47 protein-coding genes and 4 pseudogenes (1 of these 51 running past the window's edge) are annotated in these 57,671 nt (G+C 58.4%); 30 read left to right on the plus strand and 21 right to left on the minus strand.

The annotated features are described in order from the left end of the window. Positions 1-259: 259 nt before the first annotated feature. Complete coding sequence (locus AC6LKD_RS06460; RefSeq protein ID WP_498115564.1) at positions 260-1,750, plus strand: tyrosine-type recombinase/integrase; 1,491 nt, start codon at positions 260-262, stop codon at positions 1,748-1,750. A 50-nt stretch (positions 1,751-1,800) separates the two neighbouring features. On the opposite strand, the gene AC6LKD_RS06465 is transcribed toward AC6LKD_RS06460, so the two are convergent. Continuing rightward, on the minus strand, positions 1,801-2,340 hold the full coding sequence (locus AC6LKD_RS06465; RefSeq protein ID WP_498115565.1) for a JAB domain-containing protein: 540 nt from the start codon (positions 2,338-2,340) through the stop codon (positions 1,801-1,803). 209 nt (positions 2,341-2,549) lie between these two features. On the opposite strand from AC6LKD_RS06465, the gene AC6LKD_RS06470 reads away from it, so the two are divergent. The 3 genes from AC6LKD_RS06470 to ligD all read left to right on the plus strand — a co-directional run bounded on the left by AC6LKD_RS06470 (position 2,550) and on the right by ligD (position 4,749). After that, positions 2,550-2,723 carry a DUF3606 domain-containing protein gene (locus tag AC6LKD_RS06470; RefSeq protein ID WP_498115566.1) on the plus strand — a complete coding sequence of 58 codons (174 nt, stop codon included), beginning with the start codon at positions 2,550-2,552 and terminating at the stop codon, positions 2,721-2,723. A gap of 80 nt (positions 2,724-2,803) precedes the next feature. Then, the gene (locus AC6LKD_RS06475; RefSeq protein WP_498115567.1) at positions 2,804-3,334 is read left to right on the plus strand and encodes an ATP-dependent DNA ligase; all 531 of its coding nucleotides are present in this window, start codon (positions 2,804-2,806) and stop codon (positions 3,332-3,334) included. Between the two features lie 35 nt (positions 3,335-3,369). Next, complete coding sequence (ligD, locus tag AC6LKD_RS06480; protein WP_498115568.1) at positions 3,370-4,749, plus strand: DNA ligase D; 1,380 nt, start codon at positions 3,370-3,372, stop codon at positions 4,747-4,749. Positions 4,750-4,824: 75 nt separating this feature from the next. Here ligD and AC6LKD_RS06485 read toward each other — a convergent pair whose 3' ends face one another. The 5 genes from AC6LKD_RS06485 to AC6LKD_RS06505 form a co-directional block, all read right to left on the minus strand. Beyond that, complete coding sequence (locus tag AC6LKD_RS06485; RefSeq protein ID WP_498115569.1) at positions 4,825-5,394, minus strand: GNAT family N-acetyltransferase; 570 nt, start codon at positions 5,392-5,394, stop codon at positions 4,825-4,827. 229 nt (positions 5,395-5,623) lie between these two features. Further along, complete coding sequence (locus tag AC6LKD_RS06490; RefSeq protein WP_498115570.1) at positions 5,624-8,281, minus strand: AAA family ATPase; 2,658 nt, start codon at positions 8,279-8,281, stop codon at positions 5,624-5,626. Positions 8,282-8,809: 528 nt separating this feature from the next. After that, positions 8,810-9,601 carry a hypothetical protein gene (locus AC6LKD_RS06495; protein WP_498115571.1) on the minus strand — a complete coding sequence of 264 codons (792 nt, stop codon included), beginning with the start codon at positions 9,599-9,601 and terminating at the stop codon, positions 8,810-8,812. A gap of 182 nt (positions 9,602-9,783) precedes the next feature. Next, positions 9,784-10,335 (minus strand): OmpA/MotB family protein, encoded by a 552-nt coding sequence (locus tag AC6LKD_RS06500; RefSeq protein ID WP_498115572.1) that lies wholly within the window; start codon positions 10,333-10,335, stop codon positions 9,784-9,786. An 80-nt stretch (positions 10,336-10,415) separates the two neighbouring features. Further along, positions 10,416-12,074 (minus strand): arylsulfatase, encoded by a 1,659-nt coding sequence (locus AC6LKD_RS06505; protein ID WP_498115573.1) that lies wholly within the window; start codon positions 12,072-12,074, stop codon positions 10,416-10,418. Positions 12,075-12,666: 592 nt separating this feature from the next. Between AC6LKD_RS06505 and AC6LKD_RS06510 the strand changes: the two genes are divergently transcribed. The 4 genes and pseudogenes from AC6LKD_RS06510 (at position 12,667) to AC6LKD_RS06525 (ending at position 15,441) form a co-directional block, all read left to right on the plus strand. Continuing rightward, complete coding sequence (locus tag AC6LKD_RS06510) at positions 12,667-13,809, plus strand: formylglycine-generating enzyme family protein (RefSeq protein WP_498115574.1); 1,143 nt, start codon at positions 12,667-12,669, stop codon at positions 13,807-13,809. Between the two features lie 83 nt (positions 13,810-13,892). After that, on the plus strand, positions 13,893-14,918 hold the full coding sequence (locus AC6LKD_RS06515; protein ID WP_498115575.1) for an HAD family hydrolase: 1,026 nt from the start codon (positions 13,893-13,895) through the stop codon (positions 14,916-14,918). Positions 14,919-14,920: 2 nt separating this feature from the next. Continuing rightward, positions 14,921-15,006, plus strand: a pseudogene (locus AC6LKD_RS06520) (IS5/IS1182 family transposase); the annotation flags it as partial. A 156-nt stretch (positions 15,007-15,162) separates the two neighbouring features. Beyond that, positions 15,163-15,441, plus strand: coding sequence for a hypothetical protein (locus tag AC6LKD_RS06525; protein ID WP_498115645.1), 279 nt, complete (start codon positions 15,163-15,165; stop codon positions 15,439-15,441). A 666-nt stretch (positions 15,442-16,107) separates the two neighbouring features. Here the strand turns inward: AC6LKD_RS06525 and AC6LKD_RS06530 are convergent. Beyond that, positions 16,108-17,601, minus strand: a complete 1,494-nt coding sequence (locus tag AC6LKD_RS06530; protein WP_498115576.1) for a DUF1254 domain-containing protein — start codon at positions 17,599-17,601, stop codon at positions 16,108-16,110. A 535-nt stretch (positions 17,602-18,136) separates the two neighbouring features. Here AC6LKD_RS06530 and AC6LKD_RS06535 point away from each other — a divergent pair. Continuing rightward, positions 18,137-19,669 carry a DUF1254 domain-containing protein gene (locus AC6LKD_RS06535; protein WP_173144374.1) on the plus strand — a complete coding sequence of 511 codons (1,533 nt, stop codon included), beginning with the start codon at positions 18,137-18,139 and terminating at the stop codon, positions 19,667-19,669. A 788-nt stretch (positions 19,670-20,457) separates the two neighbouring features. Here the strand turns inward: AC6LKD_RS06535 and AC6LKD_RS06540 are convergent. Together AC6LKD_RS06540 and AC6LKD_RS06545 are read right to left on the minus strand one after the other, a co-directional pair. After that, positions 20,458-24,099 (minus strand): DEAD/DEAH box helicase, encoded by a 3,642-nt coding sequence (locus AC6LKD_RS06540; RefSeq protein ID WP_498115577.1) that lies wholly within the window; start codon positions 24,097-24,099, stop codon positions 20,458-20,460. Next, the gene (locus AC6LKD_RS06545) at positions 24,099-24,992 is read right to left on the minus strand and encodes a hypothetical protein (protein ID WP_498115578.1); all 894 of its coding nucleotides are present in this window, start codon (positions 24,990-24,992) and stop codon (positions 24,099-24,101) included. The genes AC6LKD_RS06540 and AC6LKD_RS06545 overlap by 1 nt, the downstream gene beginning before the upstream one ends. Before the next feature lie 351 nt (positions 24,993-25,343). Between AC6LKD_RS06545 and AC6LKD_RS06550 the strand changes: the two are divergent. Beyond that, positions 25,344-25,751 (plus strand): annotated as a pseudogene (locus AC6LKD_RS06550) (transposase); the annotation flags it as partial. A gap of 242 nt (positions 25,752-25,993) precedes the next feature. Here AC6LKD_RS06550 and AC6LKD_RS06555 read toward each other — a convergent pair. Beyond that, positions 25,994-26,566, minus strand: a complete 573-nt coding sequence (locus AC6LKD_RS06555; protein ID WP_156336540.1) for a hypothetical protein — start codon at positions 26,564-26,566, stop codon at positions 25,994-25,996. A 325-nt stretch (positions 26,567-26,891) separates the two neighbouring features. Further along, positions 26,892-30,725 (minus strand): hypothetical protein, encoded by a 3,834-nt coding sequence (locus tag AC6LKD_RS06560; protein WP_498115579.1) that lies wholly within the window; start codon positions 30,723-30,725, stop codon positions 26,892-26,894. A gap of 390 nt (positions 30,726-31,115) precedes the next feature. On the opposite strand from AC6LKD_RS06560, the gene AC6LKD_RS06565 reads away from it, so the two are divergent. From AC6LKD_RS06565 to AC6LKD_RS06605, 9 genes are all read left to right on the plus strand, one after another. Further along, the gene (locus tag AC6LKD_RS06565) at positions 31,116-33,533 is read left to right on the plus strand and encodes a restriction endonuclease (protein WP_498115580.1); all 2,418 of its coding nucleotides are present in this window, start codon (positions 31,116-31,118) and stop codon (positions 33,531-33,533) included. A 665-nt stretch (positions 33,534-34,198) separates the two neighbouring features. Further along, positions 34,199-34,525, plus strand: a complete 327-nt coding sequence (locus AC6LKD_RS06570) for an ArsR/SmtB family transcription factor (protein WP_088159580.1) — start codon at positions 34,199-34,201, stop codon at positions 34,523-34,525. Between the two features lie 13 nt (positions 34,526-34,538). After that, positions 34,539-35,021 carry an ArsI/CadI family heavy metal resistance metalloenzyme gene (locus AC6LKD_RS06575; RefSeq protein ID WP_088159581.1) on the plus strand — a complete coding sequence of 161 codons (483 nt, stop codon included), beginning with the start codon at positions 34,539-34,541 and terminating at the stop codon, positions 35,019-35,021. A gap of 8 nt (positions 35,022-35,029) precedes the next feature. Beyond that, on the plus strand, positions 35,030-35,530 hold the full coding sequence (locus tag AC6LKD_RS06580; protein WP_498115581.1) for an arsenate reductase ArsC: 501 nt from the start codon (positions 35,030-35,032) through the stop codon (positions 35,528-35,530). A gap of 4 nt (positions 35,531-35,534) precedes the next feature. Then, positions 35,535-36,614 (plus strand): ACR3 family arsenite efflux transporter, encoded by a 1,080-nt coding sequence (arsB, locus tag AC6LKD_RS06585; RefSeq protein ID WP_498115582.1) that lies wholly within the window; start codon positions 35,535-35,537, stop codon positions 36,612-36,614. A gap of 3 nt (positions 36,615-36,617) precedes the next feature. Further along, a complete protein-coding gene (locus AC6LKD_RS06590) occupies positions 36,618-37,808 on the plus strand; it encodes an MFS transporter (RefSeq protein ID WP_088159584.1) in 1,191 nt (396 codons plus the stop codon). A 31-nt stretch (positions 37,809-37,839) separates the two neighbouring features. Then, a complete protein-coding gene (gene arsC / locus AC6LKD_RS06595; protein ID WP_143218718.1) occupies positions 37,840-38,262 on the plus strand; it encodes an arsenate reductase (glutaredoxin) in 423 nt (140 codons plus the stop codon). Continuing rightward, positions 38,255-38,977, plus strand: coding sequence for an arsenical resistance protein ArsH (arsH, locus tag AC6LKD_RS06600; protein WP_173144370.1), 723 nt, complete (start codon positions 38,255-38,257; stop codon positions 38,975-38,977). The genes arsC and arsH overlap by 8 nt, the downstream gene beginning before the upstream one ends. Before the next feature lie 573 nt (positions 38,978-39,550). Further along, complete coding sequence (locus AC6LKD_RS06605; RefSeq protein WP_498115583.1) at positions 39,551-39,769, plus strand: integrase arm-type DNA-binding domain-containing protein; 219 nt, start codon at positions 39,551-39,553, stop codon at positions 39,767-39,769. Here the strand turns inward: AC6LKD_RS06605 and AC6LKD_RS06610 are convergent. Both AC6LKD_RS06610 and AC6LKD_RS06615 read right to left on the minus strand, forming a co-directional pair. Next, a complete protein-coding gene (locus AC6LKD_RS06610; protein WP_498115584.1) occupies positions 39,664-40,113 on the minus strand; it encodes a JAB domain-containing protein in 450 nt (149 codons plus the stop codon). The genes AC6LKD_RS06605 and AC6LKD_RS06610 overlap by 106 nt on opposite strands. Positions 40,114-40,127: 14 nt before the next feature. After that, positions 40,128-40,283 (minus strand): hypothetical protein, encoded by a 156-nt coding sequence (locus tag AC6LKD_RS06615; RefSeq protein ID WP_498115585.1) that lies wholly within the window; start codon positions 40,281-40,283, stop codon positions 40,128-40,130. Between the two features lie 895 nt (positions 40,284-41,178). Here AC6LKD_RS06615 and AC6LKD_RS06620 point away from each other — a divergent pair. Both AC6LKD_RS06620 and AC6LKD_RS06625 read left to right on the plus strand, forming a co-directional pair. Then, positions 41,179-41,448 carry a GNAT family N-acetyltransferase gene (locus AC6LKD_RS06620; RefSeq protein ID WP_498115586.1) on the plus strand — a complete coding sequence of 90 codons (270 nt, stop codon included), beginning with the start codon at positions 41,179-41,181 and terminating at the stop codon, positions 41,446-41,448. Positions 41,449-41,482: 34 nt separating this feature from the next. Then, the gene (locus AC6LKD_RS06625) at positions 41,483-41,923 is read left to right on the plus strand and encodes an NUDIX hydrolase (RefSeq protein ID WP_498115587.1); all 441 of its coding nucleotides are present in this window, start codon (positions 41,483-41,485) and stop codon (positions 41,921-41,923) included. A 97-nt stretch (positions 41,924-42,020) separates the two neighbouring features. Here the strand turns inward: AC6LKD_RS06625 and AC6LKD_RS06630 are convergent, their stop codons facing one another. Then, the gene (locus AC6LKD_RS06630) at positions 42,021-42,335 is read right to left on the minus strand and encodes a LysR substrate-binding domain-containing protein (RefSeq protein WP_498115588.1); all 315 of its coding nucleotides are present in this window, start codon (positions 42,333-42,335) and stop codon (positions 42,021-42,023) included. Positions 42,336-42,456: 121 nt separating this feature from the next. On the opposite strand from AC6LKD_RS06630, the pseudogene AC6LKD_RS06635 reads away from it, so the two are divergent. Further along, positions 42,457-42,678, plus strand: a pseudogene (locus AC6LKD_RS06635) (integrase core domain-containing protein); the annotation flags it as partial. Between the two features lie 204 nt (positions 42,679-42,882). Here AC6LKD_RS06635 and AC6LKD_RS06640 read toward each other — a convergent pair. Continuing rightward, positions 42,883-43,542 (minus strand): DJ-1/PfpI family protein, encoded by a 660-nt coding sequence (locus AC6LKD_RS06640; protein WP_498115589.1) that lies wholly within the window; start codon positions 43,540-43,542, stop codon positions 42,883-42,885. Between the two features lie 110 nt (positions 43,543-43,652). On the opposite strand from AC6LKD_RS06640, the gene AC6LKD_RS06645 reads away from it, so the two are divergent. Further along, positions 43,653-44,204 (plus strand): TetR/AcrR family transcriptional regulator, encoded by a 552-nt coding sequence (locus AC6LKD_RS06645; protein ID WP_498115590.1) that lies wholly within the window; start codon positions 43,653-43,655, stop codon positions 44,202-44,204. A 476-nt stretch (positions 44,205-44,680) separates the two neighbouring features. Here the strand turns inward: AC6LKD_RS06645 and AC6LKD_RS06650 are convergent, their stop codons facing one another. After that, positions 44,681-45,187: a hypothetical protein gene (locus AC6LKD_RS06650; protein WP_498115591.1), complete on the minus strand. Its 507-nt coding sequence runs from the start codon at positions 45,185-45,187 to the stop codon at positions 44,681-44,683. 256 nt (positions 45,188-45,443) lie between these two features. After that, positions 45,444-46,259: a helix-turn-helix domain-containing protein gene (locus tag AC6LKD_RS06655; protein ID WP_498115642.1), complete on the minus strand. Its 816-nt coding sequence runs from the start codon at positions 46,257-46,259 to the stop codon at positions 45,444-45,446. Between the two features lie 584 nt (positions 46,260-46,843). Here AC6LKD_RS06655 and AC6LKD_RS06660 point away from each other — a divergent pair. Next, the gene (locus AC6LKD_RS06660; RefSeq protein WP_498115592.1) at positions 46,844-47,383 is read left to right on the plus strand and encodes a P-loop NTPase family protein; all 540 of its coding nucleotides are present in this window, start codon (positions 46,844-46,846) and stop codon (positions 47,381-47,383) included. Positions 47,384-47,547: 164 nt separating this feature from the next. On the opposite strand, the gene AC6LKD_RS06665 is transcribed toward AC6LKD_RS06660, so the two are convergent. The 4 genes from AC6LKD_RS06665 to AC6LKD_RS06680 all read right to left on the minus strand — a co-directional run bounded on the left by AC6LKD_RS06665 (position 47,548) and on the right by AC6LKD_RS06680 (position 53,182). Next, positions 47,548-48,348: a MipA/OmpV family protein gene (locus AC6LKD_RS06665; RefSeq protein ID WP_498115593.1), complete on the minus strand. Its 801-nt coding sequence runs from the start codon at positions 48,346-48,348 to the stop codon at positions 47,548-47,550. Positions 48,349-50,004: 1,656 nt separating this feature from the next. Then, entirely contained in the window at positions 50,005-51,318 is a 1,314-nt protein-coding gene (locus AC6LKD_RS06670) for an ATP-binding protein (RefSeq protein WP_498115594.1), read from the minus strand. Positions 51,319-51,544: 226 nt separating this feature from the next. Beyond that, positions 51,545-52,030 (minus strand): PaaI family thioesterase, encoded by a 486-nt coding sequence (locus tag AC6LKD_RS06675; protein ID WP_498115595.1) that lies wholly within the window; start codon positions 52,028-52,030, stop codon positions 51,545-51,547. 222 nt (positions 52,031-52,252) lie between these two features. Further along, a complete protein-coding gene (locus AC6LKD_RS06680; RefSeq protein WP_498115596.1) occupies positions 52,253-53,182 on the minus strand; it encodes a prolyl oligopeptidase family serine peptidase in 930 nt (309 codons plus the stop codon). A gap of 181 nt (positions 53,183-53,363) precedes the next feature. Between AC6LKD_RS06680 and AC6LKD_RS06685 the strand changes: the two are divergent. The 6 genes and pseudogenes from AC6LKD_RS06685 to AC6LKD_RS06710 all read left to right on the plus strand — a co-directional run. Further along, positions 53,364-53,540: pseudogene (locus AC6LKD_RS06685) on the plus strand (IS3 family transposase); the annotation flags it as partial. Between the two features lie 29 nt (positions 53,541-53,569). Continuing rightward, a complete protein-coding gene (locus tag AC6LKD_RS06690) occupies positions 53,570-53,761 on the plus strand; it encodes a DUF3325 family protein (RefSeq protein WP_498115597.1) in 192 nt (63 codons plus the stop codon). Between the two features lie 180 nt (positions 53,762-53,941). Beyond that, the gene (locus AC6LKD_RS06695; protein WP_498115598.1) at positions 53,942-54,358 is read left to right on the plus strand and encodes a DUF2000 domain-containing protein; all 417 of its coding nucleotides are present in this window, start codon (positions 53,942-53,944) and stop codon (positions 54,356-54,358) included. Positions 54,359-54,664: 306 nt separating this feature from the next. Further along, positions 54,665-56,041, plus strand: a complete 1,377-nt coding sequence (locus AC6LKD_RS06700) for an aspartate aminotransferase family protein (RefSeq protein WP_498115599.1) — start codon at positions 54,665-54,667, stop codon at positions 56,039-56,041. Beyond that, positions 56,041-57,105 carry a GNAT family N-acetyltransferase gene (locus AC6LKD_RS06705; protein WP_498115600.1) on the plus strand — a complete coding sequence of 355 codons (1,065 nt, stop codon included), beginning with the start codon at positions 56,041-56,043 and terminating at the stop codon, positions 57,103-57,105. Before AC6LKD_RS06700 ends, AC6LKD_RS06705 begins: the two co-directional genes overlap by 1 nt. Further along, on the plus strand, positions 57,090-57,671 hold the 5' portion of the coding sequence (locus AC6LKD_RS06710; protein WP_498115601.1) for a hypothetical protein. It continues 384 nt past the right edge of the window; the window shows 582 of its 966 coding nt (coding positions 1-582); its start codon is at positions 57,090-57,092; its stop codon lies beyond the right edge, outside the window. The genes AC6LKD_RS06705 and AC6LKD_RS06710 overlap by 16 nt, the downstream gene beginning before the upstream one ends.

The raw sequence follows: 57,671 nt of genomic DNA on the forward strand, positions 1-57,671 counted from the left end.
GTCAGCGATATGTCGCTGACGGCCTTTTTTCATTGGTCGGGGCGGTGGGATTCGAACTCACGACCCTCTGCTCCCAAATTAGAAACGCACGAACGTCAGCGAACGTCGGCGAACGAATAACCGACTGATTCATAAGGCTTTATCCAAATTTCCTTGTTCGTCGACGTTCGCTAATGTACGCTGACAGCCGCAAAAATGTTGTCCCATATGTTGTCCCATATGGCGCTTGAGACAGAAGAACGGAGAGATTCGAGGAAATATGACGAGATACCCAAAACGCGGAAAAGGTGCGCGGTGGACCGTCAAAGAACTGGAAGCGGTGCCGGCGGAATGGGCCGGTGATCACCTGGCCGATGGAGACGGCCTGACTGGGGAGATCCGCATTCAGCGCGGCACGATGGCCGTGGTGTGGCGATACGCATATCGCATGGGCGACAAGGTAAAGAGATTCTACTGCGGCTCATGGCCGGAACGCACACTCGACGAGATCCGCTCCGCCAGGAACAAAGCGCGGGCGGACATTAAGGCGGGCCGCAATCCGTCAGCCGTCCGCGACTTGGAAAAAGCCCAGGTGCGGGAAGCTATGGCAGCTGAATCTGCCGCTGTAACCGCCGCTGAAGAAGAGGCCACGACCGACGCCCTTTCGTTCCAGGAGATGTATAAAAGCTGGCTGGAATCGGGAGTGAAGCGAGCAGATGGCAACACCGAAGTGAAGCGCATCGTTGAAAAAGACGTGCTTCCCTTGATCGGTGATACTCCCGTGCGATCAATTCGCGAGAAGGATATTGAGCGAGTGATCCGCTCGATTGTCGGCCGCGGATGCAATCGGCTTGCCGAGGTGACCTACCAAATACTGGGCCAGATGTTCCATTGGGCAGAAAAGCGCCAACCATGGCGAAAGCTGCTTTCGGAAGGAAATCCGGTTGAGCTGGTTGAGCTCGGGGTGCTCCTGGCGGACGATTACGACCCGGATAACGCTCGCGAACGCGTTCTCCCGCCTGTCGAGATTGTCGAGCTCCAGACTCGATACCGCGAGTTGGAGGAGCAGTATCTCGCTTCAGATGACAAGCGAAAGAGGAAGCCTCCATCCAAGGCGTTGCAGGCAGTTTCCTGGATCTGTTTGAGCACGCTATGCCGGATAGGGGAACTGCACCTAACCGAAATTACGCATCTCGATCTCCGAGAAGGTACGTGGTTCATTCCCAAGGCGAACGTCAAGGGCAGAAAATCACAGAAGCGCGACCACCTGGTCTTTCTGTCACCCTTCGCAGTCAAGCATTTCGAGACCCTTGTCAGCCTGGCAGGATCATCCCGCTGGCTCCTACCTTCGCGCGACAATGATGACGCTGGGGTAGACCAACCGATGTACAAGCAGGCCTTTACTAAGCAAATCAAAGATCGGCAAGCCATGTTCAACGGAAAGCCCAAAGCACGCCGCGCTTCGGATAACTCCCTGGTGCTCGGCAAAGGCCAAAACGGCAATTGGACGCCTCATGATTTACGGCGAACGGGGTCGACCATCATGGAGTCACTGGGAATCGATCCAAACATCATCGACCGCTGCCAAAATCACGTCATTCACACGGGCAAGAACCGTGTCAGGCGGCACTACCAGCTCTACGACTACGCCGACGAGAAGCAAGCAGCATGGGCGAAGCTCGGCGACTATTTGGAAAGACTGCTGACGGGAGCCGTGGCGCCAGCCGAGCTTCAAAAGCGGCTAACCGCCAAGCAACTACTCGCGGCGTAAAAAAGCCGAAGACCGTTCGGTCTTCGGCTGTTGGACGCAGGCGGGCAAGCCTAGATCAAGCCCATCTTGGCCATAGAATGGCCGCTACCTGCCGCCACGATCACGTGGTCGACCAATGTCACATTCACCAGAGCCACGGCTTCCTTCAAGCGCCGCGTAACCTCAACGTCCGCCCTGCTTGGCTGCGACGAACCCGAGGGATGGTTGTGGGCAATCAAGATGGAATGCGCGTTGTGCCGAATAGCCGCCTTGACGACCTCGCGTGGATACACGCTCGTCTCAGACAGCGTGCCTCTGAACATTTCCTCGAAGGCTATCATTCTCAATTGCGCATCAAGGAACATTACGCCGAACACCTCGACGTCCGACAGCGCCAGCCGCGTCACGATATAGTCGATGGCGGCGGATGGCTTGGCCACTGGCAAGCGACTACCCAGCGCGCCCTCCAATTGCTGCGCAGCCGCACGTAGGAGCTCTTCCGGGGTTGCGGCTCGATAGAGGCCGCCCGCCTCGCGTACAACCGGGGCGCCCTGGACATCCTGCGGCACCTGCCTTTCTCCTGCCCATGCACTACTGAAACTTAGTTGCATTGCTCTCTCCAATAGCAAGGGTTGCCTACCAACCCATTAATGATCGGTCGTCAACACAGGGGGGTGCCAGAACTGGGCCACTCGCCATGCGCAGTCCGCTCTTGCCAATGGACATTGGGCTATACCTAGAGGTCAGACCCAAGAAGCCAGCGTTCCCGGGAACGCCATTTGCTGACTTGACTCGGTTCCAATTTCTCAAAGGAGCCGTCATGTCTGACGATCTCAATAACCGCGGCCCGCAAGACCGCGCTCGCGTGAACGTCAATGAGGCTCACGAGCTCAAATATTGGACGCGCGAACTCGGCGTCACCGAAGACAAGCTTCGGCAGGCTGTAAAGGAAGTAGGCGTTTCCGTCGACGCGCTCCGTAAGCACTTCTCGTAGCCCCCACGCTGAGGCAACGCATCTCCCGGGCAGCGCCAACAAAAGGCGCATTGGCCAGCCGGACTACGGCAATTCGAAAAATGAGCCGCTCTCCCCCGGACCGCGAGAAGTCGCCCACCCTTCCAGGCGTTCCCGCTGACGTGTTCCCTTCCTTGCGCCCCCAACTTGCCACCTTGGTAGATCGGATCCCCAGTCGGGGGGACGATTGGCTCTACGAAGTCAAGTTCGATGGCTATCGCATGCTGGCCCGTATAGAGGCACGGGACGTCCGACTGCTCACGCGCAACGGGCATGACTGGAGCAGTAAAGTGCCGCATCTGGTGGAGGCGCTCCGTTCCATAGGGGTAGCGTCCGCCTGGCTGGATGGTGAAATAATAGTTTTGAGCGAACGAGGGGTGCCGAGTTTCCAGGCCCTACAGAATGCCTTCGGCGGCCGAGGCTTGGAAGAAATCGTTTTCTACGCATTTGATCTGCCATACGTGGCAGGACGCGACCTTCGCGCCGAGCCATTGCGGCTTCGCCGTGAGCTTCTCGAAGAGTTGGTGGAACGGGCAGCCGACCCCCGCATACGCTTCAGTGAGGCATTCGACGCCCCCCCCCTTCGGCCCTGATCTCCTCAGCGTGCAAGCTGGGCCTTGAGGGCATCATGGCGAAGCGACTGTCATCGCCGTATTCATCCCGCAGGACAGACAATTGGGTGAAGATCAAGTGTGCCCAGCGGCAGGAGTTCATCATTGTTGGCTACACACATCCAGCGGGGAGCCGTAGTAGCTTCGGCGCCCTGCTGTTAGCCGTTAACGACGACAGGGGCGGTCTACGTTACGCCGGCAGTGTAGGGACTGGATTCGACGATCGAACTCTGACGAACATCATGCGGCAGCTTACCCCGCTAGAGCGATCGGATACCCCACTGAGTTTTGGGTCGCCCAGTTCCAGACAGTCGATTAGGTGGGTGGATCCCAAGCTAGTCTGCGAGGTCTCTTTCTCCGAATGGACGGCGGGCGGCCATGTCCGGCACGCCACATTCCGTGGCATACGGTCCGACAAGCCGGCACGAGACATCTCTCGGGAGAGCTCGGTCGCAGCTTCGCAGGTCGAAAATAAGAAGCCAACTAACTTGCCAACGTCAAGCGCAGGCGCCCGGCCTGTCCGCGGCAAACGCCTGGGATCACTCTCCAACCCAGAACGCGTTATTGACAGTTCGACTGGCTTGACCAAACTGGACCTGGCACGGTACTACGGACTGGTCGCACCGCTGCTTCTTGAACATCTAGCAGGGCGCCCCGTCTTCTTCGTTCGCGCACCAAGCGGAATCGACGGGCAACTCTTTTTCCAAAAGCACCTCGATGCACCGATTCCCGGAGTAACCGCCCTCCCTGAACATTTGCATCCTGGCCATCCTCCCTTGCTCGAAGTGCCGAGCGAGGACGCGATCATATTTGCCGCTCAGATGAATGTCGTAGAGTTTCACTCTTGGAATGCCGTCAAGGGCTCAATCAGTAGGCCTGATCGGCTCATCCTCGACCTGGACCCCGGGGAAGGCGTTCCATGGGCGACAGTAATTCAAGCCGCCGAACTGGTGAGAGTACTCTTAAAAGAGATCGGCCTGAAGGGATGGCTCAAGACCAGCGGAGGAAAGGGGCTCCACGTCGTCGTGCCGCTGCGCAAGCAATACGATTGGGACACGGTTAAAGGCTTTTCCCACGCGATGGTGCGCCATTTGTCGCAGACGCTGCCACAACTGTTCGTTGCTAAGAGCGGGCCCAAAAACCGAATAGGCAAAATCTTCGTCGATTACCTTCGCAACGGATTTGGCGCCACGACCGCTGCGGCGTGGTCCGCAAGGGCGCGGCCGGGACTCGGTGTCTCCGTGCCGATCTCATGGGAAGAACTGCCACAGCTGTCCAGTGGGGCCCAATGGACTATCACCAACGTGGCCGACCGCCTGGACATCGGTAACGCACCTTGGGATGCTGCAACGCCCCAGGCCTTGGCTGGGCCGATGAAGGCGCTGGGATTCCGGTAAAGCGTCCACGCGTCCCACAGAATGGCCGAGCCACGACGTTGCCCCGGGCGATCCAGGGCGGGTCGATTATCGGGCTTAGCCTGCGCCCAGCTCTTTTTCCATTCGGGCCAACTGAACCATTGCTCGCATGTCCTCTTCCGTAGGCGTCGGCAGCGCGAAGTCATAGCTGTACTCGGGTGCATAGGAGCCGGTGAACATCTCCACGGTCCCCTCTGGCTTCGACCCGAGAGAACGGAATCCGTTCGCGAGATGCCACTCGACAGCCCCGGGCGTGGCGAACGAATGGAAGTCGCTCCCCCCGCGCCGAGCCTCTTCCATCAACCGTCGGCCAATGCCTCTCCGTCTGTAGGGCTCGGCTACCCAAAGAGCGTCAAGCCGTCGAATTTCCCGCTTGGAAGTCCTGGTGGTGAGCATGAGGGCAACGTGGTGGCCGGGCTCAAACCCCGCTACATACAAACGCGAGTGCCCATAGCCGATCATCAGCTGAGCTTGGCGAATCTGCATGAACCGGTGCTCGGGCGTCCAATCTAGCGCTTTGGCCATTTCAAGCGCGTAGAAGCCCACCAGGCAACCTTGAGCGATAGGATCCGCTCCCAAATCGCGCACAACCTTAACTCGAAGAGGAAGATCAACTGGCGTGTTCATTTCTGCGTCCCGATAGTGTGTTGCCATATGTTAACCATTCGCGAAGCCATCCCGCGCGCTTGGCGACAGCGCGATCTGCTCCCGACCTGGCGCCGGACCTGCGAATCCATGTTCAATCGCTTTGGCGACAGCAGTTTTCGCTTGCTGTAAGAGCGCAGATGTAAGGGCGCTAATCTCCCGGTTGACTGTCCAAGCCCGTCAGTGCCACATCAATAGCGGGAGAGCGTCTTTACGCCTGTTTGAAAGCTGCCGAACGTTCGAGAAGCTCCCGACGGCGACGGTCGGTGTCCTCGTTAAGTTTTCTCCGAGTCCCGAAGAACAACCTTGCCGCTTCGATATCGGCTCGCAGCTCGTCCGCTGTGGGCGGCGTCGCGTCGGCATCCGCCGCGGTGTCATGCGCTGCGAAGTGGGAGCAGCGCGCCATTGCCTCGTGGAGCGCCACATATTCCTCGTCGCTCAGCGTTACAGCCCGGAGCCGTTGCGTCGACACACCTGGCCGAAAGCGAACCACCGTTTCGCACAAAATCGTCTCCTCCACCCCACGCTCCCAGGTCTCGCGCAAACGCCCATATCCGGTGCGGACAAGATTTTCGCTACGTTCGACTTCTCCGGCATCAAGAGCGCCATCAGCCTCCGTCGCCATCTTCTTGATGCGCTCCAATCGCTCGTTCACCTTGATCCCGGCAAAGGGAAGCTCAGGAAAAACCAATCCCGCGCGCTGTCTGACGCGCCGGACGCTCATCGCGCTCGCCTCAACTTTTTGGACGCTGGCCTCATCGGCCAAATGAAGCGCAAATGGCAAGTCGTGAGTGAATACGATCACCTGTCTCTTCGACGCTTCTTGAACGAGTCGGCGTGCGACCCTTTCACGATGCGCGTGATCGAGCGACGACATCGGATCGTCGAAGATAATCGCGCCATGTCCTTCCACCAACGAAACTTCTGCCATAAAGCTGGCAAGTGCAAGCGCTCGTTGCTCGCCCTCACTAAGGACTTCGCCCACCCGTTCTCCGCCAGAAGTGTCAAGCTTCACCTGCTGCTTTGCCTTTCCCTTTTCCATTCGCGTGGTGTTGCGAATCGGCACATGACCTACGCCCATCGCTGCGCACTCGCGGGCAAAAGCCGCCTCCGCTTCGGCGGACAGCGCCTCGGCGTGAAGCGCGCTCATCTTTTTCGAAATGGGCATCGAATCCGCTGATCGATACGCAGCTTGAAGCTTTTTCTTCAGCGTTAGGTCATCCGCGATCTGGATGATCTGCGCGAGCCGTCCCGAGAGGCCTTGCCTCGACCTCAAGTCGGCGAGCGCTTGCTCGCTCTTCTTGCGCTCGTCCGCCGCCGCGAGCTTGTCAAAGCGCGCGGCCTCGTCCTCGATGGTGCGGGACAAATCGCGTAGCACGGCGGAATGCGAAACGATCGTCGGCACCACAGCTTCAAAACGTTCGGCCGCCCATGCTTCGGCGAGCGCGGCCTGCCTGCGCGACAAGCAGTCGCCCGCTAGTTGCAGGGCGTCGCGCGCGCCGGGCTTGGCCTGCTCGATCTCACTCAGAAGCGCATGGTCTGCTAGCAGCGCAGCCGGATCGACCGAGGCGATGGCAGAAAAGGCGGCGCTGGCTTTGGTCCTGGCGGCCTCCGCGAGCTTCTGCCCCTCTCGCTCGACAAAAGTCTCAAAGCGTCGCATGCGCTCGGCAGCAGCAGCGGCGAGTTCTTGCTGACACAGCACACATCGGCCCCCATCAACGTGCGGAAAATGATGCTCAGGGTAAGCCAACATCGTGGAATAGTCGCGCGCGGCGCTCAGCAGTTCGCGCCAAGGGGCTGATCCAGTCCCAGGCAGCAAGCCTCCCTCCGCCGCGAAAGCTTCGGCCGCGAACCGCGCTGCAGTTTCCGCGGCGACAACTGCTACCCCATGCTCAATCGCGGCTGCCGCCATTTCATCGGAAAGCGCGGCCTCGCACCGCTCCCACCGGGTCGCCAGACCATCAATGCGCGCCTTCTTGCCTCGAAGATCGGTCGCGCGCGCGGCGGGATTCGCTTCGGCAACTTCCGTCGCCAATCTCTGAATTTCCGCGACTTCCGCTTCAGACAGCGTGGCTAGCTCCGTGAGTTCCCTTCGATACGCCGAAAGGTGGGCGCGCTTTTCGAAGTCCGCAAGCAAACGGCCTGCCGCATGGTCACCCATAAGGTCGGCAAAAGAAGCGGTCGACGCATGAATTCCATTGATTTCCAATTCGAGCCGAGTGCGAAGCGTCCCGCACAAGGTCGCGAGCTTAGCGAGAACATCGAGGCCGCGTGGCGTGTATGCTACCTCGCCCTCCGCGTCGGTGAAGGCGCGCGCGCACTGGCTATCAAACACGGCGATCGTCGCCAACTCCGCAGGGGAAGGTGAGCCTTGTCGCCAAAAAAGCGTTTCCGGGTCAGGGACGCCCTGGCGCTGCACCAGGATCTCAGCGCTCGGGTTCGCTGCCCCTGCGTCGGCGAAAACGTCACCCAATATAGGCCCTCCGGTCGCTCTCGCTCGGCACGCCTTGCGCAACACGCGAGAATATCCCGATTTTCCCGCCCCGTTGTGACCATAGACAACCGTCACGCCGATCGGCGAGAACAGGATCGCCTGCTCTGCGGCAATGGCGTTCACCCCCCGCAAGTTGCGCAGCTCCAAAAGGGTGATTGTCGTCGAGGCGGCGTCGCCCACCGGGAGCAGATCGCGGGTGAGGGGCTGGGCGACAAGGCCGGCAGGATCATGAATGCCTGCGTGCGCTTTCGCCAAAGCGACGATTTCGCCAATATCGCCTTCATCGATTCGGCCATTTATGACTAACCGGCGGGCGGCATCAGAAAGCCACGGCTGTTGCGTCTCGATCCAGTCGGCAATGCGTGCGAAAACCATGAGGTATGTCTCCCGGCCTATGTGTCGCGGCGAGTATAGCTCTCGCAAACCGGGCGCGTTCCGCAGGCGGCTTTCTATTCTGTATGGGGCATGGCCGATAGCTCCGTCTTACATCCGCTTGGCGCCCTTTTCCTGAATACGCGTCGCCTTATCGAACCGACTCATGCTCGACAGCATGCAGTGTGCCTTCAGGAATAACCGCCAGTCATCGCGGGTGAACTGGCTGCCCTGTTCCGGGCGCGCCATAGCATTGGAACTCGACTCTCCTTAACAGGTAGTCGCTAGACGAAGTTCCGTTGTGCCTGGAAATCTGACGAGCGTGGCTTGCTTGATCAACCGACCGACATGGGTCGGGTGCGGTCTGTCATCAAGGACGGCTCCCGGCCAAAAGCGGAACTCCAACACGGCAGAAGAATACAGACACTGAGAATGGCGGATAACCCCGACAGAGGTCCTTGGGTACGGTGATCGACCGGTCAACCTCAGCATGTGTACGATTGGTGGGTCCTTCCACCTGATCTGCCGCCGTCATTTCAGAAACTGCATATTCAAGCCCATGAATATCTGCCAGTCCGGCTGCCCCGACCCGCGGCTAGCCACGGAGAACTGAGGCTCTATGAAAACGTTGTAGACCGTTTTGTCGCGCTTGATCACCTGTCCGATGCCTATGCCCAACGGCACGCTATAGCCATTGTTCTTTAGGTTGTATGTCCAGATAGGCGCCGCCCGCAGATACGTGCCGCCTCCAAGCTGATACATTCCGAACGGCTGAAAGGCAACGAAGTTGTCGTCCTCGCGGCGGCTCGACCCGGCGAAGCTGGCCTGCCACGAAAGCAGATAGCCATACTGAAACCGCCGAGAACTGGCGTCGAACAGCACGTTGACCAAGCCGGCTGACCACTTCTCGCTACCCACCTCCTTCTTGATCGCGGTCGGCGCCGTTATCTGCGGACCGAACCCGAAACTGACGGCTGGATTGGCTGTATCGAATAAATAGGCGGTGAAAATGTTCAAGTCGCCCATTCCCGTTTCGTGGTGATTGCCGATCGGCATCGTATTGACTGGCAACGAGGCTCGAAGCAGCCATCTGGTCTGTGAGATTGAAAAGGGTTGCGCGTAGCGCAGCCAGAATTCGTTTGCGTCTTGACTCGTCCCTGTCACCCGGCCGATGTAGTAGTTTTGAACGTTGAACGCAGTCATGTTGGCCAGTGGGTTATTGGCTTGTGCAGCAGCATCGTCCGCGCCGTCTTCCGATTGTGCCGTTCCAGTTATCGTCATTGCAACGACGACCGACACTGCGGGCTTCAAAAGTATCTTCATGCCGTTCACCCCAAGTAATTCGGTGCAAATCCGAGATAACTGGAATACACGCAAAGGCCTGCGCTACGGCTGTGCTCGCCCCTGGGTCGGGGGGGGAAACGGAAGCGAACAACAACTGAAGTACTTTCAACGGATCGAGCCGTTGTACGCTTCCGGGCTTGATAAGGCGCCGTCCCTTTACATCAAGGGCGGCCAGCCGCAGCAATGACGATCTCGACGCGCCGGTTCTTGGCCCTGCCTTCGGGCGTCGCGTTACTTGCAACCGGTCGCGCTTCCCCAAACCCCTGTGCCGAAATCGAGCTGGATGGCACCCCCTTGGACGTCAAGTAGCGCACCACTTCATCAGCGCGGGCGGATGACAGTTCGAGGTTGGACGGAAAGCGTGATCGCAGTTCCGGGCCGATGGGCTCGGTATCGGTAAACCCTTCGACGACCACCTGTTGACCCGGCAGGTTGGACAACGTGGGAGCTATCTTTGCCAGCGTCTGCTCGCCCTTCTGACTGAGCCGCCACCCGCCTTCCGGAAACAGGATCTCGTTCACCATCGTCACTTTCAGTTCATTCTGCATTTGCGTAATCCTCACCTGATCGGCGTTCAACTCAGTCGATAGCCTCTGGTTCAGGGCTTGATACTCGGCGGCCAACTGCGCCTCTTTGTCGTAGGTCTTCTTGGTTACGCAACCCGAGACCGCCAGCACCACGCACAGCACCAACGTCATTTTGTGAAATCGCATTTTGATTCTCCGCCAGGTTGTTTTCCGGCAGAACGAGGCGGCGCCTCGTTCTGCCCATGTAGTGCTTGAGAATGCCGATGTCAGTTGCCGGACGGCAGCGACAGTTTGAAGCCGTCTTTGGCCAGGCTTTCACGGATGTACTGGAAGCGCTGGTACTGGGACAAGGTCATCGGCCCGTCATAGCCTTCGCTCTGCATCTTGCGCGGCGGGTAGTCGATATAGGTCTTCATCAGCGGAGCGACTGCGTCGTTGATCATGACCATCGTCCAGGTCCGTTCCGTGACGTTGCTCATGAAGATGTCGTAGCGCTCCTGGGGATCGGCCCACAGATCGAATACCTGCGGCACGGTCGCGACGTAGGACTCCGCGCCCTTCCACCCGAGGTTCGTGTCCACCGCCAGTCCGCCCGTTACCGCACCGTCGTCACCGCGCAGATTGAACACCGCCTTGTAGTTGGCGACGCGCACCGCTCCGGGCGACAACTCGTTCTCGGTGAAGTAGAACCAGGACTTGCGGTCGCACTTTCCGGTGCCGAAAAGGACGGGCGACATGTCGTAGCTGTCGAAGATGATCGGCTTGTTTTCGCGATCATTGGTCGGCAGCTTCACGCCGGCGATGGCAGCAAACGTCGCCATCAGGTCCAGCCCGCCCACTAGGCTGTGATCCTTCGCGCCGGCAGCGATCTTGCCGGGCATCCAGGCAATTGCGGGAACGCGGTTGCCGCCTTCGCGCACCGTGCCCTTGGTGCCGCGCAGCGGGGTGTAGCCTGCATCGGGGTAGACGTCCTGCCAGGCGCCGTTGTCCGTCGTGTAGAACACCAGCGTGTTCTTGTCCAGGCCCAGCTCCCTGATCTTGTCCATGATACGGCCGATGCGCGCGTCCAGCTCCACGACCGAATCCGCATATTTGCTCTTGGACATGGACTTATGGATGTAGTCCGGATCCGGGAGGTTCGGTTGGTGCACCTTCATGAAGTTGATGCTCATGAAGAACGGCTGCTCGGACTTGGCGTTGCGGTCCAGGTAGTCCAGCGATGCCTTTTCCACGTAGCGATCAAAGAAGGGTATCCCCACGACGCCTTCACGCCCGTTCACCATCGGCGTATCGACATACTGGCCATTTATCTTGAATTCCTCGCGCGGCTTTTCCCCGGCGTTGCCGGACAGCGCGCCCTTCGTGACTCGCTGGAACATTTCACGGACGTCGGCGGGCATGTCGGGGAACCACGTGGGATCCGCATAGGTGTAGGCGTTCAGGTGATACAGCCCGGCGTACTTCATCTCGTCGTAGCCCTGGGCGTTGGGCAAGGCATAGTCCGCTTCGCCCAAATGCCACTTGCCAGTAAAGAACGTCTTGTAGCCCGCCGTCTTCAAGACCGACCCAAGTGTCCATTCCGCCGCGGGCAGGCCGCCGCCCTGGCCTTGGAACGCCACCGTCGTCATGCCGCTGCGGTTTGGTATGCGGCCGGTCTGCATGGCGGCCCGGCCTGGCGTGCAACTGGGTTGCGCGTAGAACGAGAAGAAGGTCATGCCTTCGGTAGAAAGCCGGTCGATGTTGGGCGTTGGCATGCCGCGCCCGATGCCTCCGCCATATGGGCCAAGGTCGCCCAAGCCGGTGTCGTCTGACACGAGAAGGATGATGTTGGGTTTGCGTTGGTCTTGGGCAGCCGCAGGTGCACATGCTGCCGCTCCCAGGATCAGCGCCGCAATACCGCAAGAAAGAGTTCGTTTGGTTGCCATCTTCAACACTCCACTGTGAGAGAGTTCAATCAACCGCACGAAGCTGCAAACCGTGCGGTTCACATTGGCCTACGTACTGGGAAGTTCAAGCCTTTTGGGGCATGCCGCCCGAGGACTCGAACCGCACTAATTTTCATCTTCCTTACGATCGTGTCAACGGAAATCTCGTGCGCGCACTTGCCATTGCGCGTCCCTGGTCCGTATGGACCGGCGCATCCGCACCACGCGTCGAATCAGGCGCTTAACGATGGCCCGTGGGTTGCGCGTGTAGATGCGTCGCGGCCCCGCGGGTCGCCTACTGCAGCTAACTTCGAGCCTGATCATGGTCCACCCCAGGGGGGACGTCACGCCGGCTCCCAGGCGTCGCGGCACCACGTGCCCGGTTCAATTGCACTAGCGCAGATGCGTTTTGCCCGGACGCCGCATCCGTGCTTATATTTTCGAGCCTCGTCGCGGGACGGCGCTTTGGGACAGCACGCCTGCCTTCAACGTCCATAGCGCATTCAGCCATAGGCCACCTGCGAGGGCTTCAGCGCTGTATAAACTTTGTTGTCGAGACGTTGCGGCTCGAGTTCCGCGACGGAGAAAGCTCGTGAAAAAACAAGCAAAAATCGGGTTGGCGTTGATGGGCGTACTAGGCGCGACGGCCGCGATCGGCGCCTACGTGGCGGTGTCGACGGCTCCAGCGGGCGCACCAGCCATCAAGCTTGGGGACGGCAGGCGCGGCCCGGCGGACATGGCGTGGATCGCGGGCGACGAATTTCTCATGGGCAACGACCATCAGATGTCGCAGCCCAACGAGCGCCCCGCACACAAAGTGCGCGTCAGCGGATTCTGGATGGACGTGAACGACGTCACGAACGCGCAGTTCCACCGCTTCGTCGAGGCCACCGGGTACGTCACGACGGCGGAACAGAAGCCGACTTGGGAAGACCTGCGCGTCCAGTTGCCAACTGGCACGCCCCGTCCGGACGACAGCGTCCTGCAGGCGGGAGCCATGGTGTTCGTCGGCACGGAAACCGAAGTCTCGCTGCGCGACTATTCGCGCTGGTGGCGCTTCGTGCCCGGCGCCAACTGGCGGCATCCTCAGGGCCCGGACAGCAATATCGACGGCAAGGATGATCACCCTGTCGTGCAGGTCTCGTATGCGGATGCACAGGCCTACGCCAAATGGGCGGGCAAGCGGCTGCCTACCGAGGCCGAGTGGGAGTTTGCCGCGCGCGGCGGGCTGGAGCAGGCCACCTACAGCTGGGGCAACGAACTGCTCCCGCAAGGCAAGCCCATGGCGAACATCTGGGACACCCGGCAGCAAGAGCCGTTTCCGGTCGTCAAGGACGAAAAGGTGCAGGTTGGCACAACCCCGGTTCGCAGCTTCTCGCCCAACGGGTATGGCCTGTACGACATGGCCGGCAACGTCTGGCAGTGGACGGCCGACTGGTACCGCGCGGACGCCTTCAAGGTCCAGGCGCAGTACCGGCAGCCGCCCCAGGACCCCGCCGGCCCGGCCGACAGCTTCGACCCGGATGACGGCGGCACGCCCGTATCGGCGCCCAAGCGCGTCACCCGAGGCGGTTCCTTTCTGTGCAGCGACACCTATTGCATCAGCTACCGGGCCAGCGCAAGACGCGGCACCGATCCTCTCAATCCCATGTCTCATATCGGTTTCAGAACAGTCATGACGCCGCAGCAATGGAAGGCAGCGCAGGCGGCGCAACAAAGCGTCGCCAGCCGCTGAGTGTTCGCTACGCTTGCACGGGGCGGATAGTTGCCGCCGGACTGGTATGACTGGCGCGCCATCGGCAAATCCGGGAGAATGTCTTGCAGCCTTCAATCGAAAACCAACTTTTGCGGCGGCTGGCATGGATATGGCTCTGCCTCCTGTTCCTGTTGGCCGGATGCGCCGGGCCGGACCGCCAGAAGCAGGCCGAACTGGCGTCCTGGACCGACGGACCGTCCAGCACCGCCATCGTCGCCTTCGTGAAAGCAGTCACCGAGCCCGGCAGCCCGGACTTCGTGCCGGTCCACGACCGCATCGCCGTTTTCGACAACGATGGCACGCTGTGGAGCGAGCAGCCCATGTACTTCCAGGTGATGTTCTCCCTGGACGAGGTGCATGCGCTGGCGCCGTCCCATCCTGATTGGTACAGCCGGCAGCCCTTCATGGCGGTTTTGCAGGGCGACCAGGCCGCCGTCGCCAAGTCTGGCGAGCGCGGCCTGATGGAAATCGTGGTCGCCACCAATACCGGCATGACGATCGATGAGTACCATCAACGTGTCGACCAATGGCTGCAGACGGCGCGCCACCCCCGCACCAAATTGGCGTACAACAGCATGACGTATGTGCCGATGCGTGAACTGCTGGATTATCTGCGCGCGCACGACTTCAAGACTTACATCGTGTCGGGCGGCGAGACCGAATTCATGCGCCCCTGGACGCAGAAGGCCTATGGCATCCCGCGGTCGCAGGTGATAGGAAGCGGCGTCGAGACGCAGTTCCAGGCCGACGGCAACGGCTTCGAACTCATGCGCCTGCCCAAGCTGTCGTTCAACGACGACGGCCCGGGCAAACCGGTAGCCATCCAGCGCTACATCGGACAACGCCCGATCTTCGCGTTCGGCAATTCGGACGGCGACCTGCAGATGCTCCAGTGGACCACCACCGGCCCGGGCAAGCGTTTTGCCGGCATCGTCCACCACACCGACGCCAACCGCGAGTGGGCATACGACAGAAATTCCCACGTCGGCCGACTGGACAAGGCCTTGGACGAGGCGCGCGCCAAGGGCTGGACTGTAGTCGACATGGAGAAGGAGTGGAAGCGCATCTACGCGCGGGAGTGGCAGTGAAAGGTCTTTTGCTGCTGCCGCGCCGTTGGGTGGTCGAGCGCAGTTTAGGTTGGGCAATCGCTTCAGGCGTTTGATGCGGGACTACGAATGCTTGCCGGAAGCGGACGGCTACCAAGGTCTGCAACCGGCCCGTAGCGGTATTAATGCAACGTCAGTACGCAATAGCTGGCAGCGGCTTAGTGGCGCGACTGACTCCCGCGAGCGATGCTACTCTGCCGAGAATCATCTGCGTATGGGAGAGGGCATGGATCGAATTGCTGACTGCTATTTGAGATTTGCAAGAATCGAGGCGGCGGGTCGCTCGCCTTGTACGAAAAAATGGGCGTTGCATGTCGCGAATTCGTTTGACGCACGCAACATGTTGACCTCGCGTTGCGTCTGGATTAGCAACGAAAGTCCATTGGTTTTTCCACAATTCGTGCCCGCGGCCACGCCGCAACCGTCCGGCATGTTCCTGTTATGTGCCGATGGCCATGCGTTGGCCTGGACGGATCCTCATGGTGCTGCGCTGCAATGGCTGTGATTCAGCGATTTCTTCGCTACCCGCCGTCGGAATCTTCGCTATCAAGAGACGCAAGAGACCGCTTTGGGTCGCCCTCGGCCGTTCGACAAGGACTGCTCCCGGCCATGAGCGGAAGTTCGCTTTGATCCAGTATCTCCTCAACCCGATTTCCCGTGGCGGCAGCGGCCTCATCGCATACCTCTTCCCTCTGCTTTCGCAGTCTCTAGTGAAAGAGAGAAATAAAGTCGGTCGCAGTTTTTGGCAGGATGCTCCCGAGTCCAAGCAAGAGCGAGCCTGCAGGCGAAGGAACGAGCCCCGGAAGTAAGCAGCCCACCTCCAGGGCTTCACCGGAAATTAGGCCATGATTGGAAGTCAGTCACCGTGCCGCAGCGTTGCAGAACCGCTGCCCTCCCCCGGCTTCGCGCCGTGCCTAGAGCGTCCGCCGGGGCACGCACATTTCGCAGACAGACGTGCCCCGGACGGTGATCGTCAGCCCCGCGCGCTATCAGTTATGCACGATGTGCAGGGGCCATGGTCGGTCCCGAAAACCAGAAGCACGCACCGCCCTCGTCGGCGTGCCTGTGAACCGCGGTGAGTGCCAGCGCCGTGCTTAAAAGACTGCGGCTCGCGATCAGGGTGCGAAATCTCTAGGTCCTCGCGACGAACGGACGGCCCGATCAAAGGGGCCTATTTCAACGCCACAACCCCAGGTGGTTTCCACGTTCCTGCGCCAGCCGGCAGGATTGAAGGCGGCGACTCCTTGGGCCAATACAAGCGCATCACGAGGTAGACGGTGTCATTCGGCGCAGGCAGCCAGTTGGCTTCGAGCGCCTTGCCGGGCGAATCCTTCTGGATGTAGAGCGTGAGCGAGCCGTCGGCATTCTTTTTCATCGTCGGCACCATCGGCGAATTGATGAGATACCGGTTGATGGGGTTCTTGATCAGAAGCTGACTCTTGCCGTCGTACATGGTCACCGACCAGAACGCGTTGACAGGGGGAAGCTGTCCGGCAGGGAAGGTGATTGTGTACTTGTGTTTGCTGGTGTCGATGATCTCGCCGGTCGCCGTCACGCGGGTGATGGGATACATGGCTTCGACGTCATCGTTTCCGTAGACGCCGGACTTGGCGCCGGCAGCGCGCTTCAGCCAGTCGCCCTTGTAGTAGGTACGATCGCCAAAGAACGAACCGATGTTCCAGCCATTGACATTCTTCACCCCGGTGGCCACGAATTTTTCTATCTTCTCTTCGCCTTCCTTCATGGCTAGCAGGACGGCAGCCTTGTGTTCGAGTGAAAGATCCTTGAACTCGAAAGTCTTGCCCGGGCCAATGCCGATGCGCGCGAGCCTGGCCCGAAGCTCCCTGTCTTCCGGTGTCATGGGAACGTACTGAAGCGCAGCATCCAGATACTCGAAGTAGTTCTGCTTGATCCCGGCAGTGGTGGCCGGCAGGAACTTGAGGGGCGGCGCGGCCGGCGGCGCTGGTTGCTTCAGAAATGCGGAAAGCGGCTGGGCCTTGTAGCCTGCCTGCACGTTTTCGACGTTCTTGATGTCCTTGGGGTTGAAGAGCTGGGTGCGGATAAGCGCGAGCGAAAACGGGGTTGTCGAGGTGAATACCTTCTTGATATTCGCGGGCTTCTCGCCCTTCCAGTCCGGTCCCACGACCATGTAGTTGCCCGGCGCGTTGCCGGTGGCGCGAGTGCCGATGTAGCCGTAGTTGTACGTGTTGCTGTCTATCAGTTGAACTGCGTAGTAGCGCCGCTTCTCCACGGCAGGCACCGAGATCACCATCGGCTCCGCGCGCAGGTCCAGCCAAACAAAGGAGTAGGGCGTGTCGCTGTTGGGCGTGACGATCGCCGTATCCTGATAGGTGGCGACGTGGTGCTGGTTGTTTATCTTATTGAAGGGTGCCTTGAACTGGCTGGACTTCGAGTCCACCGCGAACTCGTACATCACTGCGTAATTCATCACGATGGGCAGGCCGTAGATGAAGGCTTCCTCGGCAATGGCTTTCGTTTCGGCGATGCTAGGTGCAGCGATGCCTGCGGCCTTGTCCACTTGGGCCGCCTGCGAAACCGGGTCGCCTTTTTTTGCGCAGCCGCTTGCTAGCGCAAGCGTGATGGCGATGATCGCGACGCCTTGCCAGAGGCGGGGTGGTTCGTGTTGGGACGTTGGTATGTACATGGGCTTCCTTTGTGCTTGAGCGGGATGAAACGGAAGGCTTGCTCCGTTACATGGGAAACATCAACTGCACTTGGAGACGCAATGACCAACGGGGGGGTTATCTGGCCGCTCGACGTTGTAGTAGGCCGATGCCTGCAGGTTCACGCGCAGTTTCCGAGCAGCCTTTGCAAGCTCCTAGTTTCTTTCCTGCGCTTGTACCGCCATGGGTGAGAGCGCCGCCGTGAAAATTGCGACGTGCAAGCTGTGCCGCATGAAACGGAATTGCATTGCGCATCCTCCGTGAAATCGGGCATCCCGTCAGTGAGTTGGATTGGAGCGATGATGACGGGTACGAGGCGATGCTGACATAAGCGCAAACACCTATGCGCCAAAAAGCAACAAATGCGAGCTGACCGAACCAGGAGGTAGCACCCAAACTAAAGATGCATCGGCATTGCCCTTTCGGACAGTTGCCAACCCATTGGGACCGCGGCCATCATAGCGCGAGTCGCTGCAACGGCGCAGCGATCATGATTTTCAAATAACAAGGTCAATCATGAATACTGAATCTCATTCACTCGTGAAATGGGCCGCGATCGCCACTGCCATGGTCGCTTTGACGGCAGGCGGCGCCAGCAAGAACGTTGCTACCGCACAGCCCTTCAAGATGACGACACCTATCGCGCCGGGCGTCGCCGTGCCGAATAAGATAGATTCGTCGATCGGAACCCTGAACCTCGATTACGGCTATCCGTCGACCGAAACTGTCGACAAGATCTACGACAACCTGGATCGTTCCCGGGCGCTCCAGGCCTATTTGCTGGCGATCCCGATTGTCAACCAGGCCGGCATGCGCGAGTCGCTGCGCACGTTCGGACCCGACAACCAGACGAATGTGATCTGGGAAAATCTGATGGATTCGAAGACCGTCGCGTTGACTGGCAACGACAATACGATCTACAACTTCATGTGGATCGATACGAGGAAGGGTCCTGTGGTGGCCGAGATTCCGCCTAAGGTGCTCGGAGTGGTCGACGACTTCTGGTACAAGTGGGTGGGCGACATCGGCATTACCGGAGCCGACAAGGGCGAGGGCGGCAAGTACCTCCTGTTACCGCCCGGATTCAACGGCGATATTCCAGCCGGGTATCACGTCTTGCGGCCGAGCACCTTCGGCAGCTACCTCGTCTTTCGCTCTTTTCTCGTAGACGGCGCCACCCAACCTGCGGTCGAATCGGCCAAGAAGAACCTGCGCCTTTATCCCTTGGCCGAAGCCGCGAGCCCGTCCAAAATGAAGTTCGTCAATGCCTCCGGCCTCCCAGCGAACTTCGTCGCACCGGGTGATTATTCGTTCTGGACCTTGCTGAACCAGGTCATCCAGGAAGAGCCGGCGGAGGGTTCCGATCCCACCACCCTGGGCCTGTTCGCCTCGATTGGCATCGTCAAGGGCAAGCCCTTTGCTCCCGATGAGCGGATGAAGATGATCCTTACCGATGCCGCCAACATCGGCGCGGTGACGGCACGCACCATCGCCTTCAAGATTCGCCCGAAGGATGCGTATTTCTATCCGGACAGTGGGTGGCGCCTGCCGTTCCTGGGCGGCTACAAGTTCGAGTCTGCGCCCGGAGTCAGCAACCTGGATGGTGCCGTCTTCTACTACTACTTTGCCATCGCCGTAACGCCGGCGATGGAGGAGAAGATGGTGGGCCGAGGGTCGCAGTATCCCTGGTCGGTCCAGGATGCGAAGGGCAACCCGTTGGATGGCGGCAAGAACTACAAGCTGCGCCTGCCGCCCAATGTCCCGGTCAAGGATTTCTGGTCGATCATCGTCTACGACAACCAGACCCGCTCGATGGTGCAAACCGACCAAAAGGCCCCGAGCGTCAGCAGCCAGAGTAAGGGCGTTAAGACCAATGCGGACGGCTCGGTGGATGTCTACTTCGGACCGAAGGCCCCGGCGGGAATGGAGAACAACTGGGTGCAGACGATTCCGGGCAAGGGCTGGTTCATGCTCCTGCGCCTTTATGGTCCGCTGGATCCGTGGTTCAACAAGACGTGGCGGCCGGGCGAGATTGAGCTGCAGCCCTGATCGACGCCGACAGGAAGCTGGTCAGGAACTCAACGGCGGTCCGCGAACGGGCCGTCGTTATTCTGGTGCGCCCAGCATGGGCGCACGACGAGAAGAAGGCCGCGAAAATGATCCCCTCAAGAATGTGCGACGTTGCAGGGGCTTTGGTAAAAACTGGGCAACAAAGCTCGACGTTCTCGTTGCGAATGACTTTGTTCCACCCCAACCGACTTTATTTATCGTTTTCACTAGTGTGTTGCAACGACCGGTTGAATGCACAGTCGAAAGCGCAGATAGTGACAAAAGTGGGCCCCAAAATTTCGGGGCCCAATGAGGTATCAATTAGTGAAAACATACCATTATCGCTAGTTAGCCATGAACGCCAATCGACTGCATTCGGCCAGTTTGAGTCAGTCGCCCTCCCTTCAACCAAGGACCAAGACGGCCGCGATCAGACATCCGCTGGTCGGGCGCGCGTGACTTGCTCCCAGGGTTTAGCACCGTGAAGATGTAGCGCCCGTTTCAAGGAGGAACGGTCATGGAGGAGCGATTTACCGAAGAATAGACCATCCGCGTCCTGAAGGAGGCCGAGGCAGGCCTAAAGCCCGACAGAGCTCTGCAGCAAACATGACCTCTCGGAGCCCACTCCCCTTAACTGGCAGGCGAAGTCGCTGCGAAACGGCACCGTCGGACGTACCCTCCGTTGGGCGTCGAGGCGATTGAAGCGAGCCGTGGTGAAACTCCAGTTTCCCACTCTACTGAAGGTTGGGTGGTCAACGACCATGAATTTGAGTGAACCAGCGTTCGCCTCAGGCTGGCCTGAACAAGCGCCTTACCATCGGTTCGCCCCCGCCCGTGAGAAGCTCGAAATCATTGCGGAAAGCGCGCACTCCAACACGCGCCACGGGGCGAGTAATCGCAAGTTCGAATCCAGCAGGATCAAGCCAAGCTGTGCCGTCGCCCCGCTCTACCGGGATCACGGCATAGCGGCCGCGCGCGCCAGTCGTGCCGGTCAACGTCGCTCGCATGTGAGGGACGGAAGCGGCAACCTCCTCGCCGCGCGCCAAAGACTCCTGCCAACGCAAGAACAATTGCGGGTTAATCCGGTCCTCGCTCGTAGAGTTGCTCTGTGCCTCGTTCAACCAGACCTCGAACTCCCCGCGCCTCGCAATGGCTGCATTGCGCGTCGGGGCTAGGCCCTGCGCTAGACAAAAGGCCACAAATGGATCATGCGTGCCCCATCGCAATAGTTCGCGCGCCCAGAACCCGATCCAAGGAAGGCCAGTTGTGCTCTTCCAGTCAGCCAGGCTTGGTAGCGTCAGTTCGCCTTCTGCACCATCATTCCATACCTCCGCGACAACGGCGCCGATGGCTACGCCTAGGCGAAATTCCAAGTTATCAGAGACGAAGCGTTGCCAAGACCGAAGCTCCTCGGGGGCGGGTCCCTCAAAGCCCGGCGCGTTCATCCACCAGCTAAGTACATCATGCCACCGCTCCAGGAGCGCCTCGTCAGTGTCGGTACGACGGACTCGAAAGCCGAATCCGCGGTCCCGAGAAATCAAGTTCCCAAGCGCCTCGAATAGTTCGATTCTCACCGAAGGGTCAGCTGACCCGTATCCTTCCGCCGCGATGAGGAGCTCGCGCATTTGTCGCGCTACAGCCATAAAACGCCGGCCAACTACCGGCGGCAGACCATACTGATAAAGTCGGCGGCGCTCGTCCGGATCCGGATAAATATGCTCGATGATTCCAGCGCCTCGGCGCACGAATGCATGTTCCAGCCAAGCCTCCTGCGCTCTCGCCACAGCGCTGAAAGTCGTTCGCCAAAGCGACTCGAGCTTCGACTCGACACGGGCGTGTGTCATAACTACGTCATCGATACGTGCAATCTCTTCAAGCGAGGTGAGAAGGATCGCATCCAATTCATCCAATGCGTCAGCCAACCTAGCCTCGCCGCTGCTCGCGCCTCTACCTGCCTCCGGACTGACCACCGTCGGCGCCGTGGCCTCAAGCCAATCCAGGAACGCGTTGGTGTCGACATTTAGCAGTCGGTGAGCTTGATCCCTAATGCTGTTAAGCAGGAGTGCGAGAGGGCTGGGCACCTCGTCGGCATCCCTTTCCTCTATTACCAACGATGCGCGTAGCCGGTCATAGTCCTCTTGCAATTCCGCGCGCTGTCGGCGTTGAGTTGCCTTCGCCGCTGCAGCGGTCGTGGAAATCTGGGCCGGAAGGGCGATAAGGGTCATGCCCTCGATGCCGCGTGCCGAGCCAGGACGCCCGGCGCGACCCGCCAGGTTCCGAAACTCCGCGGTGGTCAGCGGCGTGATTACTTGCTGCTCCTCGACCGGATCCCAGGACCGACGCTTAAGTGACGTCAGGAAAATCAAATCGAACGGTAGATTGACTCCTTCGGTGAGAGTCGCAGTGGCGACAGTGACCGGGCAAATTTTTCGATCGATGAGCTCGACCATGAGGTGACGTAGTCGCTGCGGCATTTGTCCGTGACTGGTGGCAATGCCGTGATCAAGCAGGAAAACTTCGAAGGAGTCGACACCACAGAAGTCCAAACAGGCCGCCCGAGCTTCGTCGAAGCGTGCCCGGAGCGCACCTTCGGGTAGTTGAAACCGCACCGCGCCCCGCCAGTCCGCCCGTTCCAGCGCTTCCTTGTACCACCGCATCGTCTGTTCAGGCTCTTGGGCTACGGAAATAAGTACGCGTTGATTGTCGTCGGCGAGGTGCAATGCGGTCCAAAGAACACTCAGGCAATTGAAGCGATTGAGGCTGTTTCTCCACTGAGCAGGTAACTGTGGCATTGCTCCAATTTGCAGCCGGAGATAGACCGGATCCTCCTCGCCGCGCAAGTACAGGGGCAACCCGTTCATCAGGTCGAGCAATATTCGCCCTTGAGCGTTGGGAGCTGTCTCAAGTACGCCGATGATCTGGCGAGTACTACGGTAACGCCCGCCAACCGGGTTGGCGTCAAGCCGGCCTTCGACCCAACGCGCGACTGGGACGGCTGCGCCACCAGCTACGGCAGTGAGTGCGATCCGAACGACGTCCGGGCGCTGTAAAAGAATACGAGACACAAGCCCTTCAAGTCGAAGAGATCGATTGCTATGGTCGGAGAAGCTCAGCAATGTGGCCTTGTTCGCCTCCGGGACCACTTGATGTGCCTCGTCGATGATGAGAAGGCTCAAACGGGCCAACAACATCTGGCCAAGGTAACGCATCAATGCCTCCGCCTTTTCGACTGTGACGATCAGCACGACGGGGTTTTCGCTAGTAAGCCAAAAGTCAGTGACACCCCAATCTGCACCCCCGTAGAGGCCAGTGACCCTGATGTCTCGACCAAGTTCTGAGGTAAGTTTCGTCTCGATTTCGCCGGCAAGGGCTCGAGAAGGAACGATATAGAGCGCCAACGGCCCGAAAATGGCGTCGTGCTCCCGCAGCAGCAGTTCTTTGATTAGCGCAAGGTTCGCAACCAACGTCTTACCTGAGCCCGTGGGCGTACAAATTGCGAAGGAGCTTTGCTCGAGGAGGCGTTGGATGCCACGCTGTTGTGAGGTCCAGAGAATACCGCGGCCACGGCTGAATTGGTCACGAGCGTAAGCTAGAAGCCGCGAACTTCGCTCAGGCCGCAGGGCGCCGAGCGCCCGCAGTGGCCGGTAGATAGTAGTCTCGGCGAAACTGTCGGCAACCGCGCGCATGATTGCGATAACCATCGAGGCGTCGTCGCTCAGGGTGCGGGTCGCCATGGAGTCGAGCGCATGGAGCTTGCCCATCGCGACAGCTAGGCGATCGTCATCTCCTCGGCGTAGACAGTCGGCGATCAGCCCGAGACTTCTAACCAACTCCACGCTGAAGACCCAAGCGACCGTTGGGGGCGCTTCACTGTCGGAATCCTCCCCCCGCATTGCAGCGAACAGGATCGCACTGGCGTCGACGGACGTCAGGTGAGGGTAACGGTGCCAGAACGCGACAGCGCTGTGCAATACACTGTCGAAGTCGGCTCTTAGAAACGCGCCGTATAAGCGAACGCCGTGGTGATCGGCACTCACTTGTGACAATAGCCCGGATGCCATTGCCGGCAAACCTCCGAGCTGATAAGCACCTGCAGCCAATAACTCGATCGGAACCACGTTCCGGACGTCGTCACCCGCACGCGAAAGCCACTCCAGGATTTCACCGGCCCGGCGATAACAGTCGCTCGCGCGCAGCGATGTCTGCCCCTCAATGGAGCGGAAGATGTGCGCCGCGTGCAGAAGCCGGCGCGCGTCAGCAAGCTGTCGAGACGAATCGCGCTCGGTCCACTGGATGACCGGGACCTCCCAGCTTGCTTGGAGGCAACGAACGTAGTTTTTTGCTTGAGCTCGGCTCAGTTGGTTCTCGATTGCGAGTTCTCGTCGCACCCGCTCTGCGGCTTCGAGTCGGTCTTGGTCGCGTTCCGGCATTAGGCGTGCTGCCACAAAGTGGCGTAGAGTTGATCGATAAGCGCCTCGCCGCCCTTGAGGATGACCTCCACGACCTGGAGGTCATGAGGTGCCGTGTACTCGTTCGGGGTCTCTTCCCAAGGAATCAGGCAAGTCAAGGCTTCGCGTCGTTTCGCCCCATTTCCAACGATAAGGACCAGGTTTGTACGACCCAACAACGGACCTTGGCCAAGCACCGCACGATCAATCGACAAGATGGCATTCGCGTACCCATCTGGGTCACGGTGCTCTAAAAGCTTTTGCAACTGCCGCAAGCCGTGCGGGATTGGCGTGTCCCGGTTCACCTCGAACCAGATCCCTCGTCCGTTGTGTTCCATCTTAGCCGTGTCTTCGTCCTTCTCCTTCGGACCCAACAACAAGCTATCAACAACGGAATCCGTCAGCGACTTGCGCCACTTGGCTTCACCGGCAATCACGCGCACCACTTCGCCCTGATCGTTGACAGAGATGCCGATGAAGTCAGAACCATGACGACCATAGATCTCGCGTGTGCGGGCCGGGTCGAATCGAAGCGCCCATAAATACTTTTCGACGTCGTCATGCTCGCGGAATAGAAAGATCGGCACGCGCCATGTATGGCCGCCAACGAACTCCCTCTGATAGGTCTCCGTGATCATGCCGGCAACCACCTCACCGAATAGACCGCGATGGGCTTTCGGCGGTAAACAGTTTGGGTAGCTGACTGGAAGAGGCCCGCCCGCCGCATCGGGATGGAGCGAAATCCCAATCTGCGCGTGAAAGTACTCGCGCGCATCGAGATGAGCAGACTCGAAATACGGTCGCATCGCGTCGATGAGATCTCGGTTGATGCCCCCCTTTTGCTCCAGAAGCAGGTGGCCGTAGTTATTCTTCACGGTCCCATGGCATTCGAGCCATTTATCCAAAGCAGCGGTTGGTGGAGAACACGTATGCATCGATTTATGCAACCTTTTATGGTCGAGCCAGCAAAGAGGGTGGACGGCCCTACCGGAAATGTCGCGATCTCACAAGCTACTTGCCGAGATACTTCAGTCTGCGGTCGGACGTGAATTAACCCAACCTCAACGGCGGCTCGTGCTCGGGACAGTGAAAATTTGATACAGATTATACCGATCTGTATTCTGAATATAACTTCGCGCTCCAAGTATGTCCAAGAAGAGATCCTCTAAGAATTCCCAAGTTGACGTGCCATACTCCATGGACCATACCAGTCGATTTCAGTCCTGTACCAGTGCCCTGCGGGCCAGCGCGCCATCCAACGGTTTACGCGGGAGGAGAATGGTCTTCAGTTGCGGCGCTACTGGAGTAGTGCCTGCCCACAATGCGCGATGAAGGAGCGATGCACACCTAGCGCGTATCGGCGCATCAGTCGATGGGAACATGAGGCCGTGCTTGAGGCGGCGCAGCGCCGTCTAGACCGAATGCCGGAAGCGATGAAGGTGCGGCGGCGCACGGTGGAACATGTGTTCGGCACGTTCAAGCATTGGATGGGCTATACACACTTCCTAACTCGTCGCTTGGGCAATGTGGGCACGGAAATGAGCTTGAATGTACTGGCCTATAACCTCAAGCGGGTCATGCGCATCCTAGGCTTCCAGCAAACGATGAAAGCGATACTGTCGATGGGGGGCTGAGCCCTTCTTGTGACCAATGACGCACTTCAAATCCTATCCGCGCCGCTCAAACGGCCTTTAGGGCGTCTCGCGTCGAAAAATCGAAGTGAAGACCGCCCAAGTTGATGCGGTCCTGGCGAATGCGCTGTGGTCGTTAGGGCGAGTGGAGTTTCCACACAGCCTCGGCCATAAGCCGACGTTGGTGGCAACAAGAAGACGGCACATCATTGTGATGTACGCGTGGGCTCATTAATGGCTAGAAATCATTGCTCTTCTATCTCGGGCAGCACCGTTGGATCGAGCAGTATGGTGTGTTGCCTCGGATTCCTCTCGCAAATGAACATATCGTCGCGAGGACCATCTTTTGGGCCGACGTTTCGAAGATTCATTCTGGAGCCACACCAAGGACAGGTTGCTGTGAAGCTCGTCAGGTATAAACCACCCTGCGTTCCCGACTCCAAGTAATACTTACGTAAAAGGAAGTTTTCGAATTTCCTTCTTTTTAGCACTCGGGAAATAACAAAGGATGTCATCGCGACAGCGAATAAAAACAGAAATAGTGTTGACCACGAAGAAGGAATTGGTTGTGCGAAGGCTTGGAACAATGTGAGATAGAGCCCTACCAGGCTTGCTATTCCAGTGACTATGCCAAAGGTGCCAAGGCTTTCGCTCTTGACACTACGCCCGCCAAAAGCGGGATGTCGTGTAACTCCCATCTGCTCAGGAGTAAAGGTCGGCTTTCCACCACCTCCAACATTGACATTCGCTCCTCGGAAATCGCCAACACCAACATTGATGCCGCCATCTCCGCTCTGTGAACCATTATTTTTGTACACAAAAGCTCCCCAATTTCGAACGTATCGCGATCCTTGCAAACCGCTGCCCACCTATGGGACTTGTAAGAAATTTAACAAATGGCATGCCATCACCTAGACAGGCGGCTTCCCACACGACCTTGAAAGACCGCTCAGGGGTCGGATGTGGACATCAATGAGGGGACCGTTCACGGCCATAGAGCTTTCGGTCAATATTTGTTCTTGCCGGACCGTTTCAGGCACAAAACGGAAGTTCAACAATGGCTGCTTTGCAGTGGAGCAGTCCTGAGCAGGAACCCAAAGGGTTCCACCACGCCGCCATCAAGCTTGAGCACGTGGGTATAGATCATGGTTGCCATTGCCGAGTTTGTGCACTGCGCTCACCTGCGAGCCGACAGTCGAACACGGTAAGCCATAGGACGAATGACTCGATGACTTCGATAGTATCGGTCCGCTCGCCGTGCAGCAGCCTCGCAGCGGCATTTGCAATCGGGAACTCGCCTTGAAGAGCGGCATCCAGGAGCTGCAGCCCAGCCCCCTTGACGTCATCCGTAAGACCCAGGTTGCGCCAAGCCTCCCTCGCTTCGTCGAGAATATGGGAGACCGCCTGGTTCACGCGCTCCTCCTCAGGCGTGCTGGTTCCCTTGCTTCTCCAGTAGGCATCGATGCCCTGGAGCTCTGCCAACGAGTTGGTGAGACGCGTGAATACGTTTAGTGAATCCAGCGGAGCTGCATCGAGCCCTGCGGCGGCGCACCACGGTTGGGCCAGTTCATTTGGTAGAACCGGCAACAACGTATCGAAGCCAGAGCTAGCAAGGTTCGTCAATCCGAGCCCATTCATGACAGGCAGGATGCAAATCTTGCGTCCGTCGTCTACGAGAGCACGCCAGGCTGGCCAGACACTCGCTAGGTCCACATTTGTTCCATCGCTGTTTTCAGGCAAGGTGATCAGCACGTCCGCAGGCGGCCACACCACGGGGATGGTAGCCTCAGCCAGCAAATGAACGCCGATGCCAGGGCTAATTGCGGCCAGCGCGGTCCTCAGTCGACCTTCCAGGCCTTTGAACTCTGCTTCGCGATATCGGCGCGTGGCGAGTGCTGCCTTACCAAGCGCACTCCCCTTTGGGGCCGTGTTACTCCGATGGGTGAGGAACGGATGCTGCCCTCTTCTCTCAGACTCACCGGCCATCATCTGCACCATTTCCGCGAGGATCCGCAGCTCTTCCAACTCTTTCGGAGCCTCGATTGACAATACATCCCATGGCTCCTCGGACGCCGCAGTCGTGATGCTCTCCTGGATGTCGGCAAGCCAGCCCATGTAGGCCGGAGCACCCTGCGGCAGCGCAAGAAACCTGCGGACGAGATCCGTCGAGCAACTGGATAGGATTGAGGGTAGCCTCGACCCCCTCCGGACCTCACCAGCTGGCTGCTCCTCCTCTGGCGCCACCAAACTGATGGCTGCCTCGTATACGGCCCCCAACGCCTTGAGCGCCTTGTCATCCGTCCTTCCTCTGAACTGCCCATCAAGAAGCGCTCTGAGGTTCGGGACTAGCAGTTTGAGCAGTTCCAGGCATTGCGTTAGATAGGCGGTGTAGCTCTCAGTAGCCATGTACGCGTTGAGTATGGCTAGCCACGCACGATTGCGCGCGACCTGCTCGGGCACGAAAACGTTCGCCCTGGGCATGCGTTTTCTCGCAAGCGGGTAGTCTCCGACTGTAGACGGAACAATGGCCCCGTCAGGTCCGAGTGCGTCGCTGGACACAATATCTGCTGCAGGTGTCAGCGCCAGTAAGGTCGCACAGGTCTGATATATCTCGTGATTAAGGTCGGTCTGCACGGACGTTGCTACAAACCAGATATCTGAGCGAGCCTCTTGACCTTCCTCACATGTGCTCAGACTCGGTGCCTCAGCCCAGGCCACATTGTCGGAGAAGCGCCGGAACAACGCGTCTTGTCCTACTTCATTGACCCAACTAATTGCCAGCGCCCTGTCGACCTTTGCTGTGATTTGGAGTAACGAGACTACGGCTTGAAAGTCCGCTTCGATGAGTGGGGGAGAAAGTGCGGCCAGCTCTCCCAAGTGCGAAGTCGGGATGACTTGACCGAGCAACGAAGCCATGAGCCGCGTCAAGTCTCCCACACTGCTCGCCGCCTTCAGCGCGCGGCGCAGATCGCTAGGAGCTAACCGAGCCAAAAGGCGAGCGGTCAAACCTGAAGCGATGACCTCAGCCCTAATTTCAGTGAAGCGTCGGGATGCGGGTACCGTCGGACCGATGTCCGGTGGCTCAATGTCGCCAATCGCGAGTCCAGCCGGCGTTCCCCGCAACGACTTCGCTACCGCTTGTGCTTCGGGGGTCTGGAGCCATCGTCCTATCACCCGATGCGCGTTCGCGCGGTCCAGGCCCGTCAGAATTTCGCCGAGAAGCGCAAGTTTGGGCGCAGCCTCCAATCGGAGCGCCAGACTTTCAATTACCGCGTCATCGCACTCGTCGTTCCTGGAGAGCGTGCGCTCGAGAAACCGAGACATCTCGGATGCCGACACCAGCCAAACCGCACTTGCGGCCGTCGTCGACAACAAGGGCGGTGGAAATTCGTGAGACAGGCGAAGGAGTTCTGCAGATCTCAACTCGTGCAGCCCCACGATCCTGCCATCACGTGCGTCTTGAACCAGATGCTCATCCTTGAGTCTGGTCAGCGCGAGCGAGACCGTGGTCGCGGGTTTGGACAAGATGCGAGGCAACTCTAACACCTCGGCACCGCAACCCGCGGCGTTCACACAAGCCACCATCCTCAAGACCTCCAACTCGTCGTGTCGAGTGACGTCGCTAACGCGCGCCGCAATCTGCGCGTGCAGCGTCTCGCTCAATCGATGACCCTGGGTTAGCACGTGGGTGTACTCAAGCAGGTGCCCACCCGCCAGCGCCCAAGGCTCTCGCCATCCTTGCCAAGCGGTTTGCCCTCGCTCTTTCAGCTCTCGCCACACTCGTTCAGCTAGGATGTCGTCGCCCTGAACTTTGACTTGGGCAGCGCGACGACTATCTACCAGAGGGTAGCGGTCCTCCTCTCGTACAGAGGCCAAGAGCAACAACCCGGGAGTGCGATTTACCTCCGCAGTCAACGCCGTCCAACCCTCCGAGAACCCTCGACCCACGTCATCGATGATGAAGCCGACGGGTGCATCTGCCGTCGCTCGCCTGGAGCGCGCAAGCTGGACGAGTGCCGCAATGGCGGCCGGCGGCAGGCGCCGAACTTGAAACCAACGCACTGCGTGGCGACTGGCGTACGCGGCTTCCCAAAGGACTGCGGACTTTCCCGAGCCGGAAGCGCCGTGAATGAGCGCGTTTCTGCGGCTCTCCAGTCCTTCTAAAACGGCTGCTCGGATCTCTGGGCGTTCCACAACGAGTCCTGCGGCCACATGGGACGCCTGCGCATCTACACCCAGGTAAAACAGCGGATCCTCATTGGGCGTCAGGAAATCCACAGGTGAACACAGGCCCTCAGTCAGCGCCACCTCGACCACCGCTGATGTCAGAAGCGGCTGCAGCGCGTCGAACCGATGCTGGATGTCAGACACGGCAAGCCCAAGATAGGCGCTCGCCACGCGTGTGCCGTTTTCATCCGAAAGACGCCCGACCACGCCCATGAGGTCCGCGAAGTACATCTCGGCTTCAAAGGCGGTGCATGCCAGCCTGGTTGAAATCTGGGCTACAGCGCTTCCGCGAGGGTCAGGCAGCACAAGCAATTTGGTTCGCGCAATGAGGCCGCCCAGCCCCTTGTATCCCTTCAGCTCGGCTACGACGGTCGGATAGGCGGAAAGGTCCTGCAGCTGATGGATGGCTGCACGGCGCTCACCAACATTGCTCTCGAGCACCAGCAAAAACTGATCGTCAGGTTGAAGCCCCTTCACGTCCCACATTTTCCTGACGAAGCCCGCCACAGAGCGAGCTGAAAACGGGCCCATGTGGTCGCGTCGTGACTTGACCTGCGCGAGCGTTCTAGCGTGGGCCGTCCTGAGCTCAATATCGTCGCCCCCTTCGGGCACGACGCTGCCGTACCCAGACTTGCCGACAAAGCCTTCCACGGCGAGGCTTGCCGCAACCGCATCCTGATATCGGAACCCACGCCCCGCATGAGAGCCCGCTCTTGTCGCCAAAACTAACCTCCCTTTTTCGATGGACAAACAGATTCGTCGCGCGTTCGTTCCAAACGGCGGCTAGAGCACGATGTCTTGTGAAGACCTTCTCTCGTAAAACTGCAAGTTCTGGCACAGGAAACGCAAGGAAACATGATGTCGTATAGCCCTTCCATCGAGCGGCAATCCGCAATGCGAGCCGGCTACGTTGCTCATATCAAGCGTTGAACGGTAGCTTACAAGCATTTAGTCTGAAGAGTTGAGAGGCCGCTACCGCAGCAAAGCCAATGTCGGCAATCTGAGGATGAAAATCCGCAATGGATCTAGAGCAGAAGCTACTTGCAGAGGCAAGGCTGGATCCTCCGCCAACAAAACACCGCTGGAAAATTCCAGTCGTCAGCATATGATCACTTCATACTTGTGGCTCGGACATCAAACATGCGCGACGACAAAACAAACACTCCAGAAATCGCCCAACCCGAAGGGACGCGCCGGACTCGAGCAACAAATATGCCATTCGCTCGAGCAACCGCGATAGTTGCCTTGCCTATCGCGGATGATTTCCTGAAAGAGCTTCTGTCTAAGTTCATCGGCACAACGGTTGGGCAGCGGTTCTTCGGCCCCGCTTGGGTGGACGATGATGGTGTGCCCTGCATCATCTTTATCGCACACGATTCCGATGTTGTTAAACGCGTTCGCCACGCTGGGGGATGCGCGGCAATCGGGTGGAGATGGAATAACACTCCATCAACTTTTTTTTCCCTGACGATCCTCACCCGCGAAAAGAACCCACGCCCACATGTGCGCTGGATCCGCTCAAGCACTGATGCCGTCATTGAGGCTCTCCGAAAGAAAGGCCGCTTCTTCATGACAGTCGCTACTCCAAACGGACAGAACTCGGGTTGGATGAAGGCCGATCTGTATGCAGGCATGGACAGTGATACGCCGTCATGCAGTGCGATCGACGCTCAGTGGGAATTTCTAACGCCCGGAATTCCTGGGTCTAACATTCATGAACGGATCGACCCGTTCCGCCTTGATCGCGTCGCTGGCAGCGACGATCGCCACGAGATACCTTTATGGCCGGACGCATCCTCGGACGCGTGGGCTGAACTCGCTCACAAGGGGCCATGGGCAGACGATCTTGAACAACGGGATCGTGCACGCTCGGCATGGGGGCGGCAGGCTCTATGGAACCGTGGACGTGCAGCCGGATTCGTCCAGGCGATCGTCGATCGCCAGGCTATCGACGGTGTCCAGCCAATCGTTGATGCCCACGGCATGTGGCTGGAGCCCGGACCGTTGCAAGAGCGCGCGACCGCCCTGGTGAAGCGCGCACCGCTCATAGGCAAGTGGCTCGCCGGGATGGCTGGGCCGGAACCGAGTGCGGAAATCTCTTACCAGGCCTGTTTCGCCGTTCTTAACGATTCCTACTCGCTCTACTGCTTTTTAGACAAATTAATGCGCATATTCCTTGATGCGCAGGATGACCTACTGGCCGAGGCAGCTAAGAGCATGTTCGAAGCAACGCTGCTTGATGCCCGATTTACCAACTCAGGTTCTCATCGCCCCTGGATAGCCAACACCTCAGACCACCGACTCGAGATGAAGGCCGCAGCGATCGACATGGAGGCTCCACTCGAGGACATTAAAGAACTTTGGCGGTGTGGCCTGGAAATAATGGACTTGCTGGATGCTGGATTGCGAATGACGCCGCAAGATTTTCCAGTGCCCTTGGCGGACATCTGCCAGTCCTTGCGGCGCGTGGCGCTCGAAGGCTCCTATGATGAAGCTGAGGCAGCAATCCAGAAGATGCTTCGGGAGGCCCAGGACGCTAGACAGTGGTCTATCCCGTGGGGTGCTCGCGTCGAGGTGGACTTCGGCCCTTTTGTCGCGGCTAGGATATTTGAAACAGACGGAGAATTCTCCTGCCATTTTTTAGATGACGCAGAACGATATCACCACGTCGCCATCGGCATCGCTGGCGATCCACCGAGAGCGGCATCAGCAAACTTGATTCGTCCACGCGAGGACGGAAGCCAGGTCGAGTGGAACTCTGACGCAGAGCTTAGCCTCAAACTTATCGCCGCCGCAATCATTCGCGATTTCCTAGTCGTCGAGGAACGAGAGAGTCTTTTCAACGTACGCCCAATGCGTCGTCGGATTCGAGGGAGAGACATTCGGACCGTTGTCTATCTCCCTCGAGTTCGTTACTCGACTCCCCATGCCGGTCGCTTTGCCGTAGGTGAAACGAGTGTCGGCCGGGCTAAGCATGCGGTTGCGCCGCATCTTAGGCGAGCAGCCAGAGCGTCGGCCGCGCAGCGATTTCTCGCACAAAGATACGGAATTCGTGTACCGGAAGGCTTCACTTTCGTTCGCCCTCACGAGAGGGGTAATGCTAGCGACGAGGAGCGAATCAGGGTCTACCGGAGCAGATCGGCGTCACGGATGATCTTCGATGAGATATCTACCGCCCCGACCGGATCTAGACCCGCTTGGTTCAACTTTGAGAAAGACTGTCTTCGTCTGTTGACTCGGCGCGGGCTGTCGGTCGTCCACCAATCGGCAAACAGGGACGGAGATGGCGGTGTCGATCTCTATGCTGTGGACGTGGACAACAAATCGTGGATCGTCCAGTGCAAATGTTGGGCACAGCATCGTACCGTCGGGCCAGAGGTCGTACGCGAGCTTTACGGCGCGATCACGCTTGCGGACAAGGGAGGGGCATTAAAAAGTCGGGGCATCCTGATTACCACGAGCAGGTTCTCGTCAGGCGCTATCGCGACTGCCGCCGAATTCGGGTTTGAGCTTATCGACGGTGAGCAATTTGCCGACTTGCTGAAGAATGACGCCTAAATGAATCTTGCAAGTATCCCTCCTGCGTTCGACGGAAATGCAGAGGGGACGCTGCGCCTGACCGGCTCCAAGTGGAAGGCCAATGGCACGACGGGAGTCTGTATCCGTGGTTCGCCTGCAAGAGGCGAACTTTCACATAAACAAATCCACCTCTTCTGCGCTGGCTTTGCGAAAGGCGAACTTTGAGCAACGCATAGATGTCCCCCATGCCCTCTGCAAAAAAAGGCGAACTTTATTCCTGCTGCTCAACCCTGAGCAGCAAGAATAAAGTTCGCCTTTTTTGTTGAAGTTCGCCTTTTGGCTTCGGCGGGCAACACCAGCCATTATGCGAATAACTTCTTCTATTTTTCGCAGATGGACCACCTCCAGATTGAAGAAAGGCGAACTTCGCGATAAGCGCGATTAAATAGGGGCGACAGTCCAAGCCGGCAGCTTTGGGGCATGCCCGTACGGGCATTTGGGAAGAGGCGCGGGCGTCTCGAGCACTCGGCTATAAGTTGGGAGTTGTAAGAGAAGAAAGCCGTTCCTTGTAGGGAAGGCCCGGGGACCCTGTGGTCAGTGGCTGCTTCCGGCCAGGAGCTGCCACTCGCGTTCCCGGTGAACGCTTGATAGTGCCTCATCGTCCAATGTGGCCTTTTATTCAATATTCGTTGTATGATTGAATCATGAATGAAGATCAAGCAATCTCCGCTCTCGCAGGCCTTGCCCATCCTCAACGGCTACGCACGTTCCGCGCCCTGGTTGTGGCCGGGCCTCTCGGCCTCACGCCCAGCGTGCTTGCCGACCAACTCGGCGTTGCAAGGAACGCATTGTCCTTTCACCTGAAGGAGCTAGCCCATGCCGGCTTGGTGAGCGTCGAGCAACAGGGCCGCAACCTAATCTATCGCGCCGACTTTTCCCAAATGAATGGGTTGCTCGGCTACCTCACCGAACACTGTTGCGAAGGTGCGCCCTGCGAGGCTTCCGCTATCGCCAGCTGCACGACCTGCTAACCGGGAGTTCCCCATGAAGCGCTTTCATGTTCATTTGCACGTCGACGACCTGGCCAGAAACATCGGCTTCTACTCCCGGTTGTTCGCGCAGGAGCCCGCACGCGTCGAATCGGATTACGCAAAGTGGATGCTTGACGACCCTCCAGTGAATTTCGCGATATCAACGCGCGGCGCTGGCGGAGGCGTAGACCATTTCGGGATTCAAGCCGATAGCGCAGAGGAACTGGAGGCGTTGAAGTCCAGCGCTGAGACTGCCCGCCTGGTCCTAGAGGATCAGGGGGAAGCATCCTGCTGCTACGCCCGCAGCGAGAAATACTGGATCACAGATCCACAAGGTCTGGCCTGGGAACACTTCCACACGCTCGGCACCATTCTGACCTATGGCGCGCCAGCCGGCCAGGCCACCGCACCGATCTGCTCTGCACCGCCGGTGAAAGCGCCGGCGCCCACTAGTTGCTGCACCCCGAAGGCAACCATCGCCACTCGCTGCTGCTAGGAATTTCTATGTCGCACCCACCTTTTAACGTGCTGTTCCTTTGCACGGGTAATTCCGCGCGTTCAATTCTGGCCGAAGGGCTGCTCAATGGACTCAGTCCTGATCGTTTCCGGGCGTACTCCGCCGGCAGCACACCCAAGGGCGAAGTCCATCCCCTGGCACTGAACACCCTCAAATCGTATTCGCTGCCGACAGGCGGCTACCGTAGCAAGAGCTGGGACGAGTTCGCGGGCCCCGAGGCTCCAAAGATGGACTTCATCATCACGGTGTGCGACAACGCGGCAGGCGAAGTTTGCCCCGTGTGGCCCGGCCATCCGATGACTGCGCATTGGGGTGTGCCGGACCCTGCCGCGCATGAGGGAAGCGAAGAAGAACGCATCAAGGCCTTCCACGACGCAGCGCGCATGCTCAAGCGTCGTATCGAACTGTTCCTGTCTTTGTCGCTTGATCGCCTTGACGCCATGTCGCTCCAGGCCGAGCTGCGTGGTATCGGCCAGTCGCGGGAGTAGTCCGATGACGTCCAATACTCAGGCGGCGCCGGCTCCGCGACAACGCCCCGGGATGAGTGTATTCGAGCGCTACCTCACGCTTTGGGTCTTCCTTTGCATCGTGTTGGGCGTAACGCTGGGCCAGCTCATGCCGTCGTTGTTCCAGACGATTGGACGCCTAGAAATCGCCCAGGTAAACCTGCCAGTTGGAATCCTGATTTGGGTGATGATCATTCCGATGCTGCTCAAGGTGGACTTCGGTGCACTAGGCCAGGTCAAGCAGCATTGGCGCGGCATCGGCGTGACGCTCTTCATCAACTGGGCCGTCAAGCCTTTCTCGATGGCCTTCCTGGGGTGGCTTTTCATCCGCCAAATTTTCTCCCCTTGGTTGCCCTCCGACCAATTGGATAGCTACATCGCCGGCCTGATTCTCCTGGCCGCGGCGCCGTGTACTGCCATGGTCTTCGTCTGGAGCCGGTTGACCGGTGGCGATCCGGTCTTCACGCTGTCCCAGGTGGCTCTGAACGACACAATCATGGTGTTCGCCTTCGCGCCCGTGGTTGGACTATTGCTGGGTCTATCGGCCATCACCGTTCCGTGGGACACGCTCTTGGTGTCAGTCGGTCTGTACATCGTGATTCCGGTCATTCTCGCCCAGCTCTGGCGCCGCGCACTGCTTCGCCGCGGCCAAATGGCGTTTGAAGCGGCGCTGGAGCGAATCGGGCCGTTCTCGATGGCGGCGCTGCTCCTGACGCTGGTACTGTTGTTCGCATTCCAGGGCGAAGCCATCATCGGCCAACCTCTGGTGATCGCAATGTTGGCCGTGCCGATCCTCATCCAGGTGTTCTTCAACTCGGGCTTGGCGTACTGGCTCAACCGCCGCGTTGGAGAGAAGCACAACATTGCGTGCCCATCTGCGCTGATCGGTGCATCCAACTTCTTTGAGCTTGCCGTCGCCGCCGCGATCAGCCTGTTCGGATTCCAGTCTGGCGCTGCCCTGGCTACTGTCGTGGGCGTGCTTATTGAGGTGCCCGTGATGTTGCTGGTCGTGCGGATCGTCAATCAGAGCAAAGGCTGGTACGACGCCGGCGCCAAGCGGAACTGATTCGTGCCCGGCGCCCCGATTCGAGTAGTCGGCACACTGGGAACCGCTCAGACCCTAGCCTGGGCGTCGTCCTACTACTTGCCCGCGATGTTGGCAGCTCCGATAGCCCGCGACTTGGGCGTACCTGCGCCCACGGTATACGCGGCCTTTTCGCTCGCCATGGTCGCATCAGCGTTGGTAGGTCCCTGGGCAGGACAAGTGATCGATCGTCGCGGCGGGAGAATCGTCCTGGTCAGCACGAGTTTGCTGTTTGCGTCGGGGCTGGGAATGCTTGCCGCCGCTCAAGAGGTGTGGACAATGGTTGCCGCCTGGCTCGTTATCGGGGTGGCGATGGGATCCGGACTCTACGAAGCGGCCTTCTCCAGCCTGGTGCGCCTATATGGTCATCATGCCCGCGGCGCCATCACCGGGATTACGCTGATTGCTGGGTTCGCCAGCACTGTGGGTTGGCCGCTTTCTGCCTGGATGGAAGCCCAGTTTGGTTGGCGCGGCGCTTGCCTGGGGTGGGCAGGTTTGCATCTATTGGTCGGCCTGCCTCTGAATGCCTGGCTCCCTAGGGCGGCAGCTGTCTCGAAGGCAGAAATCCCAAGTGCCTCCAACAACGCACACGTCCAGTCGTCCCCACCTTCTTCCGAGCCGAAACAGCAGGTGTACGCCACGGCCCTCCTTGCCTTCGTCTTCGCAGCAACGTGGTTTATCAGCACTGCGATGGCAACGCATTTGCCGCGAATGCTGGAAGCCACAGGCGCGACGCTCACAGCTGCGGTGGCGGTCGGCGCGCTAATCGGTCCCGCACAGGTGGCTGGACGCCTGCTTGAGTTTGGATTCCTGCGCCAGGTTCATCCGTTGTTGTCGGCCCGGCTGGCGGCGCTTGCGCATCCCGCCGGCGTTGCGGTGCTGCTGACAGGCGGCCCCGCGATGGCCCCGGTATTCGCCATTCTGCACGGGGCTGGCAACGGCATTCTGACCATTGCCAAGGGCACATTGCCCCTGGCGTTGTTCGGCCCTCAGGGCTATGGCGCTCGCCAGGGCTGGTTAATGATGCCGGCGCGAGTCGCGCAAGCGGCTGCCCCGTTTCTCTTCGGCCTTGCCTTGGACTCCTGGGGGGCCAACGCGCTGTGGCTATCCGGTGGCATTGGCTTGGCCGCATTCGGCGCGCTTGTGGTGTTGAGAGCGCGGCCCACGGCCAATTGAAATTCTAGTTTTGTATCAACAGAGAGATGTCATGAGTTCCATCACGATCTATCACAACCCTGCCTGCGGGACATCTCGCAATGTCCTCGGGTTGATCCGAAATAGCGGCGAAGAGCCGACAATCATCGAGTATCTGAAAACTCCACCCAACGCTGAAACGCTAGGGAAGCTGATTTCCGCTATGGGTATACCGGCGTGCGACGTGCTGCGACAAAAGGGAACGCCCTACGATGAACTGGGATTGTCGGATCCGAAATGGACTGAGGAACAGTTGATCGGTTTTATGCTCCAGCATCCGATCCTGATCAACCGCCCCATCGTGGTGACGCCGCTGGGCACTCGGCTGTGTCGGCCGTCGGAAGCAGTCCTGGACATCCTGCCCCAGGCCCAACGTGGTGCTTTCAACAAGGAAGACGGCGAGCCTCTGATCGACTCGGAGGGCAATCGTGTCTAAGGTTCTCGCCGATTTGCCCAACGTTGACCCGTCCCTGTTCGCACAACCGAGCACGGCCGAGTTGTTTTCGCCCGCGCGAGCTACCCATGCGCCTCGCTTCCTGCTGCTGTACGGGTCCTTGCGCGAGCGTTCCTACAGCCGCTTGGTCGCCGAGGAGGCCGCGCGCCTGCTTCAGGCCCTAGGTGGCGAAACCCGGCTGTTCAACCCCTCCGGGCTGCCGCTGGTCGACGACGCCAGCGAAGACCATCCAAAGGTCCGAGAGCTCCACGAACTGGTCCAATGGGCGGAAGGCATGGTGTGGAGTTCACCAGAGCGCCACGGCGCGATGACGGGATTGATGAAGACGCAGATCGACTGGATCCCGCTGTCAGTTGGCGCGGTGCGCCCGACGCAAGGCAAGACGCTGGCGGTCACGCAGATTTCAGGAGGATCGCAGTCATTCAACGCGGTGAACCAAATGCGGGTTCTGGGGCGTTGGATGCGCATGCTGACCATCCCGAATCAGTCATCGGTCGCCAAGGCTTATCAAGAATTCGACGATGCCGGTCGAATGAAGCCCTCGCCCTACTATGACCGACTCGTCGACGTCATTGAAGAGCTTATGAAGTTCACTCTACTCACACGCGATGTCGCGCCATACCTGGTAGACCGCTACAGCGAACGCAAGGAATCTGCCGCGGCCTTGTCCGCACGGACGAGGCAGCAATCGATATAGCCCAAGGGGTTCGAGCGCTCAAAATTGCGCTATCTCGCGCGCTGGAGGAATGTCGGCTTTGGGTCGAAATCGGCCTGTCGCCAACGCAGTCCAAGCCCGGGGGCAGATATCAGACCACGCCAGCAGTGTGCCGGACAAGCTCAGATCGCCTGCCCCGTGCAAGGGCTCCATGCCGAACAAATAGCGGCCCGCTTCGAAGTCGAGAAACGAAATCAGACCTCCACAGCAGAACGCCTATGAAAGACCACAAGGGGATGACGCAAGTCACCAGACAGCGGATCTAGGCAGGCTTTACTTGCGCTCACCCGCCTAAAGTCCCGACTTCTCTCGGAAAATCAACTACACACACGGACTGTTGCCATCGCAAGCTGTGATCCCTCCGTACCGTACCTACATGAAGGAATGTACGGTACGCGCACTTTAAGTGTGCCACGGTAGCTAACGGTTTGTGTAAAGCGGGTGCACACTAGTCCACTAAAAGTCCACCAACCCGCCGTATCCACCCCGATGGCCTCCAATTTATTGACTGATCGCGCCGTCCAAGCCGCGAGGCCCCAAGATCGAGAGTTCGAAATGCGAGACGGCGAGCGCCTATCGCTTAGGGTAAAGAAAGACGGGCGAAAAATCTGGGCGTTTCGCTATACCAAGCCTGGCACGTCGAAACAGGTCCGAGAGTATCTTGGATCCTACCCCGTTCTCCGCTTAGCCGACGCACGAAAAGCCGCGAGCGCCCGGCGTACGCTCGTCGCGAAAGGAGTTAGCCCTGACCGCGTCGGCCTTGCTCGACGGTGAGGATGCCCTTGACCTGCCGCCGCGATGATGTGGTCAACGAGGCGCACGTCCACCGGCCCGACGCTTTCCTTCAGCCTGCGCGTTAAAGCGATATCAGCCTGACTTGGCTGTAACGACCCCGACGGATGGTTGTGGGCTATCACGATGGCGTACGCGTCATTGCGCACCGCCGCTTTAACGACCTCTCGTGGGTATACGCTGGTTTGCGTTAACGTCCCCCTGAACATTTCCTCGAATGCAATCATTCTCATCTGTGTGTCGAGGAACATTCCTCCAAAGACCTCAACATCCGACGTCGCGAGGCGTGCCACGATATAGTCGATCGCAGCTTCGGGCTTACTCATCGGCAAACGCCGATTCAAACTATCTCCAGCTGCGCTGCTGCCGCCAGCATCAATTCCTCCAGCGTGGCGGCACGATACGTACCGCATACCTCACGGACCACGGGAACTCCAGATGCATGATCCGAATTCTGCTGCTTGCCTGCCCACACGTTACTGAAACTCAGTTGCATTGCTCTCTCCAAAAGCAAGAGTCGCTTGTCAACCCATTGACGCACGGTCGTCAACAAATGGAGGTGCCTGATCTTTCAGAAAGGCATAAAACCGATGCGAGCTACCAGCCTTGCATAGAGGCCAATGGCCAAAGCACATAGTCTAGAAGATGCCCCGGCTTCTGCATACGTGGAGTGGTTGCACAGGCATCATCGCGAGACCGCCCCCAACCCTTGGCGAGGTGCGGTATCACCGACTAAAACCCACTTGCCGCGGTCATAGACGAACCTGCGCTCGACGAATGCGGCCAGCAGGCAGCTAAGCTCTGCCGCCCGGCCTTGCCCCAAGACGCGCGGTCCCCCATCGAGACTGAGCACTCCGACGAGAAAATCTCGAATTAGCGTGCCTTGGTCCAGAGGTCAAGTCTTCACACCCTTGAGGTCAGTGCGAAGGCGATGCCTCGCTGCACTTGAGCTCATCGCTCGGTAGGCCTCGTCGATGACAAGCCAAAGGCAATCAATCCCGGCTGCTGAATATTGTCGAATATCATTCAACTTGAGATTTGGTTCACTGAAGTTGGGCAGTAAAAAGTGTGTAGATCAAGGCGGCGCGCGGTTTGCGAAGGAGGGTAACCCCCGCTCCGATCGTCTATCAGACAGTGCCTACTTGGCAGGGGTGCTTACGAGATGAACCGCGGTCACGCCCTTACAACTTACAGAACCGCGCAAGCCAACATGACAGATCTAACCTATCGTCCCGCGAAGCCCGACGACGTGGACCTATGCATTCAAATTAGAGGTCGAACCGGAGAGAACGCCTTCTCTGAAGAAGACCTGCGTGCCTTAGGAATCACCGCAGAGACGTGGAGGACCGGCATCGAACAAGGCGACTCCCCCGGCTTTGTCCCTTGTGCGAATGGGCAGATGCGACTACTGTTTTGGCGATCATGAAAGCGGAGAAATCACGGTACTTGCCCTGCTCCCTGCATACGAGGGGCTCGGTATTGGGAAAACTCTATTGAGTCTGAGGACTAAAGAGCTTATGCGGCTGGGCTTCAATCGCTTATTCTTGGCTTGCTCAAGTGACGCGAGCGTTCGCTCCCACGGTTTCTATAGGCATTTAGGCTGGAGGGCCACAGGGGAACGGGATGAGTCCGGGGATGAGATCTTGGAGATCACCCTTTAGAGTAAATTTCGTGTTAATCGCTATGAGAGCTCAATTGGATCAAACGAAAGACGGCAAGGCATCAAGGGAACCGCGGTTAGGCTGCGGCGCAGCAGTCGTTCACGATGGAAGACTGCTCCTCATACATCGTCGTCGGGAACCCGAAGCGGACCATTGGGGATTGCCTGGGGGGAAGGTGGACTGGTTAGAGCCGGTCGAGCAAGCAATACGACGAGAAATACGGGAAGAATTAGGAATTTCTCTTGGCGAATTGCATTTACTTTGCGTAGTCGATCAGATCGATCCGAGCCGAGCCACGCATTGGGCAGCACCGGTATTTTTGACGCTGCAATTCGAAGGCACTCCTGCCCTGATAGAACCAGATAAGCACGCTGCCTGGGGTTGGTTTGCACTTGATCGTCTGCCTGAGCCTTTGACTATGGCGACTCGCACCGCGGCGCTTCATTTGCGCCAACGTTTTGCCTCGGCACATTAGCCTCACGGCGCCTTGATGGCGTGCAGCCTAGGCCGTGGGCCAATTCCGGCGCAAAACGATTGCGGCCATGTTTGCTTGCTGCAGATGGGCAGAGGTTTCACCTGAATGAAGCACTCACTGGAAACAGGTTTTCCGTCATGTAGTCGACGAACGCCCGCACTCTGGGCAGCACTTGTCGATTAGATGGCCATAGCACCCAGAAAGTGCTTGATGCGCCCGCCCATTCATCCAGCACAGTAGCAAGTGTATTGCTATCGGCGGCAGATTGAACGGCGAAATCTGGTAGGCAGGCAATACCATGGCCTTGAATCGCCATATGCAACAGAGTTTCCACCTGGTTACTCATCATGCTTGCCACGGGGCGAAAGTCGATATCCCTGTGATCGCGGCGCAGCGGCCATTTCTCTGTCAAGCCAGTACTTGGGAAGCGATGGAGGAGTCAGGCGTGCTGCGTCAGATCGTCAGGGTGCGTCGGAGTTCCATGGCGCTTGAAGTATGCAGGCGCCCCTACGCAGGCGAAACGACTGGCGCCCATCCGTTGCTCAATGACCGACGGCTACGACTGCTATCAGAATGCCTTGGCGGAGCGGGTCAACGGCGTCCTGAAGGGGGAGTTGTTGCTCCACAGGCCCGCTGATCTGGCCCAAGCCCGGTTCATGGTCAAGCAGTCCGTCGATATCTACAACACCGAGCGACCGCACCTGTCCCTACAATGCAAAACACCCGATGAAGTTCATCGGGTGCTCAGTCCGTAGCACAGCTACGGATACAGTCCTGTAGGTGTCAACCTAGGGCAGGACGGGTCACCCCCAAGCAATTGGCCGGAGGGATCCCCGCAGGATGACTGTCTTCGGCCGAGAGAAGCCAATCGATCATAAGTCGCAGAGCAATCGAAATCTTCACACTGGCATGTGTCGAAAAACCGGATTCAATTGCGTGGTATAGGGCGATCTGCTGTTTTAAAACGGCAAGCGGCGGCGGCTGTGGAGGGTAGGCATCGCCTGCGAAGCGTTCACCTGCCTCGAGCCCTGCTGAATTGTGAGTCCGATAAGTGCCTCGAAAAGCTCTTGCTGCCCCGCGGGCAGTACGGGCTGCAGCGTGGCGCATCGCTTTTTGGTGTCGAACAAAGATTCGACCATCCACCCCACCAAATAGAGCGCCGCAAGGCAGCCTCCAGCGGTCGCGACGCTTCCTTGACATACCAAGGGTTGGTCCACTGGCTCCAGTCCTAGAGCGCGCAAGCCGCCACGTGCATCCGGGTGTGTGGTGGCACGACCGCTGGAAAGCAGTCCAAGTCGCTCAAGGATGAAGGCGCCGGCACAAATAGAGCCAATAAGCTGTCGTGTGGGATCGAGCTGGAAAGATGACAAAAAATCCGGATCAGCAAGCGCAGCCGGTATGCCCAACTTGCCGCTGGAGAACAACACTGCATCGGCCTGATTGGCCTCAGAGAGAGCGCCGTGCGCCGAAACGGACAGGCCATGCGCCGATCGCACGATGGAACTGGATGCCAAGATGCGCACGTTCCAGTCCTTCGTGTTGCGCCCCAAGATGTCCCACATTAGGAAGAGGTCGATGTCGGTGAATTGGTCGAACGTGACCAGGGCAATTTCTTTCAAGGCGAACTCCAAGAGAAGGGCCGCTGTGCGACATGTCGCGGCGGTCTGTGCTAGTGTTCGCAGCGTATCAATCCAGATCGCACCATACACAGTCTGTATGGCGCAGACATATGAGCAAACTGACTCGTAATCACTGGGTCGCGGCAGGCCTTGAGGCCCTCGACCTAGAAGGGCACACCGGCGTCTCGGCCGAAAACCTCGCTCGGCGATTGAACGTCACCCGTGGATCGTTCTATCACCATTTTCACAATCGTGAAGACTTCGTGCGTACATTACTTGGCAAGTGGGAAGAGGACTATACGGCGCGGATGCTTGCGTATGCCGCGCAGGGACGCAACGCCAGCGAAACCCTGATGCGCTACTTGAGCATCGCCGCTGAGAAGCATCCGACCAGGGAAGTCACGATCCGAGCGTGGGCGTTGATCGACCCGTTGGTGGCCGAGTTTCAACGGCGAGTCGACGCAACTCGTCTGGCTTTTGCAGTGAGAACATGCAGTCGATGGGTGCGCACGCCTGGTCATGCGGAGATAGCCGGTCAAGTGGCTCACCTATGCTTGATCGGTGCGCAGCAGACAGGGCTGCGACGTGACGCTGGTCACTTCAATGGGCTAATGCAGCATGCGTTTACCCTCTTCAAAGGCAAGCTTACATCGCGTCCCTAAGGCTTAAGTGCTGCCTTTGCGCATGAATGTGAAGCGTTCTGGTTTTTCGTGCAGCAAGCGTATAGAGCTCGTAACTCAGCAGAAGTGTTCGAACGGTTAACCAGATACGCTCGCAATGATGTCAACAACCGCCTCCAAGGCCTCTATGCTCGATTGGACTGCACTTAGGCGCTTATACCGTGGTATTGCCCCTTGCCAGAGCGCAACTGTCGTGATGGAATGGTCGAAGCGCCGCCCGTAATCATGGCCCAACCAAGCATGCCATTCATGGCTCTGTTCGCCCCCTACCATGGCCCCCCCGCCACAAGCTGATTGCACCTTCATGCAAAGCGCTGGAGAGACGCGCCGCCCACCATACGAGCACATCCGTAGTGCGATCGGCTCTCGACATCCTGCAGTACGCAGGTCAGGTTCGTTGGTTCGCGATGGGCGGCCATTCGATCTCACTTTTGCCACCAACCGATGATCAGCAAGCGTTACGCTTTTAGACTGAAAAGGCTGACCATACGCGCCTTCCGAACAAGGAGTGAAAGCAGACCCTGTCCCGCAGCGTCTGTTTCAGATAAGGAACCTAGGCCCGTTATCGGCCTTTCAACGGAAGGGAAGAACTTCTCAGGCATCTTCACGCTCTGCGCCCGAGCTGAGTTGGAGAATTTAGTTACTACATGCTCGAGGAAGTCGAGGTTTGTTTTTCTGCTCGCAGATTGGGGCCCATTAACAATTGCCGTCAGAAATCCCTTATCGAAGAGCGTCGAACTGAACGCGTCGCCTTCCAGTATACGTTGGGCGACGAGAGCGTCATGCTCATTCATCTCAGCCATGCTCTGATTTTTACCGCCGCCCCCCATCGCTGTGTCATTTGATCGGTACTTCGCAAGATCCCTCGCAATACAATCAACTTCCCGAAGGTCCGCGCCGCGCGCCGACGCGTAACTATATAGGTAGCCAAGCAATGCCTTATCCTGCGAGGTGAGTTTTTCCAACTCGGAATCCCGCTGAAGATGACCGTTATCAAACAATCTTGACAACATAAGCGCCTGCCCGCTCAAAGTCGCCCCTCCCGCGGAATTCGGCCCTCCTCCGTCCATACCGACCGACCGTGTGGCATGATCAGACCCTTGCGCTATGCGCGCACTTTCGGCGGCCCGAGCGGCCGCGTGGAGCTGCCCCATGACGGTTATACGCATATCAAAGTTTCTCCATAACTCTTCACCAACAATTTTTCCAGCCCACGCCTCGTCAACTCCGATATTGGATCGGCGTCATTCCTACGTAGGCTTTGAATACCCGCTGGAAGTGACTTTGATCCGAGAATCCGAGCGAGGTGGCGACGTGCGCCAACGCTCTGCCACTGCGCACCTGTAGGCGCGCTTCCTGGATCCGCTGATCGGTATGCCAGGCGAGCGGGGTTAATCCAGTTTCCGTGCGAAAAGCTCGAATCAACTGGTATCTATCCATACCAGCTAGACGGGCAAGCTCGTCCAGCGGCGGACGATTCGTCAGCCGGCCGCGCAGGCGGGACATGACGGCATGAAGCTCCGAACTCGCCGCGCCATAGTGCGGTGCATGCACGACCACGTCGCCCTCAGTTGCTCCCAGGTCCGCCACAAAAGCAGTCAAGGCTGCTGCTTTCAATTCCAACCGGGCTGCACTGAAAAGGACGGAATTAAGCTCAGAGAATTGGGCGTACCGCGCCTGAGACCGATGTATTTGAATGGGGGCATGATCCCATACGGATTCTTGGCCATCAAAAGGTTTTCCGCCCCCCTGGCGCATCCACTCCTGGCCTACATTTAGTAGCTGATAGCTCCATGGATCGTCGGTGGCTGGGGTGCAGGTGAATACGCGCTCTGGCGCTATAACAACGACAGCGCCACGCTTCAATAGATGGGTCGTCCCATCCCCGCTGGTGAAGGCCATAGTTCCTCGATCGATCGCGCCAATAGAAAAGGCCCGCAGGCTATGGGCTCGATAGCGCCCGCCCTTGCCAGCGGCGCGACGACTCTCAACATACGGTAGACACGGATCACGCCAGAATTCAACGGGAGAGACCATTAAGCGGGTTTTGAAAGAATGATCGATGAAGAAAATTTGCGTCTTTAACGCCCCTTCTCCCACACACTAAGCAGGATTGCGAAACCCTCGTGTAGACCTGCAGAACGTCCAAAACCCGAGAATTGCAAGTGGCCTCAGGTCGGATCGAAACGCTAGCGCTCGTAGGTCGCAGACCGGCCAATAGACCGAATTGCGCTGCTCCCTGAATCGAGCACGCATATCGGTCGCGCATTAGCAGCGTTCCGCCCCAAGCCCCGAAGTGTGAGGTAGACACCAATCGGGTGCCCCGGAAAAGCACCGATCACGGCGTCGATGCTCTTTGAGTTTAGCTGGTTGCGGAATCGCAGTATTGAACGAAATTGCAGCCTAGCCTTAGGCACCAGGACAAAGAGACTCAGCCGGCCATGGCAGAGCACGGGCATCCTCAGTCGCGGTTGGTCGTGAGCGAATGTTCAGCTTTGTAGTGGCGAGCCGTACGATCAGACCGGCGAGAAGTTCCATACTGCGCCGATTGATCACTGGCGCGCCCACGTTCATGCGACAATTTTGGCTGCAGGGACTCCAATTAAGCACTCGGCGACAACATGAAAATAATGACAAGTATTGACGATTTGGGCCCTCGTATCTGCATACTAGGCCCAAGCAATAGCGGAAAATCCACGCTAGCGCAGGCCATTTCGCGCAAGCGTGGGCTGGACGCTGTTCATCTCGACCGGCTCTTCCATTCCCCTAACACCAATTGGCTGCCTCGTTCTGAGGCAGAGTTCATTCTCTTGCACGATCAGGCAATACAGCAGGACTGCTGGGTCATGGACGGGAACTACACCCGCACGCTTAGCCAACGCCTTAAACGATCCACGGGCCTGATCCTGCTTGACTCACCGACATCTTCAAGCCTGCTTCGATACTTTCGTCGAACCTGGTTTGAAACTAACCGCCGCGGCGCGCTCGACGGTGGCAGAGATTCCGTGAAGTGGCGGATGCTTTACCACATAGCAGTGGTAACCCCGAAAAATCGTAAGCGCTATGCGCAGATGTTCGAGAACGCTGATCTACCCAAACTGAAACTTAGGAACATGCGCGAGCTCCGGAACTTTTATCGAGTAGAGAAGCTCGCCGCCTAGCTCGTGAAAAGTGCCCCCACCGGAGTGTCAGCGTCGATCAAAAATATACCGCCACACGAGTGCCCCGAACTTTTAGCTTCTGTGGTTGCCTGGAAGGTACCTACTGCGGACGGCCGTGCTCACGTAGCACCGCTTTGGGTGAGTACATCAATACTGGTTCGGGCTCAATACGTGTACGTTAAGCTAGCGCCGATGCTGTATTGGTTTCTCTCCTGAACGATGGGGCTGTCTGCCGCGTCGCCAAGCAGCCGACGAGCCTCGGCCGCGACAGTCCACGACCAGGAATCGCTAATTGGAATAGTCCATGCTGCACCTAAGGCGACACTTTCGAGCCCTGCTTTAGGCGAGTATCTCCGGAAGCCAGAGCTCAGGGATTGCCGATTGCTTACTCCATACCAAGTACGCATGTAGTTGCCATCTCCAAAAGTTCCGCTCAGGGACAATGACGCCGTGCCTGCCGAGCCTTCGTAGAAGTTCGTGCTAGCGCCCAGATTGAAGAAAGTGTACGCGCTACCCACGTCACTGTTGTCGCCCTTCTTGAAAGCATGCACCAGGCTAGCTGATAGAGTTACTGGCCCTAGGCCGGTCTCGGCATCAATGCCGATCTGCGCGCGACTTTCCACGCTACCCATACCTCGGAGGAAGTTCGATCCCTGATCACTGCTGCTCTTACGATCTTTGCGCGACGCGCTGGGTGCAACATAGAAGCGAAATGTGCTCTCCAATGCCTGCGTTTCCCACCCCAAACCATAGTCAGTGTTTAGAAAGAACCCGTTCGGACTGCGTATCCCCAGACCCACAATCGGTACAGCGGCTGCCTCGTTGCTACCGCTATAGCGCGGCGCATAGCCAACGCCCACGGTGCCATAGAACCGCCATTCGTCTCCCTCGCCTGCGCCGGTGGCGACCGGCAAGCCACGCGACCCGGCGTTTCGCTGGCCGTAAGCGGAATTGATCTCAGCCATCTGCATGTTTTCCGCAGCAAAGGTGAGTATCGGCAAAGTCGCCAATGTAGCGGCAGCGGCGAGGCGCCAGAGTGTACGGCAAGCTTGAATAGATATAGTCATATTAGAAAAGCAGAACTCGAAAATAGATAAGTAATACTAAATTTGACGTTGCAGGTTGAAGGTCACGGATCGCCACAACCCGTTGTCCACCGCAAGCTCGACTGTCAAAGTTGACTGCCGCGCCCCCCGTATCGCAGATCCCCTTACCGTTAATCGGAGACCTCTCACGGTCGTACCGGTACGTAGTGACGGTTCGGACCAGTGGCATAGACGGCCAACGAGCTCGGCAATGTGTAGAGGGAAGCGAAGGATGAGTGAGTACCAAGTAAAAGCACTTTAAGAATTCACGTCTCGATACTATCCGCGCGATACGATCCGATCCTTCTGCATTTGTAGGAAGTTTGTGAAGATTAACTAGCTATCATGTGAAGATTCTTCACGCATCCCTATGCAACGTCGTCGCAATGCGTTGCGGCCCCAAGCCAAGAACAATAGAACTTGCAGGCCTCTGACGTCTGCCGAACGAGCGGATTCTCGGCCGTTCTCTAGACGAAGCAGTACCGCCCAGGGGGCCGTTTTAAGCTGGCCAGTCAGCCAATGCCCTGGGCAAACTGTGCACGCTCGAGGTGTCTGGTCTGGGGCGGTTCTAAATAGGCAATTCCATAGACCTGCGGCGCGTCCGCAGCACCGCCAGTGTGGAGCTTCCCCGGGGGATCCCTGCAGCACGGCTTCGCCTGCAGCCAACGATTGGCCATGCGTGCCGAAGATAAAACCTCCTAGCGCGATCGCCACGGATAGGCCGCATCGTGGAAATTCGGCCCGCAGTTAAAAGCTCGCAGGCCCGCCAACATCACGTCAACAGGCAAGGCTGTCCCGCACTACCAGATTTATCGCAAAAGGGCCGCCGTCGCATTTCTAGGCCGAGATTCCCAGGTCTCGAAATCATCTCGATCCCTCAGGGCCTAAGGGTGTTAGAAGGAGCGAATGAGTAGCGCCACAGTATCAACGCTAGGCGATCGGTGAAGAAGCACAATGCAGCTTCGTCATGGATAGAGAGCGGGGTCGCGGCAGAATTTCACCTGCCACCGACGCTGGGCAGCCGCTCCCGGGAAGAAGTGGCCAAATGGCCTAGGGGGTAGGCGTCAGATTCCGAGTGATGAGCATCACGCCCACATCCTTGGGTGTAGACCGTCATGGCACAGTACGTAAGAAGGACAGCAGGGCACTGTTGACCTCGTCCGCGCGTTCCGTCTGCATTCAATGCCCGGCACCTTCAAGGATAGTCGCCGAGCCCATGGCTTGTCCTACCCTTACGAGGCAACGCCGGGAAGGAGGCTGCGCCCCCCGAACTCGCTATTCGCGCATCGGCGCGACGTGCCGAGCGAGTGAGCCAACTCTTGAACGAAGTGGATGCGAAGCGTCTTTTCCATATTTCGCAGTGCTCCAGCGCTTTGGGCTTCCGATTAGGTGAAGCCCATTGCCGAGCATTTGCGCAGTACAGCTATGAACAGTCCGAGGCGTTGCTTTCGGGGCAAGGCACATCCGAACAGAAGCGCGAACGCAATGCCATGATGAAACGGTTGCAGCTGGCGCCGTTGTGGCGTGGCGGAAAGCCTATTCCGGCAGGCCCAAACGTGCCGGCCATTGGAGAACGAAGCGGGCCCCACCTAGCGGGCTATCTGAAATTGTGACGCTGCCCTGGTGGCTGGTCGCCACCCGATGAACGATAGCCAGCCCCAATCCCACCCCACCCGTTCCCCTGTCGCGGCTTTCATCCAGACGAATAAAAGGCTCAAAAATCCTGTCTCTGTCGGCAACAAGAATACCCGGTCCGTCATCGTCCACCCTCAGTACAAAGTCGCCATCCGAGCGAAGCTTCAATTCGACTTCAACTCTCTCATGCGCATACCGCACTGCATTCTGCAGCAGGTTGAGCAGTGCCCTGCTCATGTAGCGAGGATGCAGCCGGACTTGTGAAGGGTGACCGCCATGCACGACGCAGCGCACATTGCGAGCTGCTGCTTGATGCTGGATCATGGCTAGCGCTTTGGCTAGCCAATCGCTTGCATCAACGGTTTCCAGCGCTACGATTTCCTCGGAAGGATGTTCTAAGCGCGCATAGACCAGCAGTTCCGCCACCATATTCTCCAGCTCAGCGACGTCTGCCCGCATATCCTGGAAGACATTCTTATCTCGCGAACCTGCCTCTTCCCTATCCACCAAGTCGATTTCGAATGAGAGGCGCGCCAGCGGCGTGCGAAGTTCATGAGAGACCGCGTTAGTCAAATTTCGTTGGCCTTCGACCAGAGTGGCGATCCGCTCTGCCATGTAGTTGAAGCTTTCGCCAATATGCCGAAGGCCCGAGATTCGCGACAGATGCACGCGCTTGCCGAGGTTTCCCTGACCCATTTGCATGGCAGCGTTACGCAATGCGTCCATGTCACGCCACACGGGAAGCGCCCAAAGCACGAATAATGCAGTAGCCATCAGCAACGTCAACAACGCCCACGCACCCCATGTGAGCATCCTATCCAGGAAATCATCGCCAGGCAGACGCAGTTCCAGCCACTGCTTGGGCTCTCCCGGCAGTGGAATGATGAATGTGCTGTATTCGTCCCGCATTAGGAAGCCCGCGTGCGCCAGTTGACTGCGATCATGCTCTCCTAGGGTAACCTCTGCGTCGGCTAGCAATCGCAGTTCTGCACCGTAGTGTGGCAGCACGTTCTCACGCAAAAAAAGCTCTCGCTCAGCGGGTGCCACGGAGTCCAATTCTTTGTGCAACGAATGCACTTCACCGCGCATCGCCCGAAATGTTAGGTCGTCCAATTTCGGAGAAAAGAATGCGTTAAGGCCCTTGTCCACCAGTTGGAAGGCAGCTCCCAAGCTAAGAATGGCCATTAAAAAAAGATGGAGCGCGAACTTGAACATTGTTGGCTTTGAAGCGGCAGACGACCGCCTCCTACAGACGTGGCGAGGATACGATAAATGGAACGACACTATGCAAGCCAGTCCCGCCTACCAAGGTGTTGAAGCATTGACCGGCATCACGGCGAGAATCCCGCCCACAGCTCCGCACGCCCTTAGAGAAAATCTGTGAAGTTGAGAGAAGGATAATTTTTTTCTGGCTTATGCCACGCGGACTTGCCAACTGCGCTCACCGCTGTTGTCGCAGTCGCTTAAAGGTCAGCGTTGTAAGAGCACAGACTTTAGATACCCCATTATTCACTACATAGACCTGAGCGCTAAGGAACGCGACCGTCTGACCATTACCCACCACGTGAGCAACGCATCGTATGGTGTCTCCGACTGCAGGGATAAGAAAGGAAGTTTTGAACTCAAGCGTGATCATACTGTCGGACTCTTCTCCTACCCGCTCATCAAGCAGGCTAAGAGCTGCATAGCCCGCGGTGGCGTCCGCTACCATTCCAACAATTCCGCCTTGCACGGCACCACGGTGATGCAGCAAAGACGAACCAATGTCAGCAGACGCTTGACAACGCCCACGGGAAATGTCTTCTAGGCGTAAACCAATATGGCGATAGGCCGGTTCTTCGGCAAACTGTTGAGCAAGATGCCGTATTCTGTCTATATGCAGCTCTGGATGCGCGCCCGCAATTTCGATCATGGAGAAGCTCTTCATAAGGATGGCCTCTCAGTATCTTGCACTTTCCCGGGGGCTGTATTGAACGCTATTGCAGCGTGCTCCATGACTGCTCGCCCCAGCGACAATGCATGACCTTCGGGGAAGCGATGGCTGGACAGAAGGGAGTCCCGCTCGCTCAGCAGGTTGCGGTTGCTCGCCCCACTCCCGTCGCCAACCTAATATGGGCCGTCGCTGGAGATACATTGAAGCTGCGAACGTTCACTCGCCGAGCACCTTACGTAGCCATACTGCCATGTCACTCGCAACCTCGTGCATGCGGCTGGTTCCGCCGGGATCGGACAGCCGATGATCCAATTCGGGATAGGTTCGATAATAGATATTCCTGCTTCCAGACATGTGCAATCTAGCCACCAGTTCTAGCACTGCACTAGGCGATACGGCCTTATCTCGTCCAGACTGAATGATAAGCGCAGGCGCAGTGGTCTTTTTGAGCAGATTCAGTTGATCCAATGAAAGTGCTTCGCGCCACCAGTGGCACCCATGATCACTTACAATTAGCTCGTCGCAGATTTGGCTCCTAACTTGCCGAACGAGGTCACGAATTCCAGCTTCGGCATGTTTCTTTTGACGCGCTGACATCGGGTCCGCACTTACGCTGTACAGCATGTCGTCGATGAACCATTGTCCGCCGCCATTGAAGGCTATCGTCGCGGAGACGTACGGCGATATCGCCGATAACATGTGCGCCACCACAGCGCCCTCGCTTCCTCCGATAACAACGACCTGACGATACAAATGCATGCGCAAGACTTGGGTTAATACGGCATCAAGATCTCGCGTGCGTTGCGACAAGCTGTCATAGCGTAAATAGTCAAGAGGGCAATCGGCACGATCGACCTCGTCTTCATATGGCAGATGCTCATCGATGCCGTACTTCTCTACGCTCAACACATCCGCTTCAGGGATCACCCCAGCCAAGTGTTCCCAGATCGCCCGAATACGCCGCACGCTATTGCAGTCCGACCCCTGAATCACCAACAGCAATCTCTCCGATCGTCTAGAGTGATCGTAGCGATCCAAGTAGTAGGTAATGGCGGAACCATCGGCACGTAATAACTTTTTCATCGGGGTAGCCTCAGCGGCGCTCGCAGCCCCTGTTTGAGTCATCCCAGCCAACGCAATGATCAAGCCTATGCCTAGGCTCGCACAAATTCGCTTCATTATTTACAACCTCCCAAGTTCAAGATCGTGTGCCGCCAGCGCACCATCGTGACACCTGATGCTCAGTCGCTTTCCACCGTGATGTTCGCTAGGCAGGACAGCAACGCGGCCGGATGATAGCAAAGCCACGATCCCCCGAGCCCAGCAAGACTTGCGAGAGCACGGAGAAACGTGCAGTAGGCATCGAGTGGCGCGACTTATGAGGGGGAGCGGCTTGCGCGCGCTGCATGGATATCGCGCGAGGCATATTCCAGCCCCCAAGCGATCACTGCTGCCCCCCAACCTATTGCAGCGCAAACTTACCGTTTCCAGACCCAACGAGGCCTGAGTAATAGACATCACCTACATTCGAACATGGCCACGAAAATGCTAAGGACCGCGGGCTGGACCGCCTTGCTTACCGCATTGGCTGTGGCCGTAACACGCGGCGGATGGGCGTCTGGGCTGACCGGCTATGGCGGACACTCCAGTGTGGCGGCCGGTGCCGTATTCTTGGTGCTCATTGTGCGAGGACGCCATACGGCCCATGACCGGAGCGGCCTCTGACTACTCGCCTAGCTGACCTCCCCGCGCAGGCGTCGCGTCTCTTTATCGTAGGAGCAAGCCGCCGTTCCATGTGACCCGATTTTCACTTAACCGGCGACGTGCGCGCGACGTCCTCCGGGGCGCCGAGGTAGGATCTTGTGCTATTTTTCTCATCGAAAACTGAAACACCGGAACTCATCTATGGATCAGGACATTCGCCTCGCTATCGTCGTAAACCCCAGCCTACCGTTGGGCTTGCTAGCCAATACGGTCGGCGCCCTCTCCATTGGACTTGGCGCAAGATTTCCTGGCCTCGCGGCGAGGCAGCTCACTGACCGACAGGGCCTCACAATCGATATCAGCGCGGATAGGCCCGTGCCAGTCCTTCAAGCCGAAGCGGAAACTATTCGACTGCTCATGCTCAAGGCCATGTTAGAACCCAAAGGGCGGGCAGTTGTACCGTTTCCAGCCTTTGCGCGTTCGCTACATGCCTTTGCAGACTACGAAGCAGCTTTTCCTAGTTGCGACCTAACCGCCGAACCTATTGACGGTTTGGGGCTGGCAGGGCCTTCGAAATGGGTTAAATCGCTCACTGGATCACTCAAACTTCTGCGTTGACTCTGCGCCCGCGGAACAACGACACGCCCCGACCGAGCCGTGCGGAGATTCAAGACGTACGGCTCCTCCTTCCCTTGGTGAGAAAGCTCGCCTGGTGTCCTGCCCAGGGACGCCAGCCTCTATCACGCAGTTCCAGAGCGTCGCGCGCAATCCATAAGGCGGTCAGTTGCACAACCAGCTTCCTTACCTCGCATGTTGACTCCTCAGCGAATCACGCCTGTCCATACTTCTTCCACATTTCCTCGACGGTAGATCCACCTCGGCCGCGCAGACTGCTCTCCACATCACCTACAGAGAGTCGCGTCCATGTCCGAGAAAACCGCCAGCTTGCTGGCAGACGAAGCCCGCTATTGCTCATTCGGCGATACCGTCCACTACGTCAATCCGCCCAAGATCTTTACCGGCTGCGAAGGCAGCTACATGTTCGACGATGCGGGGACGCCCTACCTGGATCTGCAGATGTGGTATTCGGCGGTCAACTTCGGCTATAGGAATCAGCGTCTGGAGAACGCCCTCAGACGCCAACTCGAGACACTTCCGCAGATAGCCAGCCAGTATTTGCACCCGAGCAAGATCGAGCTGGCACGCTTCATCGCACAGGACGCGGAAAGGAAATGGGATCGCTCCGGGCGCGTGCATTTCAACGTCGGCGGTGCGCAGGCGATTGAAGATTCCCTGAAGATCGTGCGCAACGCCAGCCAGGGCAAGAGCCTGATGTTCGCCTTCGAAGGCGGCTACCACGGCCGCACGCTGGGCGCTTCCAGTATCACCTCGAGCTACCGCTACCGCCGCCGCTTTGGACACTTCGGCGACCGGGCGCAATTCGTGCCGTTCCCCTACCCGTTCCGTCGCCCCAAGGGCATGACGTCGGAAGAATACGCGGATTCGATTGTGCGGGAGTTTGCGCGCAAGTTCGAGAACGAATATCACGCAGTCTGGGATCCCAAGACTTCGCAATGCGAGTATGCGGCTTTCTATGTCGAACCGATCCAGGGCACCGGCGGCTACGTAATACCGCCGGCGAATTTCTTCACCGGCCTCAAGCGCGTGTTGGACCAGCACGGCATCCTGCTGGTGGTGGACGAGATCCAAATGGGCTTCTGGCGCACTGGCACCCTGTGGTCCGTCGAGAACTTCGATATCAAGCCGGACGTGCTGGTGTTCGCGAAGGCACTCACCAATGGTCTGAACCCTCTATCTGGCTTGTGGGCGCGCGAGGAACTGATCAACCCTGAGGTTTTCCCGCCGGGATCCACCCATTCCACGTTCGCCTCCAACCCATTGGGCACCGCTGTCGGGCTGGAAGTCATGAAAATGACCCATGAGATCGACTTCGGCCGCCAGGTGCGCGAATCGGGCACCTACTTCCTGGAGGGACTGCGAGATCTGCAGATGCGTCACCGCGAAATCGGCGACGTCGACGGGCTGGGGCTTGCCTTGCGCGCCGAAATTTGCACCGAGGACGGCTTCACGCCGAACAAAGCCCTGCTCGACCGTATGGTAGATATCGGCCTTGCAGGCGAGCTGGACTACCAAGGAAAAAAGCGCGGCCTGGTACTTGACGTGGGCGGCTACTATAAGAACGTGATCACCTTCGCGCCTTCCCTGATGATCAGCCGAGGAGAAATCGACGAGGCTATGGCACTGCTCGATCAACTGATCACACGTGCCAAGCGGACCTGATGTCCGCTGCCCGCATTCTGCGCAACGCGCTCGAGCCAGAGCCTCTGCTCGAGTGCTTCCTTGCATATCCCCCTGAAGGATTCGAGATACTGAGTCCCCTGCCCTTGCCCGTCTTCGCGGCACCGCTCGATTTGCTGACGACCGCCGAAGACGCTTTCAAGGCGCGTATCAGAAGCCTGCCCGGCTATGCCTGGTGGTCGCGCTGGCTCACGGTGCGCGCGGCCTTCGTCGGAACGACGGTCAGCGAGTACGCCCTGCTGCCTGCCGATTTCGATGCGCCCGCCTTGGCGCAGACCTTGCGGCGGCGCCCGGGCCGCCAATACGCACTGACCATTGTCAAGGACTTGCCGCAGCGATCTCCTCTGCTTTCTGAAGCAGACAACAAGATGGCGGATGCGTTCGCCCAGGCCTGTCTTGAGCAGGGTTACGTGATGGTGGAAGGCCAAGCGCTCGCGTATGTCCCTGTGGATTTCGACGACGGCGAAGCCTATGTGAACCGGCTACCCAAGAGCGCTCGTCGATACATACAGCGCAAACTGAGTACCCGTGATCGCATCGCGGTAAAACGTATCGCTACTGGCGTCGCGTTTTCGGACGACATGCTAGTCGACAGCTACTACGCGCTGTATCAGAACGTATACGCGCAGAGTGAAGTCCATTTCGACCGATTGACACGGCCCTTCTTCGCCGCGCTGTTACGCGACGATTCTACCGGCGGCATCGTATTCGAGTACCGGAACGCCGACACCGGCGCCCTGCTGGGCTGGAACCTCTGCTTCGACGACGGCAAGCGGCTGGTCGACAAGTACATCGGCTTCTCGTATCCGGAATCGCGCCAAATGAACCTGTACTTCGTTAGCTGGATGGTCAACCTCGAGTATGCGCTTGAGCGTGGCCTTAGCCACTACATCGCCGGCTGGACAGATCCGGGCGTCAAGGCATTGCTGGGCGCCCGCTTCACCGCGACGCGCCATGCCGTCTACGTCCGCAATCCGCTCCTACGCCTACTGGCCCGCCGGCTCGCAAACCGTCTCACCTCTGACAAGACATGGATCCATTCGTAAAGCGCCCCAGCTTGAAACAACGGCCAGTGGTGCTGGATACGGATGGTTCAGTGGGCGCGCTTCCGGGAGAACTCCGGCTGATATTGAACGATGATTGGCGCGAGGCTGTCCGCTTTGGCTGCCGTCGGGAAGTATTGCGCGCCTGCATGCGCAATCTGGAGAGCCGCATGCCGGCCACGAATGGGGGCGGCACGGTCTTTCTGGGTAGCGGCGACTTTCATCATCTTAGCTTGCCGCTGATCCAGCGCTGCGCGAACCTCGGCCGGCACGTCGGCCTCCGCGTGGTCGTGCTCGACAATCATCCTGACAACATGCGGTTCCCTTGGGGCATCCATTGCGGGTCCTGGATCCGCCATGTGGCGCGACTACCTCAGGTTGCACAAGTGCACGTCATCGGCATTACGTCCAGTGATCTGAGTGTCTCTCATGCCTGGGAACATCACCTGGGCTCGCTGCTCGCCGGTAAGGTCACTTACTGGAGCACTGGCGTCGATACGCGCTGGACGCGTTGGCTGGGCCTCCATCCACACTTTCGTAGCTTTCCGGACCGCGACACCTTAGTGCAG

This window comes from Achromobacter sp. D7-1 (assembly GCF_059760445.1).

Bases quoted from the DNA above. Each gene is read 5' to 3' on its own strand.
- AC6LKD_RS06460 (WP_498115564.1), top strand. From the start codon at position 260: ATGACGAGATACCCAAAACGCGGAAAAGGTGCGCGGTGGACCGTCAAA.
- AC6LKD_RS06465 (WP_498115565.1), bottom strand. From the start codon at position 2,340: ATGCAACTAAGTTTCAGTAGTGCATGGGCAGGAGAAAGGCAGGTGCCG.
- AC6LKD_RS06470 (WP_498115566.1), top strand. From the start codon at position 2,550: ATGTCTGACGATCTCAATAACCGCGGCCCGCAAGACCGCGCTCGCGTG.
- AC6LKD_RS06475 (WP_498115567.1), top strand. From the start codon at position 2,804: ATGAGCCGCTCTCCCCCGGACCGCGAGAAGTCGCCCACCCTTCCAGGC.
- ligD (WP_498115568.1), top strand. From the start codon at position 3,370: ATGGCGAAGCGACTGTCATCGCCGTATTCATCCCGCAGGACAGACAAT.
- AC6LKD_RS06485 (WP_498115569.1), bottom strand. From the start codon at position 5,394: ATGAACACGCCAGTTGATCTTCCTCTTCGAGTTAAGGTTGTGCGCGAT.
- AC6LKD_RS06490 (WP_498115570.1), bottom strand. From the start codon at position 8,281: ATGGTTTTCGCACGCATTGCCGACTGGATCGAGACGCAACAGCCGTGG.
- AC6LKD_RS06495 (WP_498115571.1), bottom strand. From the start codon at position 9,601: ATGAAGATACTTTTGAAGCCCGCAGTGTCGGTCGTCGTTGCAATGACG.
- AC6LKD_RS06500 (WP_498115572.1), bottom strand. From the start codon at position 10,335: ATGCGATTTCACAAAATGACGTTGGTGCTGTGCGTGGTGCTGGCGGTC.
- AC6LKD_RS06505 (WP_498115573.1), bottom strand. From the start codon at position 12,074: ATGGCAACCAAACGAACTCTTTCTTGCGGTATTGCGGCGCTGATCCTG.
- AC6LKD_RS06525 (WP_498115645.1), top strand. From the start codon at position 15,163: ATGGATCGAATTGCTGACTGCTATTTGAGATTTGCAAGAATCGAGGCG.
- AC6LKD_RS06530 (WP_498115576.1), bottom strand. From the start codon at position 17,601: ATGTACATACCAACGTCCCAACACGAACCACCCCGCCTCTGGCAAGGC.
- AC6LKD_RS06535 (WP_173144374.1), top strand. From the start codon at position 18,137: ATGAATACTGAATCTCATTCACTCGTGAAATGGGCCGCGATCGCCACT.
- AC6LKD_RS06540 (WP_498115577.1), bottom strand. From the start codon at position 24,099: ATGCCGGAACGCGACCAAGACCGACTCGAAGCCGCAGAGCGGGTGCGA.
- AC6LKD_RS06565 (WP_498115580.1), top strand. From the start codon at position 31,116: ATGCGCGACGACAAAACAAACACTCCAGAAATCGCCCAACCCGAAGGG.
- AC6LKD_RS06570 (WP_088159580.1), top strand. From the start codon at position 34,199: ATGAATGAAGATCAAGCAATCTCCGCTCTCGCAGGCCTTGCCCATCCT.
- AC6LKD_RS06575 (WP_088159581.1), top strand. From the start codon at position 34,539: ATGAAGCGCTTTCATGTTCATTTGCACGTCGACGACCTGGCCAGAAAC.
- AC6LKD_RS06580 (WP_498115581.1), top strand. From the start codon at position 35,030: ATGTCGCACCCACCTTTTAACGTGCTGTTCCTTTGCACGGGTAATTCC.
- arsB (WP_498115582.1), top strand. From the start codon at position 35,535: ATGACGTCCAATACTCAGGCGGCGCCGGCTCCGCGACAACGCCCCGGG.
- arsC (WP_143218718.1), top strand. From the start codon at position 37,840: ATGAGTTCCATCACGATCTATCACAACCCTGCCTGCGGGACATCTCGC.
- AC6LKD_RS06605 (WP_498115583.1), top strand. From the start codon at position 39,551: ATGCGAGACGGCGAGCGCCTATCGCTTAGGGTAAAGAAAGACGGGCGA.
- AC6LKD_RS06610 (WP_498115584.1), bottom strand. From the start codon at position 40,113: ATGAGTAAGCCCGAAGCTGCGATCGACTATATCGTGGCACGCCTCGCG.
- AC6LKD_RS06615 (WP_498115585.1), bottom strand. From the start codon at position 40,283: ATGCAACTGAGTTTCAGTAACGTGTGGGCAGGCAAGCAGCAGAATTCG.
- AC6LKD_RS06620 (WP_498115586.1), top strand. From the start codon at position 41,179: ATGGGCAGATGCGACTACTGTTTTGGCGATCATGAAAGCGGAGAAATC.
- AC6LKD_RS06645 (WP_498115590.1), top strand. From the start codon at position 43,653: ATGAGCAAACTGACTCGTAATCACTGGGTCGCGGCAGGCCTTGAGGCC.
- AC6LKD_RS06655 (WP_498115642.1), bottom strand. From the start codon at position 46,259: ATGGTCTCTCCCGTTGAATTCTGGCGTGATCCGTGTCTACCGTATGTT.
- AC6LKD_RS06660 (WP_498115592.1), top strand. From the start codon at position 46,844: ATGAAAATAATGACAAGTATTGACGATTTGGGCCCTCGTATCTGCATA.
- AC6LKD_RS06665 (WP_498115593.1), bottom strand. From the start codon at position 48,348: ATGGCTGAGATCAATTCCGCTTACGGCCAGCGAAACGCCGGGTCGCGT.
- AC6LKD_RS06670 (WP_498115594.1), bottom strand. From the start codon at position 51,318: ATGTTCAAGTTCGCGCTCCATCTTTTTTTAATGGCCATTCTTAGCTTG.
- AC6LKD_RS06675 (WP_498115595.1), bottom strand. From the start codon at position 52,030: ATGAAGAGCTTCTCCATGATCGAAATTGCGGGCGCGCATCCAGAGCTG.
- AC6LKD_RS06690 (WP_498115597.1), top strand. From the start codon at position 53,570: ATGGCCACGAAAATGCTAAGGACCGCGGGCTGGACCGCCTTGCTTACC.
- AC6LKD_RS06695 (WP_498115598.1), top strand. From the start codon at position 53,942: ATGGATCAGGACATTCGCCTCGCTATCGTCGTAAACCCCAGCCTACCG.
- AC6LKD_RS06700 (WP_498115599.1), top strand. From the start codon at position 54,665: ATGTCCGAGAAAACCGCCAGCTTGCTGGCAGACGAAGCCCGCTATTGC.
- AC6LKD_RS06705 (WP_498115600.1), top strand. From the start codon at position 56,041: ATGTCCGCTGCCCGCATTCTGCGCAACGCGCTCGAGCCAGAGCCTCTG.